The 57,671-nt window shown below is 57.0% G+C and carries 41 protein-coding genes, 2 tRNA genes and 3 rRNA genes (2 of these 46 only partly in view); 20 read left to right on the top strand and 26 right to left on the bottom strand.

Translation table 11 applies throughout. The features are described 5' to 3' along the window. Positions 1-1,056, top strand: partial view of a M28 family peptidase gene (locus tag Z947_RS0105855; RefSeq protein ID WP_025043379.1) — the 3' portion only. Its footprint begins 675 nt before the window's first position; the window shows 1,056 of its 1,731 coding nt (coding positions 676-1,731); the start codon falls outside the window, past its left edge; it ends in the stop codon at positions 1,054-1,056. Between the two features lie 78 nt (positions 1,057-1,134). Here the strand turns inward: Z947_RS0105855 and Z947_RS0105850 are convergent, their stop codons facing one another. Then, positions 1,135-2,232 carry a mandelate racemase/muconate lactonizing enzyme family protein gene (locus tag Z947_RS0105850; RefSeq protein ID WP_025043378.1) on the bottom strand — a complete coding sequence of 366 codons (1,098 nt, stop codon included), beginning with the start codon at positions 2,230-2,232 and terminating at the stop codon, positions 1,135-1,137. A 149-nt stretch (positions 2,233-2,381) separates the two neighbouring features. Here Z947_RS0105850 and Z947_RS0105845 point away from each other — a divergent pair, with 149 nt between their 5' ends. From Z947_RS0105845 to Z947_RS0105835, 3 genes are all read left to right on the top strand, one after another. Beyond that, the gene (locus tag Z947_RS0105845) at positions 2,382-3,116 is read left to right on the top strand and encodes a FadR/GntR family transcriptional regulator (RefSeq protein WP_025043377.1); all 735 of its coding nucleotides are present in this window, start codon (positions 2,382-2,384) and stop codon (positions 3,114-3,116) included. 224 nt (positions 3,117-3,340) lie between these two features. Then, positions 3,341-4,372: a zinc-dependent alcohol dehydrogenase gene (locus Z947_RS0105840; protein ID WP_156026625.1), complete on the top strand. Its 1,032-nt coding sequence runs from the start codon at positions 3,341-3,343 to the stop codon at positions 4,370-4,372. A gap of 2 nt (positions 4,373-4,374) precedes the next feature. Continuing rightward, the gene (locus Z947_RS0105835; protein ID WP_025043375.1) at positions 4,375-5,139 is read left to right on the top strand and encodes an SDR family oxidoreductase; all 765 of its coding nucleotides are present in this window, start codon (positions 4,375-4,377) and stop codon (positions 5,137-5,139) included. 197 nt (positions 5,140-5,336) lie between these two features. On the opposite strand, the gene Z947_RS0105830 is transcribed toward Z947_RS0105835, so the two are convergent. From Z947_RS0105830 to mscL, 3 genes are all read right to left on the bottom strand, one after another. After that, positions 5,337-6,512 (bottom strand): acyl-CoA dehydrogenase family protein, encoded by a 1,176-nt coding sequence (locus Z947_RS0105830; RefSeq protein WP_025043374.1) that lies wholly within the window; start codon positions 6,510-6,512, stop codon positions 5,337-5,339. 179 nt (positions 6,513-6,691) lie between these two features. Beyond that, a complete protein-coding gene (locus tag Z947_RS0105825) occupies positions 6,692-7,720 on the bottom strand; it encodes an AraC family transcriptional regulator (protein ID WP_025043373.1) in 1,029 nt (342 codons plus the stop codon). A gap of 127 nt (positions 7,721-7,847) precedes the next feature. Further along, positions 7,848-8,282, bottom strand: a complete 435-nt coding sequence (gene mscL, locus Z947_RS0105820) for a large conductance mechanosensitive channel protein MscL (protein WP_025043372.1) — start codon at positions 8,280-8,282, stop codon at positions 7,848-7,850. A 149-nt stretch (positions 8,283-8,431) separates the two neighbouring features. Between mscL and Z947_RS0105815 the strand changes: the two genes are divergently transcribed. Next, positions 8,432-9,130, top strand: coding sequence for a glutathione S-transferase N-terminal domain-containing protein (locus Z947_RS0105815; RefSeq protein WP_025043371.1), 699 nt, complete (start codon positions 8,432-8,434; stop codon positions 9,128-9,130). 41 nt (positions 9,131-9,171) lie between these two features. Here Z947_RS0105815 and Z947_RS0105810 read toward each other — a convergent pair whose 3' ends face one another. Then, positions 9,172-9,618: a YtoQ family protein gene (locus tag Z947_RS0105810; RefSeq protein ID WP_025043370.1), complete on the bottom strand. Its 447-nt coding sequence runs from the start codon at positions 9,616-9,618 to the stop codon at positions 9,172-9,174. Between the two features lie 50 nt (positions 9,619-9,668). After that, the gene (locus tag Z947_RS0105805) at positions 9,669-10,301 is read right to left on the bottom strand and encodes a class I SAM-dependent methyltransferase (protein WP_025043369.1); all 633 of its coding nucleotides are present in this window, start codon (positions 10,299-10,301) and stop codon (positions 9,669-9,671) included. Between the two features lie 82 nt (positions 10,302-10,383). Here Z947_RS0105805 and Z947_RS0105800 point away from each other — a divergent pair, with 82 nt between their 5' ends. Beyond that, positions 10,384-11,262: a LysR family transcriptional regulator gene (locus Z947_RS0105800; protein ID WP_025043368.1), complete on the top strand. Its 879-nt coding sequence runs from the start codon at positions 10,384-10,386 to the stop codon at positions 11,260-11,262. Positions 11,263-11,266: 4 nt separating this feature from the next. On the opposite strand, the gene pheT is transcribed toward Z947_RS0105800, so the two are convergent. From pheT to pheS, 3 genes are all read right to left on the bottom strand, one after another. After that, positions 11,267-13,666 carry a phenylalanine--tRNA ligase subunit beta gene (gene pheT / locus Z947_RS0105795; RefSeq protein WP_025043367.1) on the bottom strand — a complete coding sequence of 800 codons (2,400 nt, stop codon included), beginning with the start codon at positions 13,664-13,666 and terminating at the stop codon, positions 11,267-11,269. 166 nt (positions 13,667-13,832) lie between these two features. Then, entirely contained in the window at positions 13,833-14,114 is a 282-nt protein-coding gene (locus Z947_RS0105790; protein ID WP_025043366.1) for a YrhK family protein, read from the bottom strand. 14 nt (positions 14,115-14,128) lie between these two features. After that, positions 14,129-15,202: a phenylalanine--tRNA ligase subunit alpha gene (gene pheS / locus Z947_RS0105785; protein WP_025043365.1), complete on the bottom strand. Its 1,074-nt coding sequence runs from the start codon at positions 15,200-15,202 to the stop codon at positions 14,129-14,131. 206 nt (positions 15,203-15,408) lie between these two features. Between pheS and Z947_RS0105780 the strand changes: the two genes are divergently transcribed. Next, positions 15,409-16,059 (top strand): OmpA family protein, encoded by a 651-nt coding sequence (locus tag Z947_RS0105780; RefSeq protein ID WP_025043364.1) that lies wholly within the window; start codon positions 15,409-15,411, stop codon positions 16,057-16,059. 170 nt (positions 16,060-16,229) lie between these two features. Further along, positions 16,230-16,907: a type 1 glutamine amidotransferase domain-containing protein gene (locus Z947_RS0105775; protein ID WP_025043363.1), complete on the top strand. Its 678-nt coding sequence runs from the start codon at positions 16,230-16,232 to the stop codon at positions 16,905-16,907. Positions 16,908-17,065: 158 nt separating this feature from the next. On the opposite strand, the gene Z947_RS21450 is transcribed toward Z947_RS0105775, so the two are convergent. The 7 genes from Z947_RS21450 to hemC all read right to left on the bottom strand — a co-directional run bounded on the left by Z947_RS21450 (position 17,066) and on the right by hemC (position 26,599). Further along, entirely contained in the window at positions 17,066-18,250 is a 1,185-nt protein-coding gene (locus tag Z947_RS21450; RefSeq protein WP_025043362.1) for a Hint domain-containing protein, read from the bottom strand. An 826-nt stretch (positions 18,251-19,076) separates the two neighbouring features. Next, positions 19,077-19,191, bottom strand: a 5S ribosomal RNA gene (gene rrf / locus Z947_RS0105765). Positions 19,192-19,361: 170 nt separating this feature from the next. After that, positions 19,362-22,193, bottom strand: a 23S ribosomal RNA gene (locus tag Z947_RS0105760). A gap of 499 nt (positions 22,194-22,692) precedes the next feature. After that, positions 22,693-22,769 (bottom strand) — tRNA-Ile (locus Z947_RS0105755). A 166-nt stretch (positions 22,770-22,935) separates the two neighbouring features. Then, positions 22,936-23,011: transfer RNA gene (locus tag Z947_RS0105750), tRNA-Ala, on the bottom strand. 172 nt (positions 23,012-23,183) lie between these two features. Beyond that, positions 23,184-24,647: ribosomal RNA gene (locus Z947_RS0105745) — 16S ribosomal RNA — on the bottom strand. The 16S, 23S and 5S rRNA genes sit together here with 2 tRNA genes alongside, the layout of an rRNA operon. Positions 24,648-25,654: 1,007 nt before the next feature. Further along, positions 25,655-26,599 (bottom strand): hydroxymethylbilane synthase, encoded by a 945-nt coding sequence (hemC, locus tag Z947_RS0105740; protein ID WP_025043361.1) that lies wholly within the window; start codon positions 26,597-26,599, stop codon positions 25,655-25,657. A 102-nt stretch (positions 26,600-26,701) separates the two neighbouring features. On the opposite strand from hemC, the gene hemE reads away from it, so the two are divergent. Next, a complete protein-coding gene (hemE, locus tag Z947_RS0105735) occupies positions 26,702-27,736 on the top strand; it encodes a uroporphyrinogen decarboxylase (protein ID WP_025043360.1) in 1,035 nt (344 codons plus the stop codon). A gap of 11 nt (positions 27,737-27,747) precedes the next feature. Here the strand turns inward: hemE and Z947_RS0105730 are convergent, their stop codons facing one another. Beyond that, positions 27,748-28,425 (bottom strand): hypothetical protein, encoded by a 678-nt coding sequence (locus tag Z947_RS0105730; RefSeq protein ID WP_025043359.1) that lies wholly within the window; start codon positions 28,423-28,425, stop codon positions 27,748-27,750. 514 nt (positions 28,426-28,939) lie between these two features. Here Z947_RS0105730 and Z947_RS0105725 point away from each other — a divergent pair. Continuing rightward, on the top strand, positions 28,940-30,232 hold the full coding sequence (locus Z947_RS0105725) for an AAA family ATPase (RefSeq protein ID WP_025043358.1): 1,293 nt from the start codon (positions 28,940-28,942) through the stop codon (positions 30,230-30,232). Between the two features lie 16 nt (positions 30,233-30,248). Continuing rightward, entirely contained in the window at positions 30,249-31,322 is a 1,074-nt protein-coding gene (locus tag Z947_RS0105720; RefSeq protein ID WP_025043357.1) for a ParB N-terminal domain-containing protein, read from the top strand. Between the two features lie 127 nt (positions 31,323-31,449). On the opposite strand, the gene idi is transcribed toward Z947_RS0105720, so the two are convergent. Continuing rightward, complete coding sequence (gene idi / locus Z947_RS0105715) at positions 31,450-31,986, bottom strand: isopentenyl-diphosphate Delta-isomerase (RefSeq protein WP_037938723.1); 537 nt, start codon at positions 31,984-31,986, stop codon at positions 31,450-31,452. Between the two features lie 187 nt (positions 31,987-32,173). On the opposite strand from idi, the gene Z947_RS0105710 reads away from it, so the two are divergent. The 7 genes from Z947_RS0105710 (at position 32,174) to Z947_RS0105680 (ending at position 37,855) form a co-directional block, all read left to right on the top strand. After that, positions 32,174-32,626, top strand: coding sequence for a c-type cytochrome (locus tag Z947_RS0105710; protein ID WP_025043355.1), 453 nt, complete (start codon positions 32,174-32,176; stop codon positions 32,624-32,626). Between the two features lie 234 nt (positions 32,627-32,860). Further along, positions 32,861-34,033 carry an ABC transporter substrate-binding protein gene (locus tag Z947_RS0105705; protein WP_025043354.1) on the top strand — a complete coding sequence of 391 codons (1,173 nt, stop codon included), beginning with the start codon at positions 32,861-32,863 and terminating at the stop codon, positions 34,031-34,033. Between the two features lie 67 nt (positions 34,034-34,100). Beyond that, positions 34,101-35,018, top strand: a complete 918-nt coding sequence (locus tag Z947_RS0105700) for a branched-chain amino acid ABC transporter permease (protein WP_025043353.1) — start codon at positions 34,101-34,103, stop codon at positions 35,016-35,018. Position 35,019: 1 nt separating this feature from the next. Further along, positions 35,020-36,006 carry a branched-chain amino acid ABC transporter permease gene (locus Z947_RS0105695; RefSeq protein WP_025043352.1) on the top strand — a complete coding sequence of 329 codons (987 nt, stop codon included), beginning with the start codon at positions 35,020-35,022 and terminating at the stop codon, positions 36,004-36,006. Beyond that, positions 35,996-36,751, top strand: coding sequence for an ABC transporter ATP-binding protein (locus Z947_RS0105690; protein WP_025043351.1), 756 nt, complete (start codon positions 35,996-35,998; stop codon positions 36,749-36,751). The genes Z947_RS0105695 and Z947_RS0105690 overlap by 11 nt, the downstream gene beginning before the upstream one ends. Beyond that, positions 36,748-37,437 (top strand): ABC transporter ATP-binding protein, encoded by a 690-nt coding sequence (locus Z947_RS0105685; RefSeq protein WP_025043350.1) that lies wholly within the window; start codon positions 36,748-36,750, stop codon positions 37,435-37,437. Before Z947_RS0105690 ends, Z947_RS0105685 begins: the two co-directional genes overlap by 4 nt. A gap of 25 nt (positions 37,438-37,462) precedes the next feature. Further along, a complete protein-coding gene (locus tag Z947_RS0105680) occupies positions 37,463-37,855 on the top strand; it encodes a RidA family protein (protein ID WP_025043349.1) in 393 nt (130 codons plus the stop codon). Here the strand turns inward: Z947_RS0105680 and Z947_RS0105675 are convergent, their stop codons facing one another. The 6 genes from Z947_RS0105675 to Z947_RS0105650 all read right to left on the bottom strand — a co-directional run bounded on the left by Z947_RS0105675 (position 37,856) and on the right by Z947_RS0105650 (position 50,141). Beyond that, entirely contained in the window at positions 37,856-38,710 is an 855-nt protein-coding gene (locus Z947_RS0105675; protein ID WP_025043348.1) for an alpha/beta hydrolase, read from the bottom strand. Then, positions 38,707-39,630: a fumarylacetoacetate hydrolase family protein gene (locus tag Z947_RS0105670; RefSeq protein WP_025043347.1), complete on the bottom strand. Its 924-nt coding sequence runs from the start codon at positions 39,628-39,630 to the stop codon at positions 38,707-38,709. Before Z947_RS0105670 ends, Z947_RS0105675 begins: the two co-directional genes overlap by 4 nt. 13 nt (positions 39,631-39,643) lie before the next feature. Further along, positions 39,644-40,756, bottom strand: coding sequence for a cupin domain-containing protein (locus Z947_RS0105665; RefSeq protein ID WP_025043346.1), 1,113 nt, complete (start codon positions 40,754-40,756; stop codon positions 39,644-39,646). Positions 40,757-40,839: 83 nt separating this feature from the next. Then, complete coding sequence (locus Z947_RS0105660) at positions 40,840-42,777, bottom strand: caspase family protein (protein WP_037938721.1); 1,938 nt, start codon at positions 42,775-42,777, stop codon at positions 40,840-40,842. A gap of 13 nt (positions 42,778-42,790) precedes the next feature. Then, the gene (locus tag Z947_RS0105655; RefSeq protein WP_081781119.1) at positions 42,791-48,403 is read right to left on the bottom strand and encodes a beta strand repeat-containing protein; all 5,613 of its coding nucleotides are present in this window, start codon (positions 48,401-48,403) and stop codon (positions 42,791-42,793) included. Beyond that, on the bottom strand, positions 48,348-50,141 hold the full coding sequence (locus Z947_RS0105650) for a ShlB/FhaC/HecB family hemolysin secretion/activation protein (protein ID WP_240477513.1): 1,794 nt from the start codon (positions 50,139-50,141) through the stop codon (positions 48,348-48,350). Before Z947_RS0105650 ends, Z947_RS0105655 begins: the two co-directional genes overlap by 56 nt. Before the next feature lie 282 nt (positions 50,142-50,423). Between Z947_RS0105650 and Z947_RS0105645 the strand changes: the two genes are divergently transcribed. Together Z947_RS0105645 and Z947_RS0105640 are read left to right on the top strand one after the other, a co-directional pair. Next, the gene (locus tag Z947_RS0105645) at positions 50,424-55,532 is read left to right on the top strand and encodes a hypothetical protein (RefSeq protein WP_025043342.1); all 5,109 of its coding nucleotides are present in this window, start codon (positions 50,424-50,426) and stop codon (positions 55,530-55,532) included. Beyond that, the gene (locus Z947_RS0105640; protein WP_025043341.1) at positions 55,532-56,230 is read left to right on the top strand and encodes a CpXC domain-containing protein; all 699 of its coding nucleotides are present in this window, start codon (positions 55,532-55,534) and stop codon (positions 56,228-56,230) included. The genes Z947_RS0105645 and Z947_RS0105640 overlap by 1 nt, the downstream gene beginning before the upstream one ends. Here the strand turns inward: Z947_RS0105640 and Z947_RS0105635 are convergent. Continuing rightward, entirely contained in the window at positions 56,227-57,579 is a 1,353-nt protein-coding gene (locus Z947_RS0105635; protein ID WP_162171865.1) for a DUF4384 domain-containing protein, read from the bottom strand. The two genes, Z947_RS0105640 and Z947_RS0105635, sit on opposite strands and share 4 nt — an antisense overlap. A 65-nt stretch (positions 57,580-57,644) precedes the next feature. After that, positions 57,645-57,671, bottom strand: partial view of an ExbD/TolR family protein gene (locus Z947_RS0105630; protein WP_025043339.1) — the final stretch only. Its footprint extends 372 nt past the window's final position; the window shows 27 of its 399 coding nt (coding positions 373-399); its start codon lies off the right edge, out of view — the gene reads right to left on this strand; its stop codon occupies positions 57,645-57,647.

Below are 57,671 nucleotides of genomic sequence, written 5' to 3'. Positions count from 1 at the left end.
ACGATCCCGGGCACTGAAGAGCCAGAGAAATACGTGCTGCTGCACGGCCACCTCGACAGTTGGGATGTGGGTGTCGGCGACAACGCAACCGGTGACGCCAGCATGCTGGAAATCGCCCGTGTATTGTGGGCCAACAAGGACAAGCTGCGTCGCACGGTCAAAATCGTCTGGTGGCCCGGGCACTCCACCGGCCGTTACGCGGGATCCACATGGTATTCCGACACCTTCGCGCTGGATCTGGACGCCAACTGCGTGGCGCAAGTGAACTGTGACAGCCCCGGCTGCCGCTGGGCCACGGAATTCCTGAATGTGTCTGTCATGTCGGAGAACCACGATTATCTGGCACAGGTGATTAAGGACGTTTGCGGCAAGGAATTGCATTCCGAACGCCCCCACCGCGCGGGCGACTATTCTTTCAACAACATCGGCTTGTCCGGTTACCTTATGCTGTCCTCTGCCATGACAGACGCACACCGCGAAGAACTGGGATATTACGCTGTTGGTGGCTGTGGCATGAACATTGCATGGCACACCGAGAACGACACGCTTGAGATCGCTGACAAAGACATCCTGTTACGCGACATCAAGGTGTACCTGCTCGCCGTATTCCGCAACGCAAACGCTGCGGTCTTGCCGCAGGACTGGCGCGCGACGGCCCGCGAATTTCAGGACACGCTGGCGACCTATCAATCCGAAGCCGGCGATGCGTTCGACCTTTCAGACGCCAAAGCAGCAAGCAACAGTTTGTTGAGCAAGCTTAACGCGTTCTACGATGGTGTCGCCGATGGGTCCGTCAATGAGGCGCGGGCGAATATCGTGATCCAAGACCTCGCTCGCATTCTGGTGCCGCTTAACTTCAACCGCTCGGACCGGTTCCGCCATGACCCTGCGCTGACCATCCCGCCCCTGCCCGCCTTGGATCAGGCCAGCAAAATCGCCGCGACACCGGCAGATTTGCAGGGGTTCGGACGCACTCAACTGGTGCGTGGGCAGAACCACGTGATCGCAGGCATGCGCTCCGCTGAAACCCTGATCGAACGCGTTGCCGGGGTTTGATGAAATCAGGCAAAGCGCGGCGGGTCATCCCCCTGCGCTTTGCCTCGACGAACACGCGTTTGGCGCCGCAACCTGCCCCTATTTCGTCGGCATATGCGCGCGCCGCAGCTTTTCCCAATCAAATTCGACCCCGATACCGGGTATCGACGGGGCAACGGCCATGTGATCCTCGATCACAAGAGGGCGATGCGTGTATTCATCAATCGGAAAGCTGTGCACTTCGATCTGCCCTGCGTTCGGCTGGGCCGAGACAAGACTGACGTGAAGTTCCTGCATGCCGTGACTGCAAACCGGAATGCCGGCGTCGCGCGACATTTCAGCAATCGCCAGCCAACCGGTAATGCCCCGACAATTGGACGCGTCCGGTTGGACATAGGACAAGCGCGAATTGTCGAACGCGTGGCGGAATTCCTGCTCTGTGTGCAGGTTTTCCCCCATGGCAAGCGGACAGCCTGTCACCTCTGCGATATGGCCGTAACCGGCATAATCGTCAGGCTCTATCGGCTCTTCGAACCAGACAACACCAAGGTCGTGAAACGCATGGGCGGCAGTGATGGCTTGTGCAAGAGACATGGAGTAATTGGCATCGACCATGAAATCCACATCGGGACCGATCAGATCAATTACGGCACGTGCACGTTCAAGATCCTCCGCAAGATCCGGTTTGCCCACCTTAATCTTAACGCCATTAAATCCCTGTTCGATATAACCGCGCACGCTGTCCAGCAGTTTGGGCAGGGGGTAGTTCAGATCAATCCCGCCCCGATAGGCGGCACACCGGTCCGCAGTGCCCCCTGCAACCTGCCACAACGGCTTGCCAAGCTGGCGGCACTGGGCATCCCAAAGCGCGATGTCGATGGCCGCGATTGCAAAACTGTCAATCCCGCCACGCCCGACATAGTGGATATGACGCCCCATCTGTTCGTAAAGCGCCGGAATATCGCCCGCATCGGAACCGATCAGCCACGGCTTTAGATCATGGTCGATCATCGCCTTGATCGCATGCCCGCCCTTACCACCGGTATAGGTATAGCCCGTACCACTGGTCCCATCCGCAAGCTCAAGTCTTACGATGACCAGCTCAAAGAACGTATGATCGCCATGCATGGCGTCGCTCAGCACTTCCTTAAGCGGCAGCGCAAACAGGTGACTGTCCATTTTCGTGATCTTCGCCATACCGCCACTCCCACGCCGGATTAGTTTGTTTGGTCAGACCATAGTATGCAGCACCGCCTATTTCTGTCAACGATAGGTCCACTAACTTGCATTTGGTCTATCCAATAATCGTGATTGATAAGCTTCTGCATCCGTGGGAAACTGCGTCAATGGCTAGTGAAACACCTGAAACACCGTGTAAAAAGCCGCTGCGTGATCAAAGCGCAGTCGCGACAGTCGTGTCCGCAATCGAGGCACAGATCTTTTCGGGCGAGTTGAAGAACGGGCAATCCCTGCCCGCCGAACGCAGCATCGTCGAACAGATGAAAGTCAGCCGTCCGGTTGCCCGCGAAGCCGTCAAGATTCTTGAGGGCAAAGGGTTGGTGAAAGCCGCGCCGCGTCACCGGCCAATGGTGCGCACGCCGGATGTCGGCACTGTTCTGGGCATGTTGGGCGGGCTTGTCGGGCATCTGACACACGCCAGTGGCGGCACCCGCCAAATTTTCGACCTGCGCATTTTTGTCGAAGCGGGCCTTGTCCGGCTTGCTGCTGAAAAGGCGAGCAAAGAACAGATTGCCCGCCTGAAGGCCGCTCTGAAATCGAACGAAGACAGCATCGACGATTCGCTGGCATTCTATGAAACCGACCGCGCGTTTCACAGACTGCTTTACGACGTTGTCGACAACCCCGTGTTTCCCGCGATCCACACCGCGTTTTCCGATTGGCTGGATGTCCGCTGGCGACAGATGCCGCGAGATCCCGAACGCAATCGCACGAACTTCGAAGCCCATAAAAGCATTCTTGATGCAATTCTGGACCGCGATCCCGATCGCGCAGAGGACGCATTGCGCGCCCACCTTGAATCCGCTTGGGATCAGGTAAAGCGCAGTTTCGACGATCTTTAACACCCCCCAACGCACTCCGAAAACCTGCTGCGCCGCCCCCCCCGTTTTCGCGACGACAGGCGGCATCACCGGAACGCGCGGGCCGCGCGCATAAAATTGGTATGTCCAAAGAAGGCAAGCCGCCGGACTTGAGACAAATGGAGAGCACAATTGACTCGCCCCCTTATATTTGGTCTTACCAAAAGCAGAGGATGAACTCCGCCAGCACCAAAAGGGAAATTGTCATGTCAAACCAAATTACCGCAGCTTTCTACCGTGGCGATCACCGTTTCTCGGTCGAAACGATTGACGCAGCCCCGCCCGCCAAGGGCGAAGTCGCGGTGCGCATCGCCTACTGCGGGATTTGCGGTACGGACATGCACGTGTTTCACGGCAACATGGATGCACGTATCGGTTTTGAACGTGTGATCGGGCATGAAATGTCCGGCACCATCGACGCCGTTGGCGCGGGTGTCGACGGTCTTGCAAAAGGCCAGAAAGTCGTCGTGCGTCCCTTGGATCATTGCGGTGATTGTCCGGCCTGCGACGCCGGCCACCAACACATCTGTCACAACCTCAAATTTCTTGGCCTCGACACCCATGGTGCCTTTCAGGAAATCTGGACCGTGCCTGCGCATACCATCCACACGCTGCCCGATGATATGCGGCTGGATCACGCGGCGCTGATCGAACCTGTGGCTGTTGCCTGTCATGATGTGCGCCTGTCGGGGCTGACCAAAGGCGAGGATGCGGTGATCATCGGCGGCGGCCCCATCGGTGTGCTGGTCGCCGCAGTGGCGCGTGCGGCGGGGGGCAATGTTATTATCTCGGAGGTGAATGAAAACCGTTTGGCCATCGCGGCCAAGATGGGTTTTGACACGGTGAACCCCGCCAAGGAGGATCTGGTCGAAACGATCCAGAAACGTACCGGCAACAAGGGTGCCGATGTGGTGTTCGAAGTGTCGGGCAGCCAGCCCGGTGTTGACGCGATGACAGCGGTGGCCGCGGTGCGTGCGCGGATTGTGATGGTGGCCATCCATGCACAGAAACCGCAGATCGACATGTTCCAGTTCTTCTGGCGCGAACTGGAGCTGAAAGGGGCCCGCGTTTACGAACCGCAAGACTATGACAAGGCGATCCAGCTGGTCGCGGGCGGTGAAATCGACGCCGAAACCATCATCACCGATGTCGCGCCGCTGGCCGACATCCAAAAAGCGTTCGAGGCGCTCGACGCGTCACCCACTGCACTGAAAAGTCTCATCAAGGTAGGAGCATAATAATGACAAACCTGTTTGATCTGTCCGGCAAGACGGCCCTCGTTACCGGATGCAAACGTGGCATCGGGCGCGGCATCGCCGAGGCCTTGGCAGCAGCTGGCGCAGATATCATCGGCGTCAGCGCCTCACTTGAACTTGAGGGCAGCGATGTCGGCAAGGCGGTCACGGATTTAGGCCGGTCCTTCAAGGCGTATCAATGTGATTTTGGCGACCGTGCGGCACTGACCGGCTTTATCGCGCAGCTGGAAAAAGATGGCGTCGCCCCCGATATCCTGATCAACAACGCCGGCACGATCCGTCGCGCACCCGCTGCCGAGCATGGGGACGACATCTGGGACGAGGTGATCGAGGTGAACCTGTCGGCGCAATTTGTGCTTAGCCGCGAAATTGGTCGGGGCATGGTTGAACGGGGCGCAGGCAAAATCATCTTTACCGCGTCGCTGCTGACATTTCAGGGGGGCATTACGGTGCCGGGCTATGCGGCTTCCAAGGGCGGCATCGGTCAGCTGACCAAAGCGCTGGCGAACGAATGGGCTGGCAAGGGCGTGAACGTCAATGCCATCGCACCGGGGTACATCGCGACGGACAACACCGAAGCCTTGCGCAATGATGCGGATCGCTACAAGGCAATTCTGGAGCGCATTCCAGCGGGTCGTTGGGGCACACCCGAAGATTTCGGGGGCCCTGCGGTTTTCCTTGCGTCTAAAGCCGCGGATTATGTGAACGGTGAAATCCTCACGGTGGACGGCGGCTGGATGGGTCGCTAGGCACCCCCGCCATAAGTGGATCAAACCAAGTCGTGGCGGCGCATACGCGCCAAGTCCGATACCAAAAATGGGTCTAACGGGCGACATGTAAAAAAAATGCGGACCAGCCGTCCCTAACCGGCTGGTCCGCAAAGCTTTATACCGTCGATCATCTCCGTGTGATCGCGTTAGCGCAGGGCGGTAAGGACCGTGCCGCTTCAGGTCTCGCCAAAGCCTTTTGGCACCGGCAGATCCGGCAAGCCTGCAGCCCGCTTTTGCAGGGCACGCCCGATGACCACACGGCTGATTTCTGTTGTGCCATCTACAATCCGCAGCATCTGCGCCAGCCGTGACAGCCGGTCCAGCCCGTAAGGCTGCAAAAGCCCCATACCGCCAAGCACTTGCGTACAGGTGTTGGCAGCCTTCACCGCCGCATCCGGCACAAACCGTTTTGCATGCGCCGCCATCAACGGCCCTTCCGGTGTGCCCAGCGCTTCGGCGGCTTTGCGATACAGCAGCTTGGAAGCTTCGAGATCGGTCGCAACCTCGCCCAGCATCCATTGAATGCCGTCCAGATCAAGGTTCTTGCCCCCGAACATCTTGCGGTTCTTGGAATAGGACAGCGCGGTATCCAGTGCCGCCTGCATCAGTCCACAGCACCCCGACGCAATGGAAACCCGTGCAATGTCGATCGCCATAAGCGACCCTTGCAACCCCTGCCCGATGGGAAGGATGATGTTGTCTTCACTGACCACGACCTTGTCGAAATACATCTCCGACAAGGGCAGGAAGTTATAGGAGGGCGTGTCGTAACGCGGGCCAAAACTGATCCCCGGTGCATCGGCGGGAATGGCGATCATCGCCATGTCCTTGTGTCCGGGCGCATCGCTGGTCTTGACCACGGCAAAGTAGATATCCGCCTCGGTCGCCAAACTGACCCATGCTTTTGCGCCGCTGATCGTCCATGTCCCGTCCCCGTTGATCTGCGCACGTGTGTACATCTGCATCGGATCGGACCCCGACTGCGGCTCGGTCAGTGCAAAATTCGCCAGCTTACGCCCCGAGGTCAAATCACGCGCCCAGGTTTCCTTGAACGCATCGGCGCCATATCCGCAGCCTGCAAAGGTGCAGATATTGTGCATCGAGATGGCAAAAGCATAAGCCCCGTCGCCCAGACCAAGCTGTTCGTAAACCTGAATACCTTCGGACAACGGCAACCCCTGACCGCCCCATTCTTCGGGGGCATAGAGACCGGTCAGGCCAGCGTCCCCCGCCATATTGGAGGCCTCGCGCGGCCAAGTCTTTGCAGCGTTCCAGCTGTCCACATTGGGTGCGATGACATTGGTCGCATGATCATGGGCCGCGGCGAGAATTTTATCCAGTTTGTCAGACATTCGAATGGTCCTTTTCATGGCAACACCTGTCACATATCGCCAACCGAACGGAACGGTTGACGACATGCACAGGGGGCCTGTTTTCTTAGCAAATCTTTCGTTTCTCGTTACAAAATATCAACTTAAACACGTGGCAGCTATCTCGCGAGGTGACAGCGCCTTGTCCGAAAGTGACAAAATCAGCCTTCGGCATCCTGCCGCTTTCTGTAAGAACCGGGCGTGTTTCCCGTCCACCTGTGAAAAGCTTTGTGAAAACTGGCGGCGGAGGAAAACCCGATCATTTGCGCGATGCCCTCAACACTGCTTTGGCCGGCTTGCAGGTGACGGATCGCGATGTCGCGGCGCAGACCGTCCTTGATGTATTGAAACGACGTGCCGTCCGCCTCAAGCTTGCGGATCAAGGTGCGCGGCGTCATGTGCATGGCCCGCGCAGCCGCTGTCAGGTTTGCATGCTCCCAGCCGGTTTGACTTAGAAAGGCGCGCAGCCGCAATGACTGCGTGTGATCGCTGGAGCGCGTAAAGATCCAGTCGCGCGGCGCATTGTGCAGAAAAAAGTCCAGGTCATCCGCACTGCGCACCTGAACCGGCCCGAGTGCGGCCAGATTAAAAGAAAGTGCCGTGGCGTCGCAATCGAACGTCACCGGCGCGGGAAAGATAACGGCATAATCTTCGTCGAACGCAGGCCGCGCAAAAGCAAAATCCACCGCCTGAACAGGCACTTCATATCTGGCCAGCCAAGACATCAACCCATGTGCCAGCTTGAGGATCAACATATGCCCGAACCGCTGCGCTGTTCTGTCCGCTTGCGGCATAAGCCGCAGCTGCACTGTGGTATGCGTTTCCACCAGATCGAACTGATAATCATCAAGCAGCAGGTTCCAGAACGTCGAAAATCGGTAGAGCGCCGAGGAAAGCGAGGTCGCCTCGCGCACAGAGGTCAGCAAATGCTGCAAGGCCCGTGGGCGGATGGGACGCGACCAAAGTCCCATCATCTCGTCCCCTGTTTCAACAGCTGCCAATTGATAAAGGCAAACAATCTGATCCAGCGTGACCCGACCATGCGGCAGGTTCTGCCCGACCAGCAGCTCGGACCGCTGCAAAAGCGACGCAAATTGATCACCCGTGCACAAAGGGCGCAAGGCATCCAGCCAGTCCGCGATGAACTGACGGGAAACCGTGGAATATAGCGGTGAGGATGCACTGGTCATTCTACGCTTGTGGCTATCATCGAATGAGACGGCGCAGAACCCCGTTCGCACAACGAAAAAGCCCGCCGTGAGGGCGGGCTTTTGTAACGTCGGGCGCTCGTTGGAACACCGTCAACTGGCGTCGGGCTTATTTGCCTTTGGCAAGAGAGTCGCGGATTTCCAGCAGCACGTCCAATTCAGAAGGACCGGTTTCGACTTCCGGTGCCACTTCGTCAGGTGTTTCTGCCTGTGCTTTGACGCGGTTCACCATCTTGACCAACATGAACACTACAAACGCGATGATCAGGAAGTTAATGATCGCTGTGATGAAGGCACCATAGGCGAAAATTGCCGAACCGGTTTCGCGTGCGGCTTCCAGTCCTGTGCCCGCTGGCACATCGCCCGACAGCACAACATACATCGCGGTGAAATCAACGCCGCCCATGACCAGACCGATAATCGGGTTGATCAGATCGCCCACAAGCGATGTCACGATGGCCGTAAACGCCGCACCGATGATGATACCAACAGCCATGTCCATGACATTGCCCTTGGCGATGAAATCTTTGAATTCTTGAATCATTACTTGTCCCTTTGTGATCGACGCGCGTCCGCTGCTTGCTCAGTCGGTTCGCCGCCGCATATGCATTACCACATGAATGCACATCGGTAAGACTGTTTTTCAGGGGAAAAACCCCTACCTAGCATCAATAATGCACTCAGGAGTACGATATGACTGACCTTACCCCATTCCCGATTACCAAAAAGTGGCCTGCACAGGATCCGTCTGCCTTGCAGCTTTATTCGTTCCCGACGCCCAACGGGGTCAAGGTTTCCATCGCGCTTGAAGAAATGAGCATCCCTTACGAGGCGCACAAGGTGACGTTGTCGGATGCCGATGTGAAAAGCCCTGAATTCCTGTCCCTGAACCCCAACAACAAGATCCCCGCGATTGTCGATCCCAACGGGCCCGACGGCACGGCCGTGGGGTTGTTCGAATCCGGCGCAATCCTGATTTATCTGGCGGAAAAATCCGGCAAATTCATCGGTGCCACCGCGACCGAGAAAGCCCAGACCCTGCAATGGTTGATGTTTCAGATGGGCGGCCTTGGCCCGATGCTGGGACAGCTCGGGTTCTTTTACAAATTCGCCGGTTCGGAGTGGGAAGATAAACGCCCGCAAGACCGCTATATCAACGAGGCCAAGCGTCTGTTGGGCGTGCTTGACCGTGAACTCGCGGGCAAAGACTGGATCACGGGAAACTATTCCATTGCAGACATGGCGATTGCGCCCTGGCTGCGGGCACTGGATTTTTACGAAGCCAAGGACGTGCTGGGCTGGGACGATCACAAGAACCTTGTGGCCTACCTTGACCGCTTCACCGCGCGCCCTGCCGTTCAGACAGGGCTGGTTACACCGCCGCGCGATTAACCGTTTGCATGGTCGGGCATGCCAGCCCGACCTGCCGTTTCTTAGGCGGGCAAGCCACCCGTCAGCACATAGCGCAAGATCTGCACAACCTGCGCCGGTTCGGACGCCACAGCCAAAGCCGCCGCATCGACTTCTTTCAACGCATGCTGATGATCGGGGCCGTGCAGGATGATCAGCGACTTGCCCAAGGCTGCCGCGTATCCCGCATCAAACGCGGCGTTCCACTGTTTGTACTGTTCGCCAAAGCGCACCACGACAACATCCGCATCCGCAATCCCCTTGCGCGTGCGGATCGCATTGATCTGCGCGCCTTTGCGGTCATGCCAGAACTTGTCCGGCTCTTCGCCCAGTATCGCCACACCGCAATCATCGCTGGCCCCGTGGTCCGTGACGGGGCTGTCAAACGTCACATCCAGACCTTTGGCCCCATCGATAATCTGTTCACGCCAGTCCGTGTGAATTTCACCCGACAGATATACTTTCAACATCTAACTCTCCGCTTTGCTTGCGCCATACCTAGCACGCTGACCGCCAAGGTCTATGCGCGCCGCGCAACGATATAGCGGCTCATCTTCGGGTGACTACCGGTCTCGATAATCTGGAAACCCGCGCTCGTGATCATCGCCTCCAACTCCTGAAACGACAAACGTCGTACAAAGGGGGCCATCCCCACCAATCGCATGACAGGGATCATCGCCGCGAAAGCAAAACGCATCAGCCCGATAGAGGGTTCACCCAAACAGGGTGTCTTGGTGATCAACAAGGCACCGGGTTTCAGATTGCCGCTGATCGTTTTCAGGATTCCTTCCAAATTTTCGGTCAGGTGAAAGATGTTGAACCCCATCACCACATCCATGCCCGCCGCATCCTGTGCCGCCTGCACGGCCGTACGCACCTGAAACTGCAGGTTTTCCACCCCTTCGACATCGGCTTTTTCCCGTGCGATCCGCGTCATTTCCGGCGAGATATCCGTGCCGGTAAAGCGCGCCACATCACCGGCCAACAACAGCGCGGTTGATCCCGTGCCGCTGCCAATCTCAAGCGCATGGTCCGCAGGCTTCAAATAGCTGCGCGTGCGCTCCAATGTATACTCATAGGCGGCTTTGTCCTTGATGGGAGACGCCGCGTATTTCACCGCGTGCTTGTCCCAAAATTTTGATGCTTGCGTCATGTCGCTCTCCTTTCAATTACCATACCCGCGTATGGATAGGCGGTGAATTGACGAAAAACGCAGGATATATATACATATACGCATGGATCTACAGCAAACCGACTGGAACCACCTGCGCGCTTTCCTTGCCACTGCCGAGCAGGGATCGCTTTCGGCGGCGGCGCGCGCCCTGGGTCTGACGCAGCCCACTCTCAGCCGCCAGATTGCAGCGCTTGAAACCGCGTTGGACCTGATGCTCTTTGAACGCAACGGCCGCACCCTGACGCTGACCGATACGGGCCGCGAATTGTTGCGCCATGCCCGCGACATGGGCGGCGCGGCGACCCGCCTGTCGCTGTCGGCCAGCGGTCAACGCTCCGGTCTGGGCGGGGTGGTGCGGATCACCGCAAGTGATGTCACCTCGGTCTATGATCTGCCCGAGATTGTGCGCGAGATCCGTTTGCGTGCGCCGCAAATCACGGTCGAGGTCGTTGCGTCCAATGACATCGAAAACCTGATGGAGCGTGACGCAGATATCGCCGTGCGCCATGTCAGACCGGACCAGCCCAATCTTGTTGCACGGCTATTGCGCGAAAACAGCGGCTATTTCTACGCGTCGACCTCTTATCTTGAGGCGCGCGGCAGGCCGGAAACACTTGAGGATCTGAAACAACACGACTGGATCGCCTTGGGGCCGGTTCCGCGCATGCACGGGTACATGATCGGCATGGGCATACCGATTACGCCGGAGAATTTTCGCCTCATCTCCGAAAACGGCGTTGCCGCATGGGAGATGTGCAAGGCCGGTCTTGGCATCAGCCCGATGGCCGCCCACGTAGCAGCAAAGGCGCCCCAGCTCGAAAAAATCCTACCCGAGAAACTACACGTGACCTACCCTATATGGCTGGTCACGCACCGCGAAATTCACACCAGCCCGCGCATCAGGCTGGTGTTTGATCTGCTTGCCGAACGGCTGAGCTGACGCGTTAACCGCGCAGCACACCGCCAGTCGCTTTTGACACTTTCTCGATGACCTTCGCCCCGACCGCTTCGATATCGGCGTCTTTCAACGTCTTGCCCTCGGGCTGCAATCGCACGGTGATGGCCAGTGATTTCTTGCCCTCACCCAGACTACCGCCGATGAATTCGTCAAACACCCGCACATCGGTGATCAGCGCCTTATCAGCCCCCATCGCCGCATTCACCAGCGTCAACGCCTCGACCTGCGCGTCAACAACAAAGGCAAAGTCACGTTCAACCGCCTGCAAATCGCTGATTTTAAGCGCAGGACGCGTGGCACCCGACTTGCGCGGCAACGGCACCTGTTCAGGCCACAGGGTGAACGCCATCGCAGGGCCTTTCACATCCATCGCGGCCAGAATTTTGGGGTGCACTTCGCCATAAATGCCCAGCACCTTTTTCGGGCCCAGACAGATCATGCCGTGCCGTCCCGGATGCCATTCGTTGGACGTGCCGCGCAGGATTTGCACCCGTGCAGGCGCACCCATCGCGGCCAGAACCGCCTCCGCATCCGCTTTGACGTCATAGACATCCACAGCGCGCGACGCCCCATGCACGTCTTTCGGACCGGTGCGCCCGATCAACAAACCGCTGACCAACGCGTGCTGTTCTGTCGGTTCACCGCCGTGAAAGGCGGGCCCGACCTCGAACAGGGCCATATCGGCAAATCCACGCGCCTGATTGCGCGCCGCCGCCGCCAGCAAACCGGGCAGCAAGGCCGGGCGCATATGGCTCATATCCGCGCTGATCGGGTTTTCCAGACGGGTTTCATCCGTGCCGCCGCCGAACAGGGCGGCTGATGCCTGATCAATAAAGCTGTAGGTTACACATTCGTTGTACCCCAAGGCCGCCGCCGCCCGCCGCGCCGCAACTTCACGCCGTTGCATCGGGGACAGGATCGGACGTGGCACGCCCGCGCTGATCCGTGGCAATGGCACCCCTTCCAACTTGGTCAGGGAGGCGATCCGCGCCACTTCTTCCACCAGATCGGCAGAACCCTGTACGTCGGGACGCCAGCTGGGCACATGCGCCATGTCGCCCTCAAGCGTGAAACCGAGCGCGGTCAATGTTGCGCGCTGCGTCTCGGCCGGAATGGTCATACCGACCAGCGACTGCACGCGATCCGTATCCAGTTTATAGGCGCGGCTGGTATCGGGGATTGCCCCTGCAACCACCACATCAGAAGCCTCACCGCCCGCGTGATCCATGATCATCCGCGTTGCGTGTTCGATGCCATGCGGCGTCCACTCGGGGTCAATCCCGCGTTCAAAACGATAACGCGCATCCGAGTTGATCTTGAGCGCACGCCCCGTGTACGCAGTGCGCACCCGATCGAAATAGGCCGCTTCAAGAAACACATTTGTGGTCTCTTCGGTACAGCCCGTCGCCAGACCGCCCATCACACCACCGATGCTTTCAACACCATTGGCATCGGAAATCACGGTCATTCCTTCGGCAAAGGTATATTCTTTCTCGTCCAGCCCCATCAGGGTTTCACCACCCTTAGCACGGTGCACGCGCAGGGCATTGCCAGCCACCTTATCCGCATCAAACACGTGCAGGGGGCGGTTGCGATCATAGGTGAAGAAGTTGGTCACATCGACAAGAAACGAAATCGGCCGCAAGTCGATCGCCCGCAGCGCATCCTGCAACCATGCCGGCGACGGCCCGTTTTTCACGCCCTTGATCACACGACCATAGAACACCGGACATTGCTCAAGCGTGTCCTCGTCGATCGTAACGCTGACCGGACAGGGGAATGTGCCCGCAACCGGTTCGCAATCACGTGCCTTTAACGTGCCCAAGCCCCGCGCGGCCAGATCGCGCGCAATGCCGCGCACGCCCAAAGCGTCAGGGCGGTTCGGCGTAATCGCAATCTCGATCACCGGATCGACCTTGGCCGGATCATGTTCGGCCAGCCAATCCACAAACGACTGCCCGACCTCGCCAGAGGGCAGTTCGATGATGCCGTCATGCTCTTCGGACAGCTCCATCTCGCGCTCGGATGCCATCATGCCGAAACTTTCGACACCGCGGATTTTGCCGACGCCAATCGTCGTATCAATCCCCGGCACGTAAACACCAGGTTTCGCGACAACCACGGTGATCCCCGCCCGCGCGTTCGGTGCACCGCAAATGATCTGCATCACGCCTTCGTCGGTCTCGACCTGACAGACATTCAACCGGTCCGCATCGGGATGTTTCTCGGCGGATTTGACATAGCCGATGGTAAAATCACGCAGCCGCGCCCCGCGATCCTCGACGCCCTCAACCTCAAGGCCAAGATCGGTCAGGGTTTCGCAGATTTCATCGACCGTGGCCGTGGTATCCAGATGGTCTTTCAACCAGGAAAGCGTGAATTTCATGTCTCAATCCTCGTGCCTATGCTTGGGTTCAGTCGGTATCGCCAAACGGGGCGGGGATCAATGCAGGAACAGGGCAGTCACACGCCTGACCTGCAAAGATGATGTCGTTTCAGCCCAAGCCGCCGTAGGGCGGGGTTCACCCCGCCTCCTCGCAAACCAAACGCGGCTATTCTTGCCCGCGGTCAGCAAGCTCATCATAATTATGCATCCGGTACAGCCGTATTTCACACCACAGCCGCAAACTCGGCTTGAGGGCAAACAGCACAGATCCGACCAGAAACAACCAAGTACCAAAGGTCACCCATTGCTCTGAAAAGAACATGATCGACCCGACAATAAACAAGGTCGCGGCCCCGAAATCCGCCAACGTATGGAACAATTCAAACAGCGCATAAAGCCGCCGGCTTTCTTCGCTCGCTTGTCGCGTCTCGTGTCTGAAAAGTTTCATCTGAAAGGCACCTGTTACCGCGACAAACCACCATGCAAATTCGGCTGATCCAACGACGCGAAGCCATAGTGCCGCAACCAGCGCAGATCTGAATCAAAGAACGCCCGCAAATCCGGTATCCCGTATTTCAGCATCGCAATCCGGTCGATCCCCATACCAAAGGCAAAGCCCTGCCAGACCTCAGGATCAATCCCGCCCGCCTGCAACACTTTCGGATGCACCATGCCGGAGCCCAGCACTTCCATCCAGCCGTCGCCCTCGCCAATCCGCAACTGGCCGTCGACCCATGAACACTGGATATCCACCTCGGCCGAGGGTTCCGTGAACGGGAAGTGCGAGGCGCGAAAGCGTGTTTTAATGCCGTCGATCTCGAAAAACGCACTGAAAAACTCTTCCAGCACCCATTTCAGGTTCGCCATCGAGATGTCTTTATCAATCGCCAGCCCTTCGACCTGATGGAACATCGGCGTGTGCGTCTGGTCGTAATCGGCGCGGTACACACCGCCCGGACAGATGATGCGCAGCGGCGCGCCTTCGGCCTCCATCGTGCGGATTTGTACGGGCGATGTATGGGTGCGCAAAACATGCGGCGGGCGATCGTCGCCTTCCGCACGCGCCATGTAAAACGTGTCCATCTCGGCCCGTGCAGGGTGGTGGCCGGGAATATTCAGCGCGTCAAAGTTATACCAATCCGTGTCGATGCGCGGCCCTTCGGCGACGGAAAACCCCATCTCGGCGAAAATCGCAGTCAGTTCCTCTGTCACTTGTGACACCGGATGGATCGAACCCACCCGTTGTGCGCGGACTGGCAAAGTCACGTCCAGCCATTCGGACCGCAGACGCTCGTCCAGCGCCGCATCGCCCAATGCCGCCTTTTTCGCGGCCAAGGCCGAGTTGATTTCATCTTTCAGCGCATTCAACGCGGGGCCGACCGTCTGGCGCTCTTCCGGCGTCATCTTGCCCAGTTCGCGCATTTTCAACGCGACTTCGCCCTTTTTGCCAACGGCAGCCAGCCGGATATCTTCCAACGCCGATTCATCGGCGGCATCTGCAACCAGCTTCAGGTATTTTTGCTTGAGATCGTCCATCGGGCACCCTCGAAATTTGCTTGGTTTGTGCTACTTGCCGTCCTTTGGAAATGCAACCCACCGACAACGAGGGCGGCGGGCTCTTATCCACAGAAAATGTCGTGCCATCCGCATCGTTTCACGAACGCGTCCTTGGTCAAACGCCATATAAGGTGTTAGCCTTATCCAGATCCGCTATATATCGCCCGCTACTCAAGGAATCTCTCGTGCCCCCAGCCCCACGCTCACGCCCCGCAAACCGCCCGGGGACAATCCGCGCAGTGGTCGGTGGTGTGGCATTGATGCTTTTGGGCGTCGGGGCAGTGACCGGTTTGCGCGTGGCCGTCGCCGACGCCCCGCCCGCTGTGATGCAGACCGACAACACAACCCCATCCGATATCGCGCTGCGGGCCATGGCATCATTGATCGCCCCGCCCGCGCCGGATGCCTTTTCAATCGGTGACCTTCCACAAGAAGCACCGGTTTTGCTTTCTGCGGGCACAACCTCGGGGGAGGACTGTGTTCAAAACCTCGACAAGTTTCTATCCTCGGCAAAAGTCCCCTTCGATGAAAACTCCGCAGAGATAACCGTCGATGCGGTGGCCTTTCTGGAACAGGTCAGCGACAGGATTATGGGGTGTGATAACGCCTATGTCGTCGTGGCCGGACATGCCGATGGCAGCGGCGACGACGCCGTAAACCTCGCGTTAAGCTGGGAACGCGCCGATCGCGCCTTGAACACGCTGTTGTTGCTGGGCGTTGATCCACTTGCTGTCGAGGCTATGGGTTTCGGCGCGCGCGCACCCTTGTCGCAAGGGTCCAATATCGATGACGGTGCCGACCGTCGCGTGGATTTCAAAGTGATGCGAAAACCCTAAGCCTTTGGTTTCAATTCCATTCTCCCCCTTGAGAACGAACGCGCAGCACCCCGCCCCAACGTCACCTTTTTTGGCTGGAACCATCCCTCCTCTACACGGTTTTATTCAGAAGCAACATCATCAGGCGGTCGCCTGCCGATGTCTGTTGGGTTTAGAATACGGAGAAACAAATGAATATTTTGATGGTACTTACGTCACACGACGCACTCGGCGACACGGGTGAAAAGACGGGCTTCTGGCTCGAGGAGTTCGCAGCACCTTACTACGTCTTCAAGGATGCTGGCGCGACGGTCACCCTCGCCTCGCCCAAAGGGGGGCAGCCCCCTCTTGACCCCAAAAGCGATAGTGATGACGCGCAGACCGATTCAACGAACCGCTTTAAAAATGACAAGGAAACGCAGGACGCATTGGCGCACACCAAGGTGCTTTCTGACGTGACGATCGACGGGTTTGATGCGGTGTTTTATCCTGGTGGGCACGGTCCCCTGTGGGATCTTGCGACAGATGCAGACAGCAAACGCCTGATCGAGGCCTTCGCGGCGGCCGACCTACCCGTGGCTGCGGTATGTCACGCGCCCGCCGTGTTCAAATCAACAAACGGGCCAGACGGCAAACCGTTGGTTTCCGGCAAACGGGTCACCGGATTTACCAACACAGAAGAAGACGGCGTTGGCCTGACAGATGTGGTCCCCTTCCTGGTCGAGGACATGTTGAAGGAAAACGGCGGCCATTACGAAAAAGGCGACGACTGGGCGTCCTTTGTGCTGACAGACGGCAAACTGGTGACGGGTCAAAACCCGGCATCTTCCGAAGCGGCAGCAGAAGCTTTGCTGAAATTGCTGAAATAAGCGTTGATTGTTGCGGATGCGACGTAGGCTTCGCATCCGCTATCCCTTACAAACGGCAAAAGCCGCGGTCCTACCCAAACGCGGCTTTTTCATGGCTGTCGCCCTACGTATAAGAGGTGGCGATCAATGGGTCCCGTCCGGTCGAAGCGTCTTGTGGGCTATGCGACGCGCGGAGCATTTTCGCGGTGGTGGGCTGATGATCGCGCCTCGCGCAGTCGCTCGGCTTCGTATTTCTCCATCGCAAGATCGCGATCCCATTTCTCGATCCCCTCAGCCAAAAGCGCACCTTTTTCTTTGAGATGCTTGGCAATCTGGCGTTTGACCGCGCCCACTGTCAGGCATTTCCGCGCAGGCGGACCGTTCAGGGCCGCGTCAGGCCTCGGGGCGGGGCCGAAGATATCGGTCAGGGTCGCTTGCTCCGCGCGTGCCAGCCGGGTCACGACCATCGGGCCGAGCAGCAGGGATTCCGATAGGCATCCATTAGCCGTGACAACCTCGTGTCGCTCACAGGCAAAATGAAACCAGGTAATTCTGGTTTTGCCTTTCATGTGGCGGATACCCGGCACCGCCGTTAGGCATTTTGCTGGCGCAAACGCTTCACTGGCGAAGACCTGCTGCAATTGCCCTGCCCCACCGACAAGGATGCGGTGTTGTGGCGATACGATCAGGTCGTTGGCGGGCAGGTTGCAGCCCAAGGCACCGGCTTTGATTTGCACCGGCTTGCCATCGACGTCCTGCTCTTCGAGCGGATGGTCACCCCAATGCGCCCAACGGATCGGCTGGAAGCCGTGATCAAGAGTGGTTATCAAATCTCCGGGCCTCAGCGTTTCGACCGCCCGTGGACCATCAGGTGTATTGATCATGGTTCCGGGTGCATAACATGGTGGAACATCCGAAAATGAGGAGTAGGACGCCGTATTCCCCTGAGGAGTATCGCTGTCCGGGGGATCGTCTGCGGCATCCATATTGGTTGTCTGGGAATACGTCAGACTTGGATCCAGAGGGGCGCTAACTAGGTATCCGACATGTTGGCCTGCGATTTCGACTTTTTCGATCCAAATCGCCCCCGTCGCAGGGTTGGAAATGGCATAAAACTCTTCGTCATAAACTTGGCCACTTGCGACGGGATTGCCGTTCATGTCCGTGACAGTTGCGGTCTGATTAGCGTCGTTACCGGTCTCGTCATTGAAGTTATCGCCGCCAAGATAGGCGTCATCATCGGTTATGGAAAACTCGACCCTATGCAGGTTGGGATCATAGTCCGGCCGAAGCGACCACGAGTTGTTAGCAGCATCGTAAACTAATGCATCTGGCGAATAGCCGGTGAATGAGTAAGTGGGCATCGGACAGACCTTCGCATCATTTGAACCCGGTATCTGGGCTAAAAGCTAAGAAATGGCCAAATCGAGGTGGGAGAATTGGCTAAATTGAACGTATCGCGGCCCAAAGCTTGGAAGCTGAAATCCTTGACGCAATCAGGACCACCCTAGGAAAGGTACGCTAGCCCTGCCTGCCTATGCATCCTGTGCTCAGGTCTGAATGCGACCCCTTGGCATCCGTTTATCCGTCGTATTGGTCTTTTAATCATCTATGCGGCCAGAACGTCTATCACCCCCCCTCAGCCGATAGGCAATGACCGCAGATCATCCGGCGCGTTTATTCCCGGCGAAAAGCCAGTTTTCCGGCCAATTGCGATGGCCCGCGTCCCTGTTTCGGCTTCGTTGTTGCCGATCTCCAGAATGCCTCGATCGAGATAGGGCCTAATCTGCGAGGGTCGAGCATTCGAGATTGAAATCGTCACGGTTGAAGATTTGCAACTGGCAATACAGTGGCAGATGGTTCGCGCATTAGTTGACCGGCAAATGTGTCAGCAGAACCGCTCTGGGACGGCTTCGTTCGGTGGGCGGGGTAGCAACGCGGATACGCGGAATATCTCACAGCAAGCGCAAGCCAAGCGCGGATGCACAAGGAAGGGAGGGGCGGCACATCGCTCACCACAGAGTGGGCGTATACGATCAGGCATTAATCACCCAAAGGATATTCGCGTATCTATTGGACGGGAAAGATCGGACACGAAAAACGATAGCCCGCTCTAGGTGCATTGCATATATAGTATAATTTTGGTGATGTTTTGATCGTTGAGAGATACAAGTATGGAGTGATTATTAGGTTTGGCGATGACCTACTCTCCCACGCCTTAAGACGCAGTACCATCGGCGCTAAGGCACTTAACGGCTGGGTTCGGGATGGAACCAGGTGTTTTGCTCTCGCTATGATCACCAAACCAAAAAAGCACTCCATAGAGTTTGCGTCGTACCTCAGCATATGTGCTGATTAACGATACAAACGACGTCGCTTCTTTCCTGAATGCGACGTCTCGTGTCCAAGTCAATTACATCTAATGTATTGTGTATGCTTTTGAAGTGATAAGAAGAAGTCTTGCTTCTACTGGATCAAATCAAGCCTATCGAGCAATTAGTACCAGTCAACTGAACGTATTACTACGCTTACATCTCTGGCCTATCGACGAGGTGGTCTACCTCGGCTCTCAGGGATACCTTGTTTTGAGGGGGGCTTCCCGCTTAGATGCCTTCAGCGGTTATCCTGTCCGATCATAGCTACCCAGCACTGCTATTGGCATAACAACTGGTCCACCAGTGGATCGTTCACCCCGGTCCTCTCGTACTAGGGGCAACTCCTCTCAAGTATCCTACACCCACGGAAGATAGGGACCGAACTGTCTCACGACGTTCTAAACCCAGCTCACGTACCTCTTTAAACGGCGAACAGCCGTACCCTTGGGACCTGCTCCAGCCCCAGGATGAGATGAGCCGACATCGAGGTGCCAAACACTGCCGTCGATATGGACTCTTGGGCAGTATCAGCCTGTTATCCCCGGCGTACCTTTTATCCGTTGAGCGATGGCCCTCCCACTTGGGACCACCGGATCACTATGGCCGTCTTTCGACTCTGCTCGACTTGTCAGTCTCGCAGTCAGGCTGGCTTCTGCCATTGCACTCAACGAGCGATTTCCGACCGCTCTGAGCCAACCTTCGCGCGCCTCCGTTACGATTTAGGAGGCGACCGCCCCAGTCAAACTACCCGCCACACAGGGTCCCGGATCCGGATAACGGACCGCGGTTAGACATCAAGCAGAACAAGGGTGGTATCTCAAGGGAGGCTCCACTCCGACTGGCGTCGAAGTTTCAAAGCCCACCACCTATCCTGCACATGTTCGGCCTAATGCCAGTGTGAAGCTGTAGTAAAGGTGCACGGGGTCTTTCCGTCTAACCGCGGGAAACCTGCATCTTGACAGGTAATTCAATTTCGCTGAGTCTATGTTGGAGACAGCGGGGAAGTCGTTACGCCATTCGTGCAGGTCGGAACTTACCCGACAAGGAATTTCGCTACCTTAGGACCGTTATAGTTACGGCCGCCGTTTACCTGGGCTTCAATTCAGAGCTCTCACCCCTCCTTTTAACCTTCAGGCACCGGGCAGGCGTCAGACCCTATACGTCGTCTTACGACTTCGCAGAGCCCTGTGTTTTTAATAAACAGTCGCCACCCCCTGGTTTGTGCCCCCAGCCCCTAGTTGCCTAGGAACCGGGCCTCCTTCTCGCGAACTTACGGAGGTATTTTGCCGAGTTCCTTCAACATAGTTCTCTCAAGCGCCTTGGTATTCTCTACCAGTCCACCTGTGTCGGTTTAGGGTACGATCTAATGATGGAGCTATTTCCAGGGACCTCTAAGCAGCCCATTCAATCCGATAAGGATGAACTACCCTCGAGATCCGTCACTTCCATCTGGCCCAGGAATATTAACCTGGTTCCCATCGACTACGCCTTTCGGCCTCGCCTTAGGGGTCGGCTTACCCTGCTCAGATTAGCTTTAAGCAGGAACCCTTGGACTTTCGGCGAGAGTGTTTCTCACACTCTTTGTCGCTACTCATGTCATCATTCTCACTAGTGATCTCTCCACCGGATCGCTCACGCGCCGGCTTCACAGAAAGCTCCTTGTGTCCAATACTCCCGAGGGAGTTAAGGACACATGGAACTATGTCACACTACGCTCTGCTACCATGCAATAAATGCATCCTCAGCTTCGGCTCATGGCTTGAGCCCCGTTACATCTTCGCCGCAAGACAACTTATTTAGACCAGTGAGCTGTTACGCTATCTTTAAAGGATGGCTGCTTCTAAGCCAACCTCCTGGTTGTTTTGGTCGTCTCACCTGCTTTCCCACTTAGCCATGAATTAGGGGCCTTAGCTGGAGGTTAGGGTTGTTTCCCTCTTCACGACGGACGTTAGCATTCGCCGTGTGTCTGCCGACTAGTACTCCTCGGTATTCGGAGTTTGGTTAGGATCAGTAAGACGGTGAGTCCCCATTACCCATCCAGTGCTCTACCCCCGAGGGTATTCGGTCGACGCTCTACCTAAATAGATTTCGCAGAGAACCAGCTATCTCCGAGTTTGATTGGCCTTTCACCCCTAGGCACAGCTCATCCCGATCTTTTTCAACAGATGTGGGTTCGGTCCTCCAGTTAGTGTTACCTAACCTTCAACCTGGCCATGCCTAGATCACTCGGTTTCGGGTCTGATCCCACAAACTCAACGCCCTATTAAGACTCGCTTTCGCTACGCCTACACCTAACGGCTTAAGCTTGCTTGTGAGACCAAGTCGATGACCCATTATACAAAAGGTACGCTGTCAGGGCGTAAAGCCCCTCCAACTGATTGTAGGCGTTCGGTTTCAGGTACTGTTTCACTCCCCTCGTCGGGGTGCTTTTCACCTTTCCCTCACGGTACTGGTTCACTATCGGTCAGTAAGGAGTACTTAGCCTTCGAAGGTGGTCCTCCGATCTTCAGACAGAATTTCACGTGTTCCGCCCTACTTAATACGTCCAATCATGCTTCTTATACGGGACTATCACCCACTCTGGTTGCGCATTCCAACGCATTCTAACCACACTCATGGCTCGGCTGGTCCCCGTTCGCTCGCCGCTACTAGGGGAGTATCATATTGATTTCCTTTCCTCCGGGTACTTAGATGTTTCAGTTCCCCGGGTTTGCTTTTTTAAGCCTATATATTCAGCCTAAAAATACCTGGTTTACCAAGTTATTAGCTACACCGAAGTGTAGTAATAACAAAGTATCAGGTGGGTTGCCCCATTCAGAAATCCATGGATCAAAGCTTATTCTCAGCTCCCCATGGCTTATCGCAGAGTATCACGTCTTTCATCGCCTCTTACTGCCAAGGCATTCACCAAACGCCCTTTTCGCGCTTGATTTGATCCAGAAAAAGCAAGACTTGATTAAAGTTCAACCTCATACCGATCTCTCAAGGGCAATTTAGACCCTTTCAAAACCGATCCTCGGAAGAACAACAAATCTGCACGATCGACAGAAGCTGGTAAGAAACTGCCAATCCTTATTCTGGTCAAAAGCATACTTTTTCCCGCCCACTCTTTAGAGTGGACAACGAGAGATGCAGATAGGTGTCAGCCGTGCGGGCAAACACCGTCATCTCTCTGGTTAGTGTACTTGACTTGGACAACACGTTCGTTTTCGTCGCGATATACTCAACAGACCGAGGAAACAGTCCGTTAAATACCGGCCCCGAAGGGCAGCAACGAAGATCAACACCTTACTCGGTATGATCAAACAATGTTGTTTGTTACTTTAAGATTACTCTCAAAGTAACTGTATCTCTCTTTACGATGTCAATTCGTCTGTAGAACAGACGTTCAAACATTCAGCGAATGCTTGAAGATGTGTTCTACGAAGTGATGGTGGGTCGAGGAGGACTTGAACCTCCGACCTCACGCTTATCAGGCGTGCGCTCTAACCACCTGAGCTACCGACCCAGTGTGCGCCAATGGCGCGCACGTCGCACAATCAGCGTATCCAAAGGATGCGCGAGCTGTGCCAGCGTGTGATAGAAAGGCCTGTATATGTGGCTGGCCTTGTCCTCTCGGGACATTCGCTACGCGAATACCCTGTCGAACTTCGCGCTTTACTGCGTAAAGCGCTTGGTGGAGCCTAGGAGGATCGAACTCCTGACCTCCTGAATGCAAATCAGGCGCTCTCCCAGCTGAGCTAAGGCCCCAAACTTTGGAACCCTGCACGCTAGCGGCGCAGGACCTATTTCTGAAGAGATATGAGGACGGCTCGGTTCGAAAGTCATCTTGCGATGCTTTCATATATGGTCGGCTTTGTTTGCCGACCTGCTAAGTGTTCCACGAGTATGAACAAGTTCATGCTGCTAGGAACATCCTTAGAAAGGAGGTGATCCAGCCGCAGGTTCCCCTACGGCTACCTTGTTACGACTTCACCCCAGTCGCTGATCCTACCGTGGCCGCCTGCCTCCCCGAAGGGTTAGCGCAGCGTCGTCGGGTAGAACCAACTCCCATGGTGTGACGGGCGGTGTGTACAAGGCCCGGGAACGTATTCACCGCGTCATGCTGTTACGCGATTACTAGCGATTCCGACTTCATGGGGTCGAGTTGCAGACCCCAATCCGAACTGAGACAGCTTTTTGGGATTAACCCATTGTCACTGCCATTGTAGCACGTGTGTAGCCCAACCCGTAAGGGCCATGAGGACTTGACGTCATCCACACCTTCCTCCCGCTTATCACGGGCAGTTTCTTTAGAGTGCCCAGCCGAACTGCTGGCAACTAAAGATGTGGGTTGCGCTCGTTGCCGGACTTAACCGAACATCTCACGACACGAGCTGACGACAGCCATGCAGCACCTGTCACTGCGTCCCCGAAGGGAACGTACCATCTCTGGTAGTGGCACAGGATGTCAAGGGTTGGTAAGGTTCTGCGCGTTGCTTCGAATTAAACCACATGCTCCACCGCTTGTGCGGGCCCCCGTCAATTCCTTTGAGTTTTAATCTTGCGACCGTACTCCCCAGGCGGAATGCTTAATCCGTTAGGTGTGTCACCGAATAGCATGCTACCCGACGACTGGCATTCATCGTTTACGGTGTGGACTACCAGGGTATCTAATCCTGTTTGCTCCCCACACTTTCGTACCTCAGCGTCAGTATCGAGCCAGTGAGCCGCCTTCGCCACTGGTGTTCCTCCAAATATCTACGAATTTCACCTCTACACTTGGAATTCCACTCACCTCTCTCGAACTCAAGACCAGGAGTTTAGGAGGCAGTTCCGAGGTTGAGCCTCGGGATTTCACCCCCTACTTTCTGATCCGCCTACGTACGCTTTACGCCCAGTAATTCCGAACAACGCTAACCCCCTCCGTATTACCGCGGCTGCTGGCACGGAGTTAGCCGGGGTTTCTTTACTAGGTACTGTCATTATCATCCCTAGCGAAAGTGCTTTACGACCCTAAGGCCTTCATCACACACGCGGCATGGCTAGATCAGGCTTGCGCCCATTGTCTAAGATTCCCCACTGCTGCCTCCCGTAGGAGTCTGGGCCGTGTCTCAGTCCCAGTGTTGCTGATCATCCTCTAAAACCAGCTAAAGATCGTAGACTTGGTAGGCCATTACCCCACCAACTATCTAATCTTACGCGGGCCAATCTTTCACCGATAAATCTTTCCCCCAAAGGGCGTATACGGTATTACTCTCAGTTTCCCGAGGCTATTCCGTAGTGAAAGGTATGTTCCCACGCGTTACTAACCCGTCCGCCGCTCGCCCCGAAGGGTGCGCTCGACTTGCATGTGTTAGGCCTGCCGCCAGCGTTCGTTCTGAGCCAGGATCAAACTCTCAAGTTGAAATGATCTTACGATCATATCCTTGACGTCGAACCTCTGCACATCATCCAATAGGCCTTACTGAAACCTATTGAACATTTTCTCTGTTTGTTGTGCTTTGAGTTACCAAAGTAACCGAAAGCCGCCAAACAGTGAAGCTGACACTCCATAATCAGACCGAAGTCCTAGGAGCGTGATATGTAGAGGTTGATCCATCGAATGAACCAAACCGCCCACATATCTCTTCAGATATTTAATTTTCAAACAGCGTAGAGACAAAAGTGACTGGATGCGCCCTAACTTATCGGCGCGCCCCGCCCTAGTACCTCAAAAATTTCTCTTCTTACCGTTCCGACCTCTGTCTGCGTCTCCGCTTCCGTCTGGCCCGTCCGGCGTCCCGTTGGAGCGTCTCTGCTCGTCCGGTAAGGGGGGTTCTAAGGTTAGTGGCTCAGACCCGCAAGCGCTTTTTTCAAGAAATACGAAGTTTTTGTAACTCAATCCAAAATCCCCATGAAAACAGCCCCTTACACCCAAATCATTGCGCAAAACCCCGCCCAAAAGACGCTTTATTGCTCTGACCAAAGGGCAACCAAACACACGCCCCCACAACATCTGGGGTTATCCACAGCCTTATCAACAAGTCCAAACAAGACTCACCCCCGCAGCGCTAACAATTCCCGCCCGATTCACACGATTCACGCCAACGACTCGGACAAAACCGCCAAATGTGAATCACTGAATCGCGCGATTCATACCGAGACAGCGTGAAAAAGCAGAGATGGTCCTGCGATTCACACATGGCGAACCGCCAAAAAGTGCAAAACGAGTCGCAAAAGAGTGCTGATGTGGGAAAGGGAGTAATGATTGGAGCGACGCGGTGCCGTTCCGGGCGTCAAAAACCCTGCTTTCGCAGAGCGATTTTTTTGCTTGTTTATATATAGTGAGCGGATCGCGGTTTGGGGTCGGATGGATGCGCCGGAATTCCGGCACATCGCGTTGTATATAGTAGGGGTCAGAACCAGACGGCGTTATCGCCAGTCAAAGAATCCGTCGCCTGCCTGTTGCAACAGGTCCTGCGCCATCTCGCGGCCCGCTTTGGCCCCATCCTCGATCAGGCATTCGGTCGCTGCATTTAACGCTTGCGATCCATCGGGGCGCAAAACTTCGCCGCGCAACTGGATGTTGCCGCCCAGCAGAACCGCCAATCCGGCAATCGGTGTTTCGCAAGACCCGTCCAACGCAGCAAGAAACGCGCGTTCGGCCGCCAGCCGTTGACCGGTCGGCACATCGTGAATGGCCTCAAGCATCGCGGCCATGCGCACATCGTCCATACGACGTTCGATCCCGATGGCCCCCTGCGCCACAGCGGGCAACATGGTTTCAGCCTCGATTGGCGATTTCGGCACATGATCCATCGACAGGCGGTTCAATCCGGCCATCGCCAGAAAGGTCGCTTCGGCCACGCCTTCATCCAGTTTGCGCAGACGCGTCTGCATATTGCCGCGAAACTCAACAACCTCCAAATCGGGACGGCGCAGTTTCAGCTGGGCCTTTCGGCGAAGACTGGACGTGCCAACCACCGCCCCTTGCGGCAGATCCTCAAGCCGGTTCACGCGTGGAGAGATAAAGGCGTCGCGCACATCTTCACGCGGTAGATAGGTGTCGAGCACCAATCCCTCGGGCTGAAGTGTTGGCATGTCCTTCATCGAATGCACCGCAATGTCGATCTTGCCGGCCAGCATGTCATCTTCGATTTCGCGGGTGAACAACCCCTTGCCGCCGATTTCTTTCAACGGGCGGTCCTGCACCTTGTCACCGGTGGTCTTGATCACAACAATCTCGAAGGCATTGATCGGCAGATCAAACGCGCGCGCCAGACGGTCGCGGGTTTCATGGGCCTGCGCGAGGGCAAGCGGCGATCCACGGGTGCCAATCTTGAGAGGATTCTGCGGGGTTGGTAAATTCTGTATCATGCCGCTTGGTACATTTCTGGCCTTCGGCTGACAACGCTTGTATCACCTTTCAGGCCAAACCATGATCCGCGCAACATTATTCAGCCACGAAAGCACCCCGACATGAGCAAAGACAAAACCATCCTGCGCGCACTCGCGGGCGAAACCCTGCCCACCCCACCGATCTGGATGATGCGGCAGGCGGGACGATATCTGCCCGAGTACAAGGCCACGCGGGCAGAGGCCGGTGATTTCCTGTCTCTGTGCTATAACCCGGAACTTGCAGCCGAGGTCACCTTTCAACCCATTCGCCGTTACGGGTTCGATGCGGCGATCCTGTTTGCAGACATCCTGCTGATCCCGCAGGCCTTGGGCGCGGATCTGTGGTTTGTCACCGGCGAGGGCCCGCGCCTGTCAACAATCACAACGCAAGCCGAGGTCGATGCATTGAAACCGGTCGAGGCTGTGCACGATACGCTTAGCCCGATTTACGAAACGGTTAAGATCCTGTCGAACGGATTGCCTGCCGAAACAACGCTTATCGGGTTCGCCGGTGCTCCCTGGACCGTCGCGACATATATGATTGCAGGGCAAGGTACACCGGATCAGGGTCCCGCCCACGCGTTGAAGGGTGAAAACCGCCCTGTGTTTGATGCGCTGATGGCACGGATCACCGATGCGACGGTGCTTTATCTGTCAGAACAAATCAAAGCCGGCGCGGAAGTGGTCAAACTGTTCGACAGTTGGGCCGGGTCGCTACAGGGCGCGGACTTTGAACAATACTCATTGAAACCGATGCAGCAGATCACAGCGGCGTTAAAGGCCCTGCACCCTGATGTGCCGGTTATCGCCTTCCCGCGCGGGGCGGGCGAAAGATATGTCGGGGCGCACGCGGCTATTGGGTCGGATTGTGTCGCCGTGGATGATGGTGTCACGGCGGAATGGGCGGCGGCCAATGTGCAAACTGCGGGCTGCGTTCAGGGCAACCTTAAATCATCGCATATGGTCACGGGTGGTGATGCGCTGGTATCGGAAACACGCCGAACTGTTGATGCGTTTTCCAAGGGGCCGCACATCTTTAACCTCGGACACGGGATCACGCCGGATGCGGACCCTGAAAACGTTCAGTTGATGATCGACACGGTGCGGGGCGGTTAAGCGCCGCTGGTTCAGTCGATGATTTCAATCGCACTGACATCCCCGTCAACAGATTGGCAGGCGCGTAACAAAACGCCTGCCAGATGTGTTTGCACATAGGCGGCGTGGAACCGGCTGGGTGCCTTTAGCGTCAAACGGCCCCCTGCCCTGCCCGCCCGTTTCAAGGCTTGGACCCAAGCACCAAACCGGCCGGCATCTTCGGCAAACAGAACCGCGCGGGCCAATCCCCATTCCGTTGCATCACTGATATCGGGTGCGGCAACCTCGCCCTTTACCGGAAACGGCACGACAGTTTCTGTGGGCGGTCCTTCCAGACGCACGACAAAGTCGGGACCGATCTCTGGCCAGATCGCTTTGGTTGCGCTCATGACGGTATCGCTGTCAAAGCCATAAGTCGTGACCCGCCCGCGTGCGCCCTGACGTTTGACAACCAGCCACCCCATTGCACGCAACTTGGCCATTTCGCGTTTCACTGTTCGCTCATCGCAGGACCAAAGACGTGCGATCTCGCGTTGGCCGATCGACAGCTCGTCGCGGGCCCAATTGTACCGCGCCGTCAATAACGTGATCAGCCGAAGGATCAGCCGTTGGTCATGCTTGCCCAATGACAAGGCATGCGCCCCCAGCGCAGTGATCAAATCGTATTTACGTGCAGCGGCACCCGGCCCTGCAAGCTTTTGATGGAGCATGTCCTTGCCCGTCCATAAATGCATCGCCGCCGGCGTGCTATGCCTCGTGATCCGAAATCTATGTTCCGGTTTTGATGGCCATCCTGCGAACTCAACGCTTTTCAACGACCATGCCTGATTTGCGTCCAAAGAGCCGATTCTGTCAAGCGAAACCGTGGGGCAGGCGTGCCTTGTCCCTCAAACTCAAAAAGAAATCTAGGTATAATAGGTATAGGGGGACATTCTGGCTGTCACCTATTAGGCTCACAATGTCCCCTATTAGGGTGTGATCGCCGGAAATCTGTCCCCTTGTTTTCGCAGGACGCAAAGGCGCGCGCCCAAATGACCCGATTCGCTGCTGCGCCTTATGCTATTAGCGTTTTTGCATATTATCTGGATTTACATCCTTCGCAAATTCGGCGTAAATCCGAAAGCACACCGAATTTACGTCCTATTGACCTTTGGGTTGGGACGAAATGCGGTGTCCCCGCGGGGACATGCGGGAAAAACTGAATAAAAAGAGGCATATAGCAGTATGTTTACCCACCAAGACCTAGCCCGCCTACAGGCGCAGTCCCTGAAGATGCAGGGGTTCATTCGTCAGCAGACCTTTTCGCCGGAGAATGAAAAGACACTGCGCCGCTTTTCCAGTTGGGAAGTTGCCGAGCTGATCTTTAAGGTAAATCAATCGACTTTGCGCGGACGTCTTGCAGCGGATCCGTCGCTGCCGCAAGGGCAAACCGAAGAGGAAGGTCGCCAGCACTGGTACACGCTTGAGGAAATCAACGAGCTGCGTCGGCGGCTGAAGGTGAACCGTAAATCCCTGATGCCCGAGCGCCCCAAGGGGAAGCGCGCGATCAGAGCCGCGATTGCGAACTTCAAGGGAGGTGCCGGCAAGTCGACCGTTGCCTTGCATTTTGCCCATGCCGCCGCCCTTGATGGTTACCGCGTTCTGGTCGTCGATTTTGACCCGCAGGCGACGCTGAGCCACTCGATGGGGCTGAATGACGTCAACGAAGAGTACACCGTTTGGGGTGTGATGGCGCGCGACCTCATTCGCGAGACCGAGCGGATGAATGCAGTGACCAGCGGGGCCGAAAGCGGCGCCGCCTTGCCCCAGCGCAAATTGCCATCAGCGATTACCGAAATGGGGTTGAGCGAACTGCGCGTCACCGATTTCATCAAGCCGACAAACTGGCCGACCATCGACGCCCTGCCCTCTTGTGCCAATGCGGCCTTCGTCGAATTCGCCAGCGCACAATACCGGCATCTGAACCCTGAATGGTCCTTCTTTGCGGCGGTGTCGCGATACCTCGATTCGCTGCCGGATGACGCCTATGACATGATCATTTTCGACTGCCCGCCCGCCATCGGCTACCAGTCCATGAACGCGGTGTTCGCAGCGGATGTGCTCTATATCCCGTCCGGTCCGGGGTATTGGGAGTATGATTCCACAACATCCTTTATCGGGCAGCTGGCCGAGGCATTGGAAGATCTGGAGCGGTTCGGCGGGTCTGTCCCCGCGGGGACACTGACGTTGCCCAAGATGTTTTCAGATGTGCGTTTCCTGATCACACGGTTCGAAAGTAACAACGAACTGCACCGCGCGATGCAGCAGGCATTTGGCAAGGTTTTTGGCGATAGATTGGCCGAGCATCCGATCGAGATGACCCGCGCAGTCGAGCAATCAGGCAGATTTCTGAGCTCGATCTATGAAACCGACTACCGCGATATGACCCGCGAAACATGGCGCCGCGCGCGGGCGTCGTTTGATCAGGCCTATGATGAATTCAAGGGCAACCTGATCACCGCATGGGACACCTTGTAAGGTTGAGGACAAAGAGATGAGCAAGAAGAAACGTATTTTCGACATCAATTTCGATGACGTCGACACGCCGTCCGACGCCCCTGTCCCCACGGGGACAGAACGCCGTGGCCCGATGGCAGCCGCCATTACCGAAAACGCCGAGGCCTTACATGAACGCCAGGCGGCTGAGGCTGCGATCCGTCAGGAAAATGACGCATTGGCGCATGAACATGTGCGTTTGAAAAAGGCGGGGTTGATCACGGATCTGGTGCCGTTGGACGCGATCCGCACGGACAAGCTGACACGGGACCGCGCACCCGGACGGGATGTCGAGATCGACGAATTGAAACGCTCCATTCAGGAGATCGGCCTGTCGAATCCCATTCGGGTTGAACAGGTCGGCGATGCGTTCGAACTGATTCAGGGGTTTCGCCGTTTCACAGCCTACCGCGAATTGTTCGAAGAAACCGGTGATGCGCAGTTCGCGCGCATCCCTGCGGGGATCAACGCCAAGGGTGAAAACCTGCTGCGGCTTTATCGCCAGATGGTTGACGAAAACCTTGTGCGGCGCGGTGTGTCCTTTGGCGAGATGGCGCAGTTGGCGATCAATTACCGCAAGCAGGCGGCGGATGTTGAGGGATATGATCACGCGGTCGAGTTGCTGTTCGCGTCGTCGGGACGTCAAAAGCGTAGCTATATTAAACATTTTGTCCGGCTTTTATCCGCCACCGACGGACGCCTTGCCCATGTCGATGCCGTACCGCGCGCGCTGGGATTGGCGGTCGTGCGTCGTTTGGATGAAGGTGCCGAAGCGCAAAGCGTTCTGAACCGGATGCTTGCAGCAGACGAGGAAAGAACGGCGGAGCAGGAACAGGCGCTTCTTTCGCAGTTTGTGGCAGAGGCACCCGTTGCACCAAAGAAAAAGGTGAAACCGGGCGGGGCGGCCCGGCAGGCCAAGACGACATTCCGTTTGGCACGTCCCGAGGGGGATGCGAAATGCACCGTTGCAGACGGGCGTATAGAGTTGCGACTGGCGCAGGATTTCAGCGGCATCGAACGCAAGCGTCTGGAGGCCGCGGTGGAAGCCTTTTTAAACACACTGGAAGGCTAGGGCAGGATGTCCCCGCGGGGACAGTTGGCGATTTTGATGCGAATTCAGTAAGTTGACGGGTATCGCAAGCCATAACTGGCAACCTAACGGCGCTAACAGGATTTAGACCCTAAACCGCATGATAGGGTCACATCTGATCCCGGCCAAAGATCATGTTGGCGTGTTGCTCAAGGTATATCCGCATCCAGGGCGTGAACTGTGTCGGATCCTGATCTATCTCGGTGGCAAGCGTTTCTGGTGTTGCCCATCGCGTGGACATCACCTCCTCAGGGTTCGGCGTGATTGAAAGGTCGCTGTCCGCATGGGCGACAAATATCTCTACGACCTCGTGTTCGATCATACCGTTGCCAACATCGGCGCGATATTCAACTTGTCCCCGATGTGCGAGCGTTAGACCCGTGATGCCAAGTTCTTCGTTCAATCGCCGCTGTGCGCAGTGCATTGGTGCTTCGTCCCATTCGGGATGGGTACAACAGGTATTCGCCCAAAGGCCCGGCGTGTGGTATTTTCCCAGCGCCCGCTGCTGGATCAGGATCGCACCGTCCCGAACGACAAAGACGGAAACCGCAAGATGGCGCAGCCCGCGCAGATGGGCGTCCAGCTTTTCAACGGGTGTTAGCGTGCCATCAATCCATGCAGGAATCATGATCTTGGTCGGGCGCATTACAGGGTCCATCGGTCGCTGTGGTTGAGGCGGGGTAGTCGCATGAAACCGTAGGGAAGCGCAAGATTGGGGCAGGGCGGGCGATTGGTCGCAGGAAATCGGGCAAAATGGCACGTCAGCGGGGTTTGTCTTTCATGAAAATAGATTAGGTTAGAAGCAAGTGAACAAACGCAACAGGAGTTCAGAGATGTCTATTTTGAGAACCACCGCACTGGGTCTTGCTATGTTGGCGGGACCGGCTTTTGCCGATGGTCATGCAACCGGTGACGCCGCAGCGGGCGAAGCCGTGTTCAAGAAGTGTAAATCATGCCACGCCATTGTCGACGCCGACGGCGAGGACATCGCCAAGGGTGGTCGCAGCGGACCGAACCTTTATGGTATTTATGGCAGCGTCGCGGGCACGAATGAAGACTTCGGCAAGAAATACGGCAAGTCGCTTGTCGCTGCGGGCGAGGCGGGCCTTGAATGGAACGAAGCAGATTTTGTCGCCTATGTCGCGGACCCACGTGGTTTCCTGCGTACCTATAACGACGACAAAAAAGCCAAGTCGAAAATGTCTTACAAGTTGAAAGACGAAGAAGACGCCAAAAATGTCTGGGCCTATCTGGTCTCCGTCGGCCCGGAGGTCGCCGCAGACTAACCTGCGATATCGACATGCTGAAAAATTAGAAACGGCGCTGAGCATTTCAGCGCCGTTTTTGTTTGCCTGTTCTAAGGAAGAAGTATTCGCTTGAGGGTCAAATATTTTATACTTGAAATAAAAAAGGCGCCGGAGTAGCGTTTTTCAATAAGTCATTCCAATTGACGTCATTGCGGCACAAGATGCCGACATTAGGCGCATCAAATAGCGCCAGTTCACTCAGGGAGACCAAAAATGAATTCAACGACTGTGAAACAAACGCTCAAGACATTTGGCGCGGCAAGTGCGCTCGCGCTTGGCTTGGCCATGCCCGCAGCAGCAGACGGCCACGGCGGCAAAGTAAAAATCGGCCTGATCACCACCCTGACCGGTGGCGGCGCGGGTCTGGGCGTCGACATCCGCGACGGTTTCTTGCTTGCCATCAAGCAAGCGGGCAATGAAGGGATCGAAGTGGTTGTCGAAGATGACCAGCGTAAACCCGACATCGCGGTGCAATTGGCAGATAAGATGATCCAGTCCGAAAAGGTGGACATCATGACCGGTATCGTTTGGTCAAACCTAGCGCTGGCTGTGGCACCAGCCGCAACCGCGCAGGGCAAATTCTATATCTCACCCAACGCGGGGCCTGCGCAACTGGCGGGCAAGGGATGTCACGCAAACTACTTTAATGTCGCGTGGCAGAACGACGCCCAGCATGAAGCAGCAGGCGCGCATGCCAATAAATTGGGGTTCAAGAACGCGTATATTCTGGCCCCCAACTACCCCGCTGGCAAGGATGCGCTGACCGGTTTCAAACGTATGTACGAAGGCGAGCTGGCCGGTGAGCAGTACACCAAGTTGGGCCAGACCGATTACGCCGCCGAGATTGCACAGATCCGTGCGTCAGGTGCTGACGGTATCTTTTTCTTCCTGCCCGGTGGCATGGGGATTTCGTTCCTCAAGCAATATGCGGACAGCGGCATCGAATTGCCGGTTGTCGGTCCTGCGTTCAGCTTTGACCAGACCATTCTGGGTGCCGTCGGTGACGCCGCGATGGGCATTCACAACACAGCCCAGTGGAGCCCTGACCTCGACAATGCTGCGAACAAGGCTTTTGTAGAGACGTTTAAGGCTGAGTATGGCCGCATCCCGTCGCTCTATGCGTCGCAAGCGTTTGATTCGGCCAATCTGATCGTTTCGGCAGCGGCGAAAGCCGATGTTGCAGACACGGATGCCTTTCGTGCAGCTTTGCTAGAGGCTGATTTTGCCTCCACTCGTGGAGATTTCAAATTCGGCAACAACCAGCACCCGATTCAGGACTTTTATGTCCGTGAAGTGATCAAGGACGGGGATGTTTACACCAACAAGATCCTCGAGCTGGCGCTGGAAGACCGTCAGGACGTCTATGCAGCCGACTGCAAGCTCTAACTTGTAACACAGACCTCCGGCAGGATTGTCGGGGGTCTTTTTATGCGTGACGTGTGGGCGGGGGCTGATGACGACACTTCTTTTGATCGAACAAGTGCTGAACGGGCTGCAATTCGGCGTGATGCTGTTTTTGATGGCCGCCGGTCTGACACTTATCTTTGGCGTCATGGGATTGATCAATCTCGCGCATGGGTCGCTTTACATGGTTGGCGCCTTTGCGGCGGCAGCAGTGGCAGGGTGGACCGGCAGTTTCTTTCTGGCGCTGGTGGGCAGTATGGTGGCGGCCGCGATGGCGGGCGCGCTGGTCGAACTTACCGTGATCCGGCGGCTTTATGCGCGGGATCATCTGGATCAGGTTCTGGCGACCTTTGCGCTGATCCTGATCTTTTCGGAAGCAACCCGTTGGGTATTCGGTTCCTTTCCCTTGTTTTTGAATGTGCCGGAGATGTTGAAAGGGACGATCACCTTGCCCGGCGGCATTCAATATTCCCTCTACCGCTTGACCATTATCGGGATCGGGTTGGCCGTGGCGGTGGGGCTGTTCCTGCTGATTTCGAAAACCCGTATCGGCATGCGCATCCGCGCCGGTGAAAACGATCGTGAAATGATTGCGGCGCTCGGTGTTGATATTTCGGTGCTCTACACTGTGGTTTTCGCCTTGGGCGCGGCACTCGCGGGCCTTTCGGGTGCCTTGGTCGGCGCGATCCAGTCGGTCGAGGTTGGCATGGGCGAACCGGTGCTGATCCTTGCCTTTGTGGTGATCGTGATCGGTGGCATCGGGTCTATCAAAGGGGCCTTGGCGGGCGCGATCCTTGTCGGATTGACCGATACCTTGGGGCGGACCTTGTTGCCGGTGGTGTTCGGTAGCTTCATGGAGGTGTCTGCCGCGACGACAATCGGCTCCGCACTCGCATCCATGCTGATTTACATTTTGATGGCAGGGGTTTTGTTGTTCAAACCCACCGGCCTGTTTGGGAAAACCTGAGATGCTGCGGGAACGTTATATCAATTTGATCATGCTGGCGCTGCTGGTGTTTGTGCCGGTCTACGCGGTTGCGGTGGATGAACCGTTTACCATCACGCTGGCCACCCGTGCGGTGATCTTTGCGCTGGCCGGTGTCGGGCTGAACCTTGCGCTGGGGCAGGGGGGCTTGGTCAGTTTCGGGCACGCTGCTTTTTTCGGGATGGGCGGATATGCCATGGGCATTCTGGCCAGCCACGCGCAGAACTATACGCCGATCCTGGAAACTCCGTTCCTGATCGAGGGCACCAATTCGATGCCGGTCATCTGGCTGGTTGCCGTCATTGCAAGTGCACTGCTGGCATTGTTGATCGGGGCGCTGTCGCTGCGGACCAGTGGGGTGTATTTCATCATGGTCACGCTCGCCTTTGGTCAGATGTTTTATTACTTTACAATATCTTGGCCGGCGTATGGGGGCGAAGACGGGTTGTCGATTTACGTGCGCAACCAGTTTCCGAGACTGAACACTTTGGACCCGATCCAGTTCTTCGGTATCTGTTTTGCCTTGCTCTGTGCGGTGTTGTTTCTGGTCGACCGCTTGAACAAATCGCCCTTTGGTCTGGCGCTGAACGGGGCGCACCAGAACGAAGAACGGGCGCTGACCGTGGGCATTAATGTCTACCGCTTGCGGCTGGTGGCCTTCGTTATTTCGGGCGCGATCACCGGTCTGGCGGGCGCGTTGTTCGCGGACCTGAACCGCTTTGTCAGCCCGACGATGTTCTCTTGGCAAATCTCTGGCGAGATCATGATTTTTATCATTCTGGGCGGTGTCGGGCGCCTGTTCGGTCCTGTTGTGGGGGCCGCGTTATATATTCTGTTGGAACATTTCCTTGGCGGGCTGTCGGAGTACTGGTTCATCTATCTGGGCGCGATCCTGCTGGGCGTGGTGTTGTTCGCCAAGGGCGGTATCATCGGCAAGCTGGCGAAACGGGAGGTGGCCCATGGAAAATAGCATCCTGAACATCCACGAGATTCGCAAAAGTTTTGGGGCTTTGGCCGCGAGCGACGGCATCTCACTGGATCTGCGTGCGGGTGAAATCCATGCGTTGATCGGGCCGAACGGGGCGGGCAAATCCACGTTGATCAAACAGATCGCGGGCGGGTTGAAACCCGACAGCGGCACGGTTGAATTTATGGGACAGAACGTGACCGGCATGACAACCGCGCAACGTGCGCGTTTGGGGCTGGGACGGACGTTTCAAATCTCGGCCTTGGCGATGGAATATACCGTGCTGGAAAACGCGGTAATGGGCGCAGTGGGACAAAGTGGATCGGTCTTTCGGTTCTTCAAACCCGCGATGAAAGACGCGGCTTTGCTGTCGCGGGCGCGCGATGCTTTGGCGCGGGTTGGCCTGGAGGCGCAGGAAGATATGATCACGGCGGAACTGTCGCACGGCCAGCGCCGCCAGTTGGAAGTGGCCGTTGCGCTGACATTGGCGCCCAAGGCCTTTTTGATGGACGAACCGATGGCGGGCATGGGGGTCGAGGGGTCAAAGGCGCTGACCGGATTCTTGCAGGAACTGAAACACGAGGCCCCGATCCTGTTGGTGGAACATGATATGGATGCGGTTTTCGCCTGTGCGGACCGCATTTCGGTTCTGGTTTATGGCAAGATCATTGCGACCGGCAGCGTCGATGAAATTCGCACCAACCCTGAAGTGCGCATCGCCTATCTGGGCGAGGAGGACGCGGCATGAGCTTGTTGGATTTACATGGTGTTACAGCATCTTACGGGGCATCGCAGGCGCTTTTTGGTGTCGATCTCAGCATTGAAGAGGGGCAAGTTACCGCTTTGATGGGCCGCAACGGGATGGGTAAATCAACGACGATCAAAGTGATCTGCCGGTTGCTGAAACACGCCAAGGGACAGGTGCAATTTGCGGGACGCGACATTGCCGCATTGCCTGCACATAAGGCGGCGCGGCTGGGGCTGGGTCTGGTTCCTGAAGGGCGGCGGTGTTTTACGAACCTCACGGTTTACGAAAACCTCTTTGCATCGGCGCGGGCCGGTGTCTGGGATTTCGCGGCCGTGCACGCGCTGTTTCCACGGCTCGCCGAACGGCGTGATCAGTTGGCCGGTTCCCTGTCGGGCGGGGAACAACAGATGCTTGCGATCGGGCGCGCGTTGATGACAAACCCGCGTCTGTTGATACTGGACGAGGCGACCGAAGGGCTGGCGCCCGTGGTGCGACAGGAAATCTGGGCCGCGATTGCGCAGCTTAAGAAAACCGGCGATCTGTCGATCCTTGTGGTGGACAAGACGCTAAGTGAATTGAGACAAGTCGCTGATAAGGTTGCGATTTTGGAACGTGGCGTGTCGGTCTGGCACGGCAATATGGACACACTGACATCCGAGGTGCGCGATCAGTATCTGGGTGTATGAATTCGAGTATTGGAGGAGACGAATAATGGCACATGAGGTGATTCAACCCGAAGGTTGGGCCAAGGCCAAGGGCTATGCCAATGGCATGAAAACTGCCGACAACCAGCTGTTTATCGGCGGGCAAATCGGCTGGAACGGCGATCAGGTATTTGAAAGCCACGATTTCATCGGTCAGATGGAACAGGCGTTGAGCAATATCGTTGCAGTGTTGGAGACCGCAGGCGGCAAGATCGAAGATCTGGTGCGGCTGACGTGGTATGTTATTGATAAAAAAGAATACCTTGCGCGGCAGGCCGAAGTGGGCGCCGTTTATCGCAAGGTGTTGGGGCGCCATTTTCCTGCGATGACCATGGTTGTGGTCGCCGGACTGGTCGAGGATGAGGCCCTGCTGGAAATCGAAGCCACGGCTGTTCTGTAATCAAGGGCAGGCCCTGATCGCATTCAGGGTCGCCTGCACCAGCTTTGCGTTCGGATCGGTCAGCGTGCCGGTGATATCGAAATGGTTGTAACCGGCCATTTCGATTTGCGTGACTGCGTGACCTTTGGCGGCCCATGCGGTGTGAAACCGGTCCGTTTCGCGCAAGAACCCGTCGCGCTCATCGCCACCAACAGACAGCACCAGTTGCGTTTCGGACTGATCGGGGATGTGGTGGAGCGGCGAGAGTGCGGCAACGGTGCCCATATCCATATTCATCCAGCCGTTCACCTGCGTTGACAGCAGGGGTTCCAGATCAAAAATTCCGCTTAGCGCCAAGGCGGCCCCGATGATGTTTTCGGGCAGGCCGTATTCAGCGTGCCATCCGCCCGCAATCACTGCGCCGGTAAGATGCCCGCCGGCAGATGATCCGCCCACGTGAATTTTGCGGGTGTCCAGACCCAGCACCGGCCCCTCGCGGTGCAACCACGCAACGGCGCTGCGCACCTCGTGCACGATCTGTTCAAGGTTGGCGGCGGGGGCCAGCGAATAATCCATCACCGCAACGGCGACGTCATTCGCGACCAATCCGGGGGCGGCAAATGCGTTGCCTTCCTTGTTGCCAAGGCGCCAATAGCCGCCATGAATCCATAGGAAAACAGGGCGGCCCGTTTCCACACCGTAAAGATCAAGTGCAGCGCCGCTTGCTTCGTCGAACACCAGATCGGCCTGACGGGGCAGGGTGGCCATCGCATGATTGCTTAGCGTGACAAGCTTGCCAAACTCGTCCTCGAAAGAGGCGACACTTTCGCGGGCGTTGAAGTCAAAGTCGATCTGCGGATCCAGTGGAAAGCTCATGCAAATTTCGTCGCGTTGATCACGGGGTGACGGATAGTGCCGATGCCTTCGACATGGGCCTCTATCACGTCACCGGGCCACAGCCATTCTTGCGGATCGCGCCCCGCACCGACACCTTCGGGCGTGCCCGAGGCAATAATGTCACCCGGTTCCAATGTGATGCCGCGGGACAGATCGGAAATTAATTCATCCACTTTGAACAACATCTTGGCTGTGTTTGAGCGTTGTTTTTCGACGCCATTTACGGTCAGCCGAAGGTCCAGTTGTTGTGGATCGGGGATTTCATCCGCCGTGACAATACAGGGACCGAAAGGCGCGAATGTGTCCATCCCTTTCGAGAATATCCACTGTCCGGCGCGGCGGTTATCACGGGCAGAAATGTCGATCATCACCGAATAGCCGAACACATGTTTCAACGCGCTTTCGCGCGGCGCATGGCTGGCGGTGGTGCCGATGATCACGGCCAGTTCGACCTCCCAATCCAGCTGTTGGGTCATATCCGCATCATGGCGCACGGGGTCATTCGGGCCGACGACCGAGGTAGGCGGTTTTGAAAAAACCACAGGTTCTTTCGGCAGGGCATCATCGGTATCCAGCGCCTTGGCGCTTTCGGTCACATGGTCGAGATAGTTCAGCCCAATGCCAAAGATGTTTTTGCGCGGGCGGGGGATCGGTGCCAGCAGGGTCACGGTTTCGATGGGCAGGGCCAGCGCATTGCCCCAATCGCCATCGGCAAGGTGCAGCGCCTCGCGCAGCTGGCGCACGGCAACCGGCCCAAGGTCGATGAAATCGAGCATGCGGGACGGCAGATCAAGGCCGGAGGCCTCGCCAAAGCCGGCGACATCCACAACAATGCCGTCTTCGATGACGCCTAGGCGCGCACCCGCTTCGACGTCGGTTTTATAGGTGACAAGTTTCATGGGGGTCCTGACTTTAAGTGGGTTGATGGCCGCCGTTTTCACCCAATGCTTCCTCGCGATAGAGGCCAAGGGCACGGATGACGGGCAGATCGTTAAGGCAAAAGAGAACAGCATCATCGCTGGCGGAGGCATTGGCATGTTCGTGCCAAGCCCATGAAGGGACACAGAAAATATCGCGTTCGGTCCAGTCGAACCGCTGGCCGTTGATCACGGAAAAACCGGATCCTTTGGCGACCTGATACAAATAGCTGCCGGTATGACGGTGGGCCTTGGTCCGTTCGGACGGGGCGAGCCGTTGCATGCTGGCGCCCAGCGTTTTCATCACCGGCCCGTTGGTCGTGGGGTTCACATATTCCATCAAGGTGCCGTCAAACGGCGAGGGGTCGGAAACGCTGGCATAGGCATTCAACGCCTCATAGGTGCGGTCCCATTCGTATTTGAACATCGGGGAATACCCTTTGTCCCACGCGCCGCCGCCGGGGGTCAGTCCGGCGTTGCCCCAGGTTTTCGTCATGTCGTCGACGGGATAGGCGACGGGTTCGGACAGGTCGGGATGTACCTCGAAAAAATTCGCTTCCATCGCGTTGACGAAAGGAATGTCCAGCCCGTCCTGCCAGATACAGGGGGTGCCGGTTTCCTCGACCGCATGTTCGTGCCATGTGCCATTCGGTGTCAGAACAAAATCGTTTTGGCCCAATGTCATCTTGTGACCGTCAACAACGGTATAGGCGCCGCTGCCTTCCATGATGAAACGGATGGCGGATGCGGAATGGCGATGCGCGGTGGCCTTTTCGCCCGGATGCATGACCTGAAGGCCGGCATAAATCCAGCCCACAGCGGCAGACACATCGGTACGGCCCGGATTGTTAAAATAGATCACCCGACGCCCGGCTTTTTCGGGTGTGACCAGATCGACAGAACGCAGCACTTTTTCGCGCAGATCGGCGTAGCGCCACAGCACCGGAACAGAGGCTGATTTCGGCTCCCACGGTTCGATTTTGTTTGCGACAGTCCAGAGGGCACCGGTGTGATGGTCGTTCAGCTCGTCATAATAGGCCAGCAGTTCGGGCGTGTCTTCGACGTTGGCGCGACCGGCGACATCCTCGCGGTGGTTTTCCCGTGTCATACGATACCCCTTCTGTTTTAAGCTTAAAGGATATCGTAGCTATTGCGCGGGACATGGCAACCCGCCTGTGACGTATTCGCGCGTTATTCGATCAAAACACCCGGTTCAAACCCGCCATTGCGCCAGCTTTCAAGGGCGGCGGCAAAGTTCGGCCCGCTGCGCCCGTCGATGGTGCTGGTGTAGAAACCGGCGGCTTTCAGGCGTTCCTGCACAGCCTTTATGGTGTCGCGGGACCAATCGGCAGTGTTTTCGGTCAACTGCTGGATGCTTTGACCCGCGTCTTCGGCGGCACCGCGCAACAGCATGTTCGCAGCGGCGGCGGGGTTGCGCGGGGTGATGCGCCCCTCGTCCAACAGGATTGCGCTGGCGACATAGGCACGGGGTTCGCCCGCTTTGATGGCACGTTTGAAATATCCCAACGCTTCGCTTGGATCGCCCACCGACCCGTCACGAGCCAATACACCAAGGTTGAATGTGGCAATCGGTGACCCCAGATCAGCGGCTTCTTTCAAAAGCTCGACCGCACGGTCTGCGTCTTTCGCAAGGCCCTGTCCCTCGAACATTGCGACGGCAAGGTTGATCTTGGCATCAGGGCTGCCAAGGCTGGCGGCGCGTTGATAAAGCCGCAAGGCTTCAACCGGACTTGCGGGAACCCCGCGACCGGCCTCCGTCAAAAGGGCAAGGCTGACCATGGCGCGCAGATCGCCGCGCGTTGCGGCCTCGCGGTAAAGCCGGATGGCCTGATCCAGATCCCCCGCAGCAACGGTAGCCCGCGCAAGCAGGGCGGTGTAATGGGGCAGCTCGGGGTTTTCATGCGAGGCCGCAAGGCAGGCCTGCATGGCGGAAAGCGCGTTATCCTTGAGTTTGCTAAAGGGTACGCCGGAGGTTTTTGCCGTGGCATCGCGCGGATGGGTGGCAAGACGTTCACACAGACGGCCCGATCCTGCATCCCCTTCGGCGGGCAGGGTGGCGATCAGCCGGCTGGCATCGCCAAGGTATGCGCCTTCGGGGTATTTCGCGATGTAAAATTCGACAAGCGGGCGCATCCGGCTGCGCCGCGCCAACTGCCACAGGCGTTCCTCTTGGGCATCGCGTTCCTGGGGGGAATAGTCGCGCGACAGGTTTGCACCGGGATTGGCCGGATCAAGAAAGGCCAACACCTCTGCCACATGCGCGCCTTGGGGATAGCGTTCTGCGTAAAGCTCCATCAGTTGCGGATCACCGGCATTTGCGGCGACCTGCCACAGCAGGGTTTCGGCAGACCCCGTGTCGGGACGCGGATCAAACCGGAACTGGCGGGTGAGGGACGAGTTTTCCCAAGGGATCTGGCGCCCGCCCGTTGCGGCCAGCACATCCTTGCGCACGTTGATCATCATGTCCGAGATATCGAGACCGGGCGTATAGATATGGCTAAGCAGGGCAGAGGTGAAAAAACTGTTCCGACCCGAGCCGTCATAGGCAACATTATCGGGCTGGGTGGCAAAGGAAATCATGAAGTCACGGGCATTGCCGATCCGCGCCAACCCTTCTGAAACTGCTGCAACGGCGCCTTCAAACGGATCATTGCGGCAGGCATCAAGAAAGACGAATTTGATCCCCGGTGCCTGCTCCATTTTGCCAAGGATGTCGTTCAGTTTGACGGTTTGTTCCTGTATATCCGTCGGCTTTTCGATGCGGGCGTCGACAGGCACCAGATAGTTCTGCCCGCCCACCTGAAACCCGTGTCCGGCATAATAGAACAAGGCGACATCGGCGGTTTCGATTGCGGTCGCAAATTTATCGGCAAGTCCCGCCATTTCCTGACCGGTGATGTCGAGGCCTAGAAAGACCTCGAAACCAAGCCCTTCCAGTGCCACGTGCAAATCGGTGGCGTCATTGCCCGGATTGTCCAGAGGCGTGACAAGATCGTAATCCGAATTGCCAATGATCAGGGCAACACGGCGTTCTTGTGCCTGCACCTGCAGGGGCAACATCACTGCAAGTGTCAGAACGGCGATCGTTCGAAGTATGATCCTGCGCATGTCGTCCCCGAAATTACAACTCAACGGCGCGGACCAAAGAGGTTTCAACCGTATCAAACGCCTGCACGATGCGTGCACCGGTGTCGCGTTGAACGGCTGTGACCTCTGGATCATCCGCGCGGATCAATGAAATGGCTTTGCGGATTTCCGACTTTGCCGTGTCGATCGCGCCGCGCGCTTCGTTCACCGCATCACTGCGAATGGCGCGACGCTGGGCATCTGTGGTGGCTGTGGCCAAACGGCGCTGCGCACGGGCGGCGGCGGCTTTGATCTCGTCGCTGGCCGTGCGGATCGTGGCGGACACGGTTTCAAGGCCGTTGGGCAGGTCATTGCTGATCTGGTCCAATGCATTCGAATAAGTGTCCAGCGACGCGCTGAGGCAGGTCATGTAGTTGTCAAAGTCCTGATCGGCAGAGCCGCAGGATTGCACCTGCTGTTCCAGCTCGGTCGAAATTGTGTCGACAATCGCGCCGGTTTCTTCGGCCTGTTGCAGGGTTTGGGTCGGCCCACCAGTGCCGCGGTTGGTTTGAATGCCACCGTCGCCGTCCCCGTCAGGGAAAGAAATGTTGATGTTGTCGCGCGGATTAAACACCGTTGTGCCGCCCCCCGGGGGAGGGGTGATCGCAGGAGGTGCGATCGTATTTTGAACAATGAAGCTGCCGTTGACGGTGTTGATGTCGTAGTTATCCAGACCGCTGCCGTTTACGTCACCAACGGTGATGACAAAGGGACTGTCATCGGTCGTGGCATCGGCTGCGGCCCCGTCGCTGCTTAACCCTACATTGGTGACAGTGTCATCGTTGAACAGACCGGTTGCGGTGAATTCGGTCCCGTTAAAGGTAAAGGCCTGACCCTGTTGTTTGGTCTGGTCCTGCGCCGTCACGGTTAGCGGTGCAGGGGTGACAGTAAAAGTGCCATCGGCAAAGACCAGCGTGTATTTTTCAAGGCCGGTGCCGACCGCATCGCTGGCCGTAATTGTGAAAGGTCCGTCCGCGACTTGCGCGGTGCCTGCCGCCCCTGCGCTGGTCAGTGTGACGCTGTCCACACTGTCACCTTCGGCCAAACCGGCAACGGTGAATTCGGTGCCATTAAAGCTGAATACACTGCCGTAAGTCTTGGTTTGATCGAGCGCGGTGATGGTCAGATTGCCGGGGGCCACGATAAAGACGCCGTTCACAACCGTAATTTCATAGTTATCAAGGCCGCTGCCCTGCGGATCGGAGATGAAGATCGCGTCTGCCGGTCCATCCCCCGTCAACGGGGCATCCGCCCCTGCGGCCGCGCTGGAAAGGGTCGCTTGCGTGACCTCATCCGCGTTCAACAGACCCACAACGCTAAATTCAGTCCCTGAAAAGGTGAATTCATCACCACGGGGTTTGGTTTGATCATCGGCCGTGATGCTGAGCGGAGCGGGAATGATCGTCAATGTGCCGGGGGTAATGGTGAGATTGTAGTTTCCTAACCCGCTGCCAACAGGATTGGACCCGTTGATTGCAAAGGGACCATCGGCCACTTGCGCGGTCGCAGCCGCCCCATCAGAGGAAAGGGTAAGGCTGTCAACGGAATCTCCGGAAGCAAGGCCCACGGTGGTAAATTCAGTACCAGCAAAGAGCAGCGTATCGCCATAGGTTTTGAAGGCATCATTCACGAGAATGTCGAGGTTCTGCAAAGCGGCTTCGTTAACTGTCAGCGTGGCGGGCACGACGGAGATCGTGTAATTCGTCATCCCGGGTCCAGTCAGGCTGAGCGGGTCAAGTGACAACGAATACGTATCAGCGGGAGCCGTGGCAGGGGCACCCGTGCTGACTACCGTACCGCCGGTGATCGCGTCGGAGCCAAAAAGTGTCGCCGCGCTAAAGCTGACGTCGGCGAAGGTCAGTGTGTTGCCAAAAGGTTTGGTGGCGTCGTTGACCGTGACGGTCAATGGCGCAGGCGTTACATTTGCTGTCGGAGTCAACTGGCGCACCTCATAGACCTGACCAAGATCACTGGTGAAACTGGTCGGGAAGGTATAGGTGCGCAGGCCGGCATTCGCATCGGACAAGGTAATCTGGCTGTTGAGATCGGTGACAGTGCCGGTGTCCGCAGCGTCATCAAACAGATAGACGGCGGGGCCGCCGCCATAATCACCATTGATTGTAAAACCGGTTGTGCTGCCGGAGTAGACAAAGCTTGGGTCGGGGTCCTCGCCAAAGGCGGAAACCACTGCATCGGTTGCATAGAGCCGTGCATGATCAGAGCCGTTCTGGGGCAGCGACCAGACGGTCAGGAAATCCCATCCCGCATCGTCGGCATCGTCAAAAAAGTCTTGCGCCGTTTGTAACTCAACAAGTGTCAGCCCGCGTGCGCCTTCGAACGGTCCCGGTGGGCCGGCATCAACTTCGCCGTTTTGACCGCTGGCCAACAAGCCGTTTTGGTCGCTATTGAAATAGGTCGAGGTGATGTTCGTTGGGCTAGGATCATCAAAGCCCACGATGGTCCCGATGGTGCCGCCGGTGTTCGGACCGATCACACTGACCGGATTGTTGGCGAGTGAGTTGAAAACCAGACCCGTATTGCTACCGGAGATGCCGCCAATATCCCCGTTTCTAAACCCGCCTGTGGTGTCACCTGATACAGCTGCAAGTGCGTAGGAATTTGAGATCGTGGAAGTGTTTCTACCGACGACACCTCCGACAATACCCTGATCTGCAATGGTAAAGGAGATGTTGCCCGCAGTTTCAGACTGATCAATAATCCCGCCGATGATATTTGCGCCTGCGATACCGCCGAATTCGGCACCGGCCGGACCGGAGCTGCCGCCGAAGCTTGTGGGGTCAAAAGCGTCAGAGATATTGACGTTCGTAATACTCCCAATGACTTGATTGCTGTTGGAACCCGTGATGCCACCGGCAACCGCAGTCCCGCCGAGCTCGGTGTATCCCACGATGGTTCCCGAGACGGAAACACCTTCGATCATGTTCGAATTGCTAGCGGCCACAATGCCTGCTGTGACACCTGCAATGTCAGCACCAATAATATTGACGTGCTGGATCAATCCGGAGTTTTCGTCGAACAGACCGGCGGCGGATGATCCCGGTGTATTCAAGTACCGGCGGCTAAAGAGTCCAGTAATATCAAAACCTTGTCCATCAAATATACCGCCATGGTCCAATGGAACAAATCCCTCATTAATGGTGCCCAGCACTGGTGCTGCAAGGCTGTCCCAAAACGCCGTCCCGCTCGCGTCGATGTCGTTGTTCAAAGAGAAGTTGTTGAGCCCGTTGTTGACTGTACCAACGCCCTGAAGCCCATAAACATCGGCCAGCAAATAGGGGGAGGCACCGCCGTCTCCATCCAACACACGCAGGAAGCTTGAGTCCGAGGGGTTGTCGATGACGAAATTGGTGGTGGTAAAGGTGGCCAACGGGCCACCAAGGGCGTTTTGTACATAGTTTCCGTCAATCAGGCGGAACTGACTGGAGGTAATGTCACCTCCCGCGCCGACGGTGATAGGTGATGGACCGAGCGCGCGCAGACTAAGATCGCCCGCCGCCACTGTGATTGGTCCGTCAATGTTGATCGGGCCATCCGAGGTCAAAAGCACGCTGGCCCCCGTACCGGTGATCGATCCTGCAGCCCCAACGCTGAGCGATCCATCGCCGGTGATATCAACGGTGGCGCTTCCCACCGCAATGTCGCGATTGAGCGCGATATCATTTGCGAAGACAGTGAAGCTGGTCGAAGCTGCGTCAAAGGTATTCGGATTGGAAACGTTGAAGTTACCATTTGAATTGAAATTCAATGTGCCGGATGGCGCAACAAACGTACCGTCAATGAAAATATCATCCGCGTTTACGGTGACATTGCCGCCACTTGCAGTGATGCTGCCGGATCCGGCCAATGTCATGTCGGCACCTGCCAAGACATCAACGGAGCCGCCCACCGCGCTGACTGCTCCGTTGAACACAACTCGGTTCGTCGCATCAAGATCAAGTGTGCCTGCGTTGAGGGTCACCGGCCCGTTCAGGATGATGTCATTGTCTGCAATAAGCTGGAGAGTGTTCCCACTTGTCCAGGCAACCGATGCCGTTGTCACAACTGTGATGTCACCGAGATCGCCGGGTTGTGGGGCAAAGCCGAGAACAGAGTCAGGGTAGTCGGCGGGGTTCGGCAAGTTCGCGTCATCGGTTTGGATGATCACGTTGCCAAGCGCCAGTTGCGCTTCAAGGTCGGTATCCCGTATCTGATTAAGAACCGGTGCTGCCGAGACAATTTCGATATTAGCTGGGTCAAGCAACAAAGTGCCTGCATTGCCATTTGGAGCAAGGGCGTTGGTCTTACCTGCGTATTTCAAGTTGAGCTTGCCCGATACTTCGGCAAAGCCGCCGTCACCGCCAGATGCACCGCCGCGAATAAAGATGTTGCCCGCAAATTCGGTGTTCAGATCTGACCATGCAATCACACGGCCGCCGTCGCCGTTAAAATACGCATCCGCCGAAATGGTTGTGCCCTGATTGACGCTGAGGGTGTCCGCCGTCATCAAACCCGGACCACCTTGATATTCGCCACCGATGCGGATGTTGCCGCCGCCACCTTCGCCGCTGGCGTCGATGGTCGCCCCTGCAAGGGTGATGTCACGCCCCGTCACAGTAATGTCGCCGCCGCGTTCGGGGCGCAGGGCAGGGCGGGCGGATTGGGTGACTTGGATGGCAGGGCGGCGTGCCGTTGTGCGCACCTTGCCGCTGACTTTTACGCTGCCGCCCGCGCCGCCGCCCAATGTGATGCGTCCGTTGCGGCCGGAAACGGTGCGCGCTTCGACGACACCGCTCATATTGATGGCCTGACGCGCGGCATTGCGGGCGGTCGCTGCGGAAATCTGGACGGTACCGCCGTTGGCCTGAATGGTGCCGGAGTTTTCGATCAAGGCCTCTAGCCCGTCGTCGTCCGAATTGGTCGGCACCGCGACCTGCAGGAACCCGTCACCCGCAAGATCAAGCGTGATGCGTTCGCCCGAGCCAAGACCGACAAACCCCAAAGGCGCCTGAATGGTGCCCGAGTTTTTAACCTTGCCGCCAATCAGCGCCGCATAGCCGCCGGTCACGACCTGAATGTTGCCTTCGTTCGCTACAGTTGCGGAGGATCCGTTGCCCTCGAACACGGTCTGGCCGGTCATAAAATCATCGGTGCGGATGCCAAGTGTCGAGGCGACGAAACTGCCGGTGTTTACCGATCCGGTGGCACCGATGAAGATGCCGTTGGGGTTGACGACAAAGACACGGCCATTGGCGTTGATCTGACCGTGGATCTGGCTGGTGGTGTCGCCGGTCACGCGGTTCAGGATCGCGGAATTCGCGTTTGGTTGATTGATATCGACACGGTTGCCGGCACCCACGGAAAATCCGTTCCAGTTCACAACCGCACGGTCGCTACCCTGATGGATCACCATGGTGTTGGCATTGGGGGTGGCGATGGTCGCGGCACCCTGCACAACTGTGCCACCGGTTGGCAGATCCTGTGCCATGGCCCAAACAGGTGTCAGCGCTGTGGCAAAAGCCAAAGCGTGGCGCAGAAACCGGCGGCCCCCTGCCTTAGAAGCGGAAGGAGCCTTGGATGCTAAAGCGGTTGTTGTCCGGCAGGTCGTCATCACGCGTTCCCCTTGCGTATTCAATCCGCACGGTTGCGGACGAGAAATTTGATTTGCTCAATGTGTTCAGCTCGACACCAAGACCGACGGAGGTCGCAGAAAGGTCTGCGGCTTCTTGTGCTGTTGGTGCCTCTAGCGACACGTCGCCATAAGCTGCGAAAATATACGGGCTGATTAAAAGTGGTGTTTCGCCATAGGATTTTTGCATCGGCATCGACACTTCGGCGCGTGCGACAAAGCCGCTGTCGCCTTTTATGGCACCGGCGTCAAAGGCCGACAGTTCCTGACTGCCCGCAATGCCGAATTGTTCGCCTGTCAAAAGCGCATCACCGAACGAACTTTGCATCCGGCCTGCCAGCGAGAAATTGAAGCTGTCATTGATCGGACGGCGAATGCGCCCTGACAGGACCAGTTTGGTAAATTCGGCATCTGCGCCTTGCCGCGACAAAGGCGTGCCTGCCCCCACATCTGAAAGGGTGCGCGCGCCCAAGGCGTCGATCCCGCGCGACAGGGATGCGCCGGCTTCGATGGCGGAACCGCCCTCGGTCAGCCAGAAACCGTCAAGTGCGGCACGGATAACGGTGGTTTTATCTTCGTAAACCGGCGTGCGGACATCGCCCGCACCGACAAGGAATTGTTCATCCGATTGATGATCCAACGTCAGCTGGCCCGAGATGTTCCGGTTGCGTGTGCGAATGAACGGATAGAACAGGCGCACTGATGTCCGGTCGAAACGGCTGGTGGTGGGGATGTCCAGCGGATCAGGCGCGGTGCGGCTGTCGGTTGCTTCGATGTTAAGGGTCAGACCGTCATAGCCCAGCGGTACAACACCCCCGACAGACAGGGTGCGCACCCGTGGATCACTGCGGAAAAAGGCACCAAGCCCGTTGTCATTATCACTCGCCGGAGAACCGGAGAGGCGTGCATAAAGTGTTTCTCCCAGATTGAAGGGGGAGTTGAATTCGACACCGGCGCTTAGACTGACGGGACCTAGCGAGCTGGCGTTGGCATTATCAAAAGCAAAGAAGCCGGTGATGGGACGGAATTCCGGTTGCAATATCAGCGATGTGCCGCCCGGTGTCGCCCCCGCCGCCAAAGCGGAGCCAAGCGAGACACCATAGGTATCACCGGCAAGCAGCAACTGCCGTTCGATTTCGGGCAGGCGCAAGCTGCGTTTGCCGACGAGAGGACCGGTAATGCGGGTGATTCTGTCGCGTACCGGTGCGGGCACGTTTGCGGTGTCCACCTTTTCAACAAAACCGTCGATGACCACGATCTTAAGGCGCCCGCCATCGCGCAGTTCCTGCGCTGGCAGAACAACGCGGGCCAGGACAAAACCGGCCTGGGCATATGCGGTTTCAAGATCGGAAGCCGCGTTGAAGATTTCGGCCACCGTAATCGTCTTGCCCGACAGCCGCGCCTTGGTGGCTGCGTTTACCTCGGACATTTGCGGCAATCCGTCGGTCAGGGTCACGCCGGACAGGTTGATCAATAATTTTTCTGCACCGGCTGGCGGTTTGGTCCCGCGCGCCCCTGAAAAAACCACCGCGCCCTTAAGGCGCTGTGCATCGGGGGCGAAAGACGACGGCGTGATCTCGCTGGCGGTCTGGGCATGGCCATTGCCAGCGGCACCAATGGTCAGGACGCAGCCCAACATCAAGGCAGTTAACAAATTGCCGCGCTTGAGAAATTGTCCAACGATAGATGTGTTGCACATTGTAAAAATGGGTTCCGGCACAACAGAACTCCCGGATAAAATAAAGTTAGGAAAATAATTTCGAATAATTGCCGTTAAGTCAACGTAACACCCCGGCCAACGGGCTGCAAACGATAGAATTCGGCCAAGGTTCGCTCAACCTGAGGTAATTCAGCCACCGTCCGGCCGTCGAAAAATACTTGCAATGCGGCGGATGCTGGTTTTGACTTGGCCCAAGACTGCCACCCAATTTTTCAAAATCATATTTTTTTTCGGCAGTCACCAGACGTTTATTTGACAGACGTTCTTTTGGAGGACAGCGCAATGGCAATCGAAGGATTGACCCAGCAGCAAAGTAATTTCATCGAGCGCTTTTTGAAAGTGCCCAAGGTGTTCAACCGCAAGGCCAAAAAACAGGCGCGGCGCGAGGCGACCGAGCAGTTCCGGCTGATCAATGCGGAACATGATTTGTTGCGTGACGAAATCGCCAGCCTTGATGATCCCGAATTGCGGTCTGTTTTCATGGCGCAGTTGCGCGCGACCGACGCGATTATCGAAAGCGATCCCAAGGCGTTGAATTTTGAAGGGGGGCAGCAACATATCGACGATGTGCGTGCGGCCCTTTTGGTGCATATCAAAAAGGCCGACGCGACCAAGGCTCATGCACAGATCGAAAAAACCATGGCGCGGATGGATGCGGATAACCCCCCCGTCGCCAAGGATGGTGCTTTTGACGGGCAAAGCGACATTGCGCTGACCTGGGCGTTCGCCCAAGAAAAATTCGCCAGCGGGACAGCCACGAACAATGCCAAAGATCTGGATGCCGCGCTTAAGGCGATGGGGCGTTTGCAGGTGATGTTGCAAACCGCGGAAAGGGCGGGCCAGAATCCGTTCGAGCAACGCGTCGAGGCGATGGCGGGCATAAGAGAGGCCGCGCAAAAGGGGCTGTCACCCGAGGTGCAAGGCGCGCGTAGACGGTTAAGCGACGTTCACACCCAGCTGGATGCGCTGCGCCAGAAACTCGCGGCGCAATTCGGCGGGGAAAACGTACCTTTGGCGCTGCGTATGAGTTGTCAGTCGGTGCAATCAAAGCTGGACGAGGCGGTCAAGGCAGAGACATCCGAGCTGGCCGATTTGGCGGATGATGCCGAAGCGGCATATCAAGTTGTGAACCGGGATTCGCTTAAGCTGATCACGCAGGCGCAGGAATGGGTCAAGGATAACGGGGCCTTTCAGGTCCGGTATCAGGTCATGCTGGCGCACCCCTATGCGAAAAATAGATATGTGAAGCCGAAGTTTGACGAGATCACCACCGCCTTTACGGCTGCGGCGGACAAGGCCAAGACCCATGAATATACACAAGCCAGCCAACAGATCGCAGTGGTGCGCAACGACCTGAAAGATACGCTTGATTTCGCGGATGATTTCGCGAATTACGCCACCGTTTTCAATGCGCGCAAAGCGTTGTTGGCCACTCTGCCGGCTCCTTCAGCCTATGCTGTGCCTGCGTTGCGGGCGGATCATACGGCGGCGAACCAGCTTTTGTTGCGGGCCGAAGCGGCCCGAAAGGCAGGCCAGATGAGCGGCGCCTTGACGCTGCTTAACAGTATTCCCAAAGCGGTTGATGATCTGATCGAGGTCAACCGCTTTGCTGCCAATTACAAAGAGATGAAAAAGAACTGGGAGGATTGGCATGCCCATGTCCTATCCAATGTGCCTGGTCCCGCGCAGGTTCTGCTGAAAACCGATTTGGAATATGCGGTGAAAACCGCCGCGCAGGCAAATGACGATGCAGCCGCCGGTAACTATCGCAAAGCGTCAGCTGCGCTGCGTGCCCTTTGTGCGTTTGCCAAGCAAAGCCTGTTCGACAAGGGACAGTTGATTGCGCAGTACCAGACCGAAAAAAGCGAATTCAAAGCCCGCGCCAGAACCGTGCGTGCCACCAAAGGGCCCGAGGGCCGCATCGCCATCGAAGGATATTATCAGGGTCTGGTGGGCGACGATATCAAGCGCAAGGCAGCCGAGGCGAGCGGTGATTTCAAACTGGCCCTCGCCATGTGTCTGCGTGGCAAGGCGGAACATGACGCGATGATCCGGCTGGCGGGGCAAGCCAAAGCGTACATCGCGCAGGATGCCAAATTCGGCGCGGCCTTGGCCAAGCTGAAAACAGCGACATCACCCGATGCAATGGAGGCCAAGCAAAACGCCAATGACATGAAAAGTAACGCTTTTGCTGCGACAGAGCGGGGCAATTGGCTGGCGGGTACAAACCTGTTGGAAAACGCCAATCTGGAGCTGAAACGCGCGCTTGACGACTTTGAAACCGCCAGCCTGATTGATGGCGCGCAGGGCGGCGGGGGCAAGATTGCCTTGACCTCTGATACTGAATTCGCGCCGGTCTATGCCGGCTTTGCCAAAATCCTTTCCCATGTTCGATCGCTTGATAAATATGACGTTTTCACGGATGAACTGAACGCTGCGGAGGCGTCTGCAAAATCTGCAGAGGCATTGATGGCCAAGGACCTGACCCGTGCGGAAAACACCCTGAACGATGCGGTTGCGCGTTGTCAGCGGATTGCAAAGATATGCACGGAATCCATCGGGTATTCGGCGCAAAAAACATCCGCCAAAACGGTGATCGATCAGGCCAGAAACGAGAATGCGCAGAATATTATTGATGCAGAGGTGAAGGAGGCCGAAGACAGTTTCGCGGCTGCGGAAAAGGCGGCGCAGGCACCGGCGTATGATTATGCCGGCGCGATCAAACTGTTGGGCACGGCGCAGGCTGCCGCGCGCAAGGGGTTGGCGGCGATGCAGCTGTTTAACGGCACGATTGACGATGCCCGCACCAAAATGACCACCGCGATCAACGCCTATACCGCCCCCGATGTCACCCCGCATCTTGACGCGCAGGCCGCGCGGTTAAGGACGGTTTTGAATGAAATGAACGCGGATTTTGACCAGCGCAAATTCACGGACGCTCAGGCGAAAGCGGCCAAAGGGGTCGAACTGGCAGGTTTTCATACGGCCACTTGTGCGGATTGTAAAAAGGCGGTTGGGGTCATGTTGAATTTCACCCCCGCCCGTCTGGGTGTTGAAGTGGGCCATGCGACCACGACGCAGGAAGAGGCGATGAAGGCCGACCTGCTGACCGCGGCGCAAGAGGCGATAAACAAGGGCAGTTTCGGGGCGGCTTACAAGATCGCCTCGCAAGCCTATTGGGTGATGATGGGCGCGCGCAAAAAGGCGGAGTCCTTTGATCGGTATTTGCCGGTCAAGATCGACTATGAACAAAAGCTGGATGATCTTGAGGCGCGGTCGGTGCCCGCTGCCGGTACAGGGCATGACGCGGTTCTTGCGCTGCGGGGCCGTTTCGACGCGGCAGAGGTGCAGGCCAAGCTTGAGAATTATGGCGGGGCGCTAAAGCGGCTTGACGGGTTTGACAAAGAGCTGGCCGACGCCACGGCCCTGCTTGATCTTTATGACCGTTATGTGCTGCGCCAAAATCAGGCGGCGACCGCGCTTGAAACCGTGCGCAAAATGAAATCGCCGGCAATCGAGACCCTGCTGACCCGTCTGGAGGGCAAGGAGCGCAATGCAGAACGCAAGGGCCAAGGGTTTGATTTTGATATCGCAATTGCGCTTTTCGAAGAATTGAAAGCCGACTGTGACAACGCCAAAGATACAGCGGATGCGGTGGATGAACTGGCGGCGATGACGTCCGACATCAAGGATTTGCCAACCGAAAATGCCGAAGGGCTGCTGGCCGCGATTGCCAAGACCCGCCAGACGCTGGACGGACTAAAGGGCCAGGTTTCAGCGATGTATGCGCATGGCGAAATTCTGGAAAGCGAGGCAAAGCTGAAAGCTGCCGAAACGCTTGCGCCTGATGATTTTGATGCCGCCCGCGTGGAGGTTGAAGCGGTGGTGGATGCCTGCACGGAGATCACGATATTGCTGGCGCAATATGACCAGCTAAACGATTCTGCTGCCGTGGCGCGAGGGCTGGCCGAAAAGCTGTTGAAACGCGGAGTGGAGGCGGATTTTGCCCGCGATGAAATCAACGCAAGGATTGCCGCGCTGGATCTGGCGATGTCAGCCGCGCGCCTGTCGAAATCCAACCGTGCGCAAACACAGATAGATGTGGAGGAAGCCATCGCGGCCCTGCGGGATCTGCGCAAGGTTATTGATGCGCAAGCCGATTACCTGAAAAACCGCGACCCCGTAGAATTCGCGATGACAACGCTGGAGAAAAGCAAACAGCGTCATTTGATCCGCGAAGATATGACCGTGGTGCGCAAGCTGCTGGATACGGCGGCAACACGGGCGGCGGATCGCAAACACAGCTCTGCGCAAGCGGAATTGAAAAAGGCGGTTATTCGCGTGGATATGGCCAAGTTGCGCGCGAAACTGGCGACTAACCGCAAGCCCAAACCCGAAGACCTTGCCGCGATATTGGATGCCCCCGGCGGGATCGAGAACCTTGATAGCATTGTGGAAAACCTTGAGGCATCGGTGCAGCGGCGTGTGATGGCGGTGGCGTTCGAGGCGCGGTTCGGCTGCAAGCTGGATTTGAAAGAGGCGGATAACGCCGGAACAATCACCGACGTGGACCGTGACGGGCAAAAATTGCCGGCGGCGAATATTCGCAGGTTCTATGACGTGATGTCCAAGCTGCCCGAAAGCAACACGTTGGACAATGACAGCATGCTGACCTTTGAACAGGTCGGGGGCAAAGGGTTGGGGTCGGCGTATGACACCCAAGAAAAGCGGGTCATGATGCGTGACGGTGACGAAGCGGAGTCGCGCGTTTACGGCATCTCGATTGAGCATGAGATCGGAGAGATCGACAAAGACGCGATTCCCAAACCCGGACAGGCCCGCACCGGTTTTTCATGGAACACCCTTCACGAGGTCGGCCATGCGGTCGATGACAAGCTGGGGTATATGAAAAAGCACGGCGAACGCTTGGCCGGCTGGAAGGTTTACGGCGCCAACGTCAAGGAACCTGCAACTGCGATTGCGGATCAGTTCAAATTCGACGCCGATTATGTTGCCGAATATATGATGGGTGCGGCAGGGCGCAAAATGCCGGTGCCGGATCCTGTGGGCTGTGACGGGGAAGAATGGCGTCGCCGGATGGAAGAATGCCGCAACTTTGTCGATCGCGCCCGCGAGGGGAACAAGCCATGGCAATCCGCCAGCGTCGCGGCGGCCTGCGCGATTGGCAATTATACCTATGTCGAAAGCTATGAAGGAGATTGGGCGCGCTACAGCACAGATCAGCGCAAATATGCGGTTTCCGGCTATCAATTCCGCGCGCCCGGCGAGTGGTTTTCGGAGATTTATGCCGCTGTCGCCTCTGACCGTTTGAACGACAATCACCCGCACCGCGACGAGATTGCAAAACTTTGCCTCAAGGAAGATGCCTGATGTCCCTGTTCGAAACCACGTCGATTCAATGTCCGGTGTGCGATACGATCACCAATTTCCAAGCCGCAGGCAGCGTCAATGCAGACCGCCGCCCTGATCTGCGCGAGGCCATTCTGGACAATACATTTCAGAACGTCACCTGCCCTTCGTGTAACGAGGCGATGCGGCTTGAACCCGTTGTGAACTATCTGGATGTCGAACTTGGCCTGTGGCTCGCCGCCTATCCACCGCGCCAGATCGGTGATTACCTGAAACTTGAGGATGAGGTGCAGGCGCTTTTTGACGAAAGTTACGGGTCTGCGTCATCCGCGAGTGCGCAGGACGTCGGCGCAGGGTTGCAGCCGCGTCTTACCTTTGGCTGGCCTGCGACCCGCGAAAAGCTGTTTCTGCGCATGGAAGGGTTGGATGATGTGGTGATCGAGATGCTCAAGCTGGATCTGCTGCGCCGCCTGCCCGAAGCGCCATTGCGCCCGGGGGTTGAATTGCGCGTGACCTCCGTGACCGAAACCACGCTTGGGTTTGTCTGGATTGAAACTGCCAGCGAAGAGATTTTGCAGGCGTTCGAATGCAACAAGGCCCTGCTTGCCGAGATCGAGGGCAACCTTGATGCCTGGGCCGAGGTGCGCAGCGGGCTGACGCAGGGGCTGTTTGTAGATATGCAAAAAATGTATCTTGGCGAAGGGCGAAATGCGGCTTAACGCGCGGCCGTTGTTACAAAGAAATAAACCCACTCCCCTTTGAAATCAGCATGTTGTGCGCGGGTTTGGGCCACGCGGTCCTTGAGCCACGCCAGATAAGGCCCCGCCGGTTCGACCAAGGGGCGTGTCCCGTCATAAAGCGGGACGGAGGCCGCAAAGGCCGCTGCGATTTCCTGTCCATATGGCGGACCGATGGTCACAAACAACCCTGCGTCGGCGGCACTTTCTGCGCCGATTTGCAGGGCGGATTTCGGCTGTACCGCTCGCAAGGGTGCCCTGTCATTTGGCGACAGATGGATCACATTCCCGTCCGCATCAAAGTAGTCAACATAGACATAGGCGGGATAATCCGGCGCTGTGAGCGACATCACCAAGGGATCACCGGCGACGTAGCGAAAGGTGCGGGCATGTGTATCCGCGCCAACGATCAATTCATTGGTGATCTGGTCGGTGGATTGCGGCAGGCCAACATCGGCAATGCCAGTCAATGCGCCGCATTGCGGGGCGGGCAGAACCAGCAGGTTTTCGTTGACCGCGATATCGGCGCCCATCTGCGCCTGCAATGCGTCCAGAACCGGCCCGCGTTGACTTGGGTCAGGCACATGGCCCGTCAGGTTCAGTGTGGTGGTTTCCGGATCAAAACTGACCTGCATCCGCGCACAGGGCAGGGACAACACAGCACCCAGACTGTCGCGCACATCAGTACCAGTCGCTGCGTCGGGCTGCATGAAACTTTGAAAGGCGGCGAAAGAGACCGGATCGACAGAACCCGCACTTGGAAAGGCAAGCATGGCGGTGCTTTTCGTGACCTCCGGCACCTGCCGGGGGGCAGGGGTGCTGTCCGCGGGTTGCGGCAGGCTGGCAAGTGATGGTGGTGCGCTTGGCACAAGAGCAGTGGTCTGCGGTCTTTGCGGTGCGGTCGGGGTGGTCGGGATAGAAACAGGCATCACGTCAGGCGCAGCGGCAGGAACAGGTTTCGTTGTGGAAACAACGGTTTCTAGGGCGGAGGCCGTTTTTGCCATCAGCGGTTCGGCAGATGTCCGTGCGGGTGCCGGACGCTGGCTGGCCAGTTCTGACACGGTGGGCGGCAGGGCAGGTGCTGCCCGGGCGCTGGGGTATTGAGCCTGCGATTTTTGCAAGGGGGCCGGTTTCGGCTGCGCTACAGATTGCACAATTTCACCGTTGCCAAGCTTTGCACCGGTCGCCGCCCCCTCGGCTGCTGTTTGCGATTGAGGTGTCTGTTCGCTCGCGTCGCTGCGGGTGACGGCATGGGCCTCGACGTTCAAACGGCTTTCGGGAACGGGTTGATCCGCAATCGGGTCGGGCTGCATCGCGGCCATTAACCCCATGGCGGCGCCTAGGTTCAAGGCAATGGAAACAACGGCGCCCACACCCCATATGCCGGCCGTATTCGTCATAAACCCGCAGGTGTGACAACCAG

The sequence above is a fragment of the Sulfitobacter geojensis genome (genome assembly GCF_000622325.1).
Lineage (GTDB): Bacteria > Pseudomonadota > Alphaproteobacteria > Rhodobacterales > Rhodobacteraceae > Sulfitobacter > Sulfitobacter geojensis.
Note: the sequence above shows the minus strand (reverse complement) of the source record. Positions and strands in the feature narration are given on the sequence as shown.

Coding starts and splice junctions, on each gene's coding strand:
- pheT (WP_025043367.1), bottom strand. CDS start 13,666: ATGAAATTCACGCTTTCCTGGTTGAAAGACCATCTGGATACCACGGCC.
- Z947_RS0105665 (WP_025043346.1), bottom strand. CDS start 40,756: ATGACACGGGAAAACCACCGCGAGGATGTCGCCGGTCGCGCCAACGTC.
- Z947_RS0105810 (WP_025043370.1), bottom strand. CDS start 9,618: ATGTTGAAAGTATATCTGTCGGGTGAAATTCACACGGACTGGCGTGAA.
- Z947_RS0105705 (WP_025043354.1), top strand. CDS start 32,861: ATGAATTCAACGACTGTGAAACAAACGCTCAAGACATTTGGCGCGGCA.
- Z947_RS0105790 (WP_025043366.1), bottom strand. CDS start 14,114: ATGAAACTTTTCAGACACGAGACGCGACAAGCGAGCGAAGAAAGCCGG.
- Z947_RS0105775 (WP_025043363.1), top strand. CDS start 16,230: ATGAATATTTTGATGGTACTTACGTCACACGACGCACTCGGCGACACG.
- Z947_RS0105720 (WP_025043357.1), top strand. CDS start 30,249: ATGAGCAAGAAGAAACGTATTTTCGACATCAATTTCGATGACGTCGAC.
- Z947_RS0105695 (WP_025043352.1), top strand. CDS start 35,020: ATGCTGCGGGAACGTTATATCAATTTGATCATGCTGGCGCTGCTGGTG.
- pheS (WP_025043365.1), bottom strand. CDS start 15,202: ATGGACGATCTCAAGCAAAAATACCTGAAGCTGGTTGCAGATGCCGCC.
- Z947_RS0105805 (WP_025043369.1), bottom strand. CDS start 10,301: ATGACGCAAGCATCAAAATTTTGGGACAAGCACGCGGTGAAATACGCG.
- Z947_RS0105730 (WP_025043359.1), bottom strand. CDS start 28,425: ATGCTCCATCAAAAGCTTGCAGGGCCGGGTGCCGCTGCACGTAAATAC.
- Z947_RS0105645 (WP_025043342.1), top strand. CDS start 50,424: ATGGCAATCGAAGGATTGACCCAGCAGCAAAGTAATTTCATCGAGCGC.
- Z947_RS0105690 (WP_025043351.1), top strand. CDS start 35,996: ATGGAAAATAGCATCCTGAACATCCACGAGATTCGCAAAAGTTTTGGG.
- Z947_RS21450 (WP_025043362.1), bottom strand. CDS start 18,250: ATGCCCACTTACTCATTCACCGGCTATTCGCCAGATGCATTAGTTTAC.
- Z947_RS0105825 (WP_025043373.1), bottom strand. CDS start 7,720: ATGACCAGTGCATCCTCACCGCTATATTCCACGGTTTCCCGTCAGTTC.
- hemC (WP_025043361.1), bottom strand. CDS start 26,599: ATGATACAGAATTTACCAACCCCGCAGAATCCTCTCAAGATTGGCACC.
- Z947_RS0105670 (WP_025043347.1), bottom strand. CDS start 39,630: ATGAAACTTGTCACCTATAAAACCGACGTCGAAGCGGGTGCGCGCCTA.
- Z947_RS0105815 (WP_025043371.1), top strand. CDS start 8,432: ATGACTGACCTTACCCCATTCCCGATTACCAAAAAGTGGCCTGCACAG.
- Z947_RS0105850 (WP_025043378.1), bottom strand. CDS start 2,232: ATGGCGAAGATCACGAAAATGGACAGTCACCTGTTTGCGCTGCCGCTT.
- Z947_RS0105700 (WP_025043353.1), top strand. CDS start 34,101: ATGACGACACTTCTTTTGATCGAACAAGTGCTGAACGGGCTGCAATTC.
- Z947_RS0105655 (WP_081781119.1), bottom strand. CDS start 48,403: ATGACGACCTGCCGGACAACAACCGCTTTAGCATCCAAGGCTCCTTCC.
- hemE (WP_025043360.1), top strand. CDS start 26,702: ATGAGCAAAGACAAAACCATCCTGCGCGCACTCGCGGGCGAAACCCTG.
- idi (WP_037938723.1), bottom strand. CDS start 31,986: ATGCGCCCGACCAAGATCATGATTCCTGCATGGATTGATGGCACGCTA.
- Z947_RS0105635 (WP_162171865.1), bottom strand. CDS start 57,579: ATGGGGTTAATGGCCGCGATGCAGCCCGACCCGATTGCGGATCAACCC.
- Z947_RS0105680 (WP_025043349.1), top strand. CDS start 37,463: ATGGCACATGAGGTGATTCAACCCGAAGGTTGGGCCAAGGCCAAGGGC.
- Z947_RS0105845 (WP_025043377.1), top strand. CDS start 2,382: ATGGCTAGTGAAACACCTGAAACACCGTGTAAAAAGCCGCTGCGTGAT.
- Z947_RS0105710 (WP_025043355.1), top strand. CDS start 32,174: ATGTCTATTTTGAGAACCACCGCACTGGGTCTTGCTATGTTGGCGGGA.
- Z947_RS0105675 (WP_025043348.1), bottom strand. CDS start 38,710: ATGAGCTTTCCACTGGATCCGCAGATCGACTTTGACTTCAACGCCCGC.
- Z947_RS0105640 (WP_025043341.1), top strand. CDS start 55,532: ATGTCCCTGTTCGAAACCACGTCGATTCAATGTCCGGTGTGCGATACG.
- Z947_RS0105830 (WP_025043374.1), bottom strand. CDS start 6,512: ATGTCTGACAAACTGGATAAAATTCTCGCCGCGGCCCATGATCATGCG.
- Z947_RS0105800 (WP_025043368.1), top strand. CDS start 10,384: ATGGATCTACAGCAAACCGACTGGAACCACCTGCGCGCTTTCCTTGCC.
- Z947_RS0105660 (WP_037938721.1), bottom strand. CDS start 42,777: ATGCGCAGGATCATACTTCGAACGATCGCCGTTCTGACACTTGCAGTG.
- mscL (WP_025043372.1), bottom strand. CDS start 8,282: ATGATTCAAGAATTCAAAGATTTCATCGCCAAGGGCAATGTCATGGAC.
- Z947_RS0105840 (WP_156026625.1), top strand. CDS start 3,341: ATGTCAAACCAAATTACCGCAGCTTTCTACCGTGGCGATCACCGTTTC.
- Z947_RS0105835 (WP_025043375.1), top strand. CDS start 4,375: ATGACAAACCTGTTTGATCTGTCCGGCAAGACGGCCCTCGTTACCGGA.
- Z947_RS0105725 (WP_025043358.1), top strand. CDS start 28,940: ATGTTTACCCACCAAGACCTAGCCCGCCTACAGGCGCAGTCCCTGAAG.
- Z947_RS0105685 (WP_025043350.1), top strand. CDS start 36,748: ATGAGCTTGTTGGATTTACATGGTGTTACAGCATCTTACGGGGCATCG.